The sequence below is a fragment of the Corynebacterium yonathiae genome, assembly GCF_027570195.1.
GTDB classification, from domain to species: Bacteria; Actinomycetota; Actinomycetes; order Mycobacteriales; family Mycobacteriaceae; genus Corynebacterium; species Corynebacterium yonathiae.
This window is the reverse complement of the sequence record NZ_JAKMUZ010000003.1, coordinates 1-56,434: the sequence shown is the minus strand read 5'-3', so window position 1 is coordinate 56,434 and position 56,434 is coordinate 1. Positions and strand designations below refer to the sequence as shown.

General features: G+C 60.4%; 51 protein-coding genes, 6 tRNA genes and 1 pseudogene (1 of these 58 cut by a window edge). 35 read left to right on the top strand and 23 right to left on the bottom strand.

Annotation, left to right across the window (positions count from 1 at the left end):
• Both cysS and rlmB read left to right on the top strand, forming a co-directional pair.
• Positions 1-483, top strand: the end of a protein-coding gene (gene cysS, locus L8V22_RS02250) for a cysteine--tRNA ligase (RefSeq protein WP_238802008.1). Its footprint begins 906 nt before the window's first position; only the last 483 of its 1,389 coding nucleotides appear in the window; its start codon lies beyond the left edge, outside the window; its stop codon occupies positions 481-483.
• A gap of 23 nt (positions 484-506) precedes the next feature.
• Positions 507-1,454, top strand: coding sequence for a 23S rRNA (guanosine(2251)-2'-O)-methyltransferase RlmB (rlmB, locus tag L8V22_RS02245; protein ID WP_238802007.1), 948 nt, complete (start codon positions 507-509; stop codon positions 1,452-1,454).
• A 16-nt stretch (positions 1,455-1,470) separates the two neighbouring features.
• Here rlmB and L8V22_RS02240 read toward each other — a convergent pair whose 3' ends face one another.
• The 5 genes from L8V22_RS02240 to L8V22_RS02220 all read right to left on the bottom strand — a co-directional run bounded on the left by L8V22_RS02240 (position 1,471) and on the right by L8V22_RS02220 (position 5,952).
• Complete coding sequence (locus L8V22_RS02240; protein ID WP_238802006.1) at positions 1,471-2,481, bottom strand: HNH endonuclease signature motif containing protein; 1,011 nt, start codon at positions 2,479-2,481, stop codon at positions 1,471-1,473.
• 64 nt (positions 2,482-2,545) lie between these two features.
• Positions 2,546-3,382, bottom strand: a complete 837-nt coding sequence (locus L8V22_RS02235; protein ID WP_238802005.1) for a CE1 family esterase — start codon at positions 3,380-3,382, stop codon at positions 2,546-2,548.
• A gap of 11 nt (positions 3,383-3,393) precedes the next feature.
• The gene (locus tag L8V22_RS02230; protein ID WP_238802004.1) at positions 3,394-4,308 is read right to left on the bottom strand and encodes a metal ABC transporter permease; all 915 of its coding nucleotides are present in this window, start codon (positions 4,306-4,308) and stop codon (positions 3,394-3,396) included.
• On the bottom strand, positions 4,286-4,987 hold the full coding sequence (locus L8V22_RS02225; protein ID WP_238802003.1) for a metal ABC transporter ATP-binding protein: 702 nt from the start codon (positions 4,985-4,987) through the stop codon (positions 4,286-4,288). Before L8V22_RS02225 ends, L8V22_RS02230 begins: the two co-directional genes overlap by 23 nt.
• Positions 4,987-5,952: a metal ABC transporter solute-binding protein, Zn/Mn family gene (locus L8V22_RS02220; protein WP_269966384.1), complete on the bottom strand. Its 966-nt coding sequence runs from the start codon at positions 5,950-5,952 to the stop codon at positions 4,987-4,989. Before L8V22_RS02220 ends, L8V22_RS02225 begins: the two co-directional genes overlap by 1 nt.
• 80 nt (positions 5,953-6,032) lie before the next feature.
• Here L8V22_RS02220 and L8V22_RS02215 point away from each other — a divergent pair, with 80 nt between their 5' ends.
• Positions 6,033-7,130, top strand: a complete 1,098-nt coding sequence (locus L8V22_RS02215) for a LacI family DNA-binding transcriptional regulator (protein ID WP_238802001.1) — start codon at positions 6,033-6,035, stop codon at positions 7,128-7,130.
• A gap of 14 nt (positions 7,131-7,144) precedes the next feature.
• Here the strand turns inward: L8V22_RS02215 and otsB are convergent, their stop codons facing one another.
• The 5 genes from otsB to thrE all read right to left on the bottom strand — a co-directional run bounded on the left by otsB (position 7,145) and on the right by thrE (position 12,097).
• On the bottom strand, positions 7,145-7,909 hold the full coding sequence (gene otsB, locus L8V22_RS02210) for a trehalose-phosphatase (RefSeq protein ID WP_238802000.1): 765 nt from the start codon (positions 7,907-7,909) through the stop codon (positions 7,145-7,147).
• Positions 7,910-7,927: 18 nt separating this feature from the next.
• Complete coding sequence (locus tag L8V22_RS02205; protein ID WP_238801999.1) at positions 7,928-8,449, bottom strand: META domain-containing protein; 522 nt, start codon at positions 8,447-8,449, stop codon at positions 7,928-7,930.
• Positions 8,446-9,888 (bottom strand): alpha,alpha-trehalose-phosphate synthase (UDP-forming), encoded by a 1,443-nt coding sequence (locus L8V22_RS02200; protein WP_238801998.1) that lies wholly within the window; start codon positions 9,886-9,888, stop codon positions 8,446-8,448. Before L8V22_RS02200 ends, L8V22_RS02205 begins: the two co-directional genes overlap by 4 nt.
• A gap of 14 nt (positions 9,889-9,902) precedes the next feature.
• Positions 9,903-10,274: a hypothetical protein gene (locus tag L8V22_RS02195; protein WP_238801997.1), complete on the bottom strand. Its 372-nt coding sequence runs from the start codon at positions 10,272-10,274 to the stop codon at positions 9,903-9,905.
• An 86-nt stretch (positions 10,275-10,360) separates the two neighbouring features.
• Positions 10,361-12,097 carry a threonine/serine exporter ThrE gene (thrE, locus tag L8V22_RS02190; RefSeq protein ID WP_269966383.1) on the bottom strand — a complete coding sequence of 579 codons (1,737 nt, stop codon included), beginning with the start codon at positions 12,095-12,097 and terminating at the stop codon, positions 10,361-10,363.
• A gap of 151 nt (positions 12,098-12,248) precedes the next feature.
• Here thrE and L8V22_RS02185 point away from each other — a divergent pair.
• Positions 12,249-12,321: transfer RNA gene (locus L8V22_RS02185), tRNA-Thr, on the top strand.
• Positions 12,322-12,348: 27 nt separating this feature from the next.
• On the opposite strand, the gene L8V22_RS02180 is transcribed toward L8V22_RS02185, so the two are convergent.
• Positions 12,349-12,903: a TetR/AcrR family transcriptional regulator gene (locus L8V22_RS02180; RefSeq protein WP_238801995.1), complete on the bottom strand. Its 555-nt coding sequence runs from the start codon at positions 12,901-12,903 to the stop codon at positions 12,349-12,351.
• Complete coding sequence (locus tag L8V22_RS02175) at positions 12,869-14,380, bottom strand: MFS transporter (protein WP_238801994.1); 1,512 nt, start codon at positions 14,378-14,380, stop codon at positions 12,869-12,871. Before L8V22_RS02175 ends, L8V22_RS02180 begins: the two co-directional genes overlap by 35 nt.
• Positions 14,381-14,552: 172 nt before the next feature.
• Between L8V22_RS02175 and L8V22_RS02170 the strand changes: the two genes are divergently transcribed.
• From L8V22_RS02170 to L8V22_RS02160, 3 genes are all read left to right on the top strand, one after another.
• A complete protein-coding gene (locus L8V22_RS02170) occupies positions 14,553-16,298 on the top strand; it encodes a pyruvate dehydrogenase (protein WP_238801993.1) in 1,746 nt (581 codons plus the stop codon).
• Positions 16,299-16,486: 188 nt separating this feature from the next.
• Complete coding sequence (locus tag L8V22_RS02165) at positions 16,487-17,191, top strand: response regulator transcription factor (protein WP_238801992.1); 705 nt, start codon at positions 16,487-16,489, stop codon at positions 17,189-17,191.
• A gap of 12 nt (positions 17,192-17,203) precedes the next feature.
• Complete coding sequence (locus tag L8V22_RS02160) at positions 17,204-18,709, top strand: sensor histidine kinase (protein WP_238801991.1); 1,506 nt, start codon at positions 17,204-17,206, stop codon at positions 18,707-18,709.
• On the opposite strand, the gene L8V22_RS02155 is transcribed toward L8V22_RS02160, so the two are convergent.
• A complete protein-coding gene (locus L8V22_RS02155) occupies positions 18,706-19,134 on the bottom strand; it encodes an HIT family protein (RefSeq protein ID WP_238801990.1) in 429 nt (142 codons plus the stop codon). The genes L8V22_RS02160 and L8V22_RS02155 overlap by 4 nt on opposite strands.
• Positions 19,135-19,169: 35 nt before the next feature.
• On the opposite strand from L8V22_RS02155, the gene purD reads away from it, so the two are divergent.
• The 5 genes from purD (at position 19,170) to L8V22_RS02130 (ending at position 25,860) form a co-directional block, all read left to right on the top strand.
• Positions 19,170-20,444, top strand: coding sequence for a phosphoribosylamine--glycine ligase (gene purD, locus L8V22_RS02150; protein WP_238801989.1), 1,275 nt, complete (start codon positions 19,170-19,172; stop codon positions 20,442-20,444).
• Positions 20,445-20,485: 41 nt separating this feature from the next.
• Positions 20,486-21,916 carry an adenylosuccinate lyase gene (purB, locus tag L8V22_RS02145; protein WP_023019883.1) on the top strand — a complete coding sequence of 477 codons (1,431 nt, stop codon included), beginning with the start codon at positions 20,486-20,488 and terminating at the stop codon, positions 21,914-21,916.
• A 134-nt stretch (positions 21,917-22,050) separates the two neighbouring features.
• A complete protein-coding gene (locus tag L8V22_RS02140; RefSeq protein WP_238801988.1) occupies positions 22,051-22,944 on the top strand; it encodes a phosphoribosylaminoimidazolesuccinocarboxamide synthase in 894 nt (297 codons plus the stop codon).
• Positions 22,945-22,996: 52 nt separating this feature from the next.
• Complete coding sequence (locus tag L8V22_RS02135; RefSeq protein ID WP_238801987.1) at positions 22,997-25,120, top strand: S9 family peptidase; 2,124 nt, start codon at positions 22,997-22,999, stop codon at positions 25,118-25,120.
• A gap of 56 nt (positions 25,121-25,176) precedes the next feature.
• Entirely contained in the window at positions 25,177-25,860 is a 684-nt protein-coding gene (locus L8V22_RS02130) for a DUF2334 domain-containing protein (protein ID WP_238801986.1), read from the top strand.
• 212 nt (positions 25,861-26,072) lie between these two features.
• Here L8V22_RS02130 and L8V22_RS02125 read toward each other — a convergent pair whose 3' ends face one another.
• Positions 26,073-28,838, bottom strand: coding sequence for an ExeM/NucH family extracellular endonuclease (locus tag L8V22_RS02125; protein WP_269966382.1), 2,766 nt, complete (start codon positions 28,836-28,838; stop codon positions 26,073-26,075).
• 233 nt (positions 28,839-29,071) lie between these two features.
• On the opposite strand from L8V22_RS02125, the gene purS reads away from it, so the two are divergent.
• The 6 genes and pseudogenes from purS (at position 29,072) to trhA (ending at position 35,672) form a co-directional block, all read left to right on the top strand.
• Positions 29,072-29,314: a phosphoribosylformylglycinamidine synthase subunit PurS gene (gene purS / locus L8V22_RS02120; RefSeq protein ID WP_238801984.1), complete on the top strand. Its 243-nt coding sequence runs from the start codon at positions 29,072-29,074 to the stop codon at positions 29,312-29,314.
• The gene (gene purQ / locus L8V22_RS02115) at positions 29,315-29,998 is read left to right on the top strand and encodes a phosphoribosylformylglycinamidine synthase subunit PurQ (protein WP_238801983.1); all 684 of its coding nucleotides are present in this window, start codon (positions 29,315-29,317) and stop codon (positions 29,996-29,998) included.
• A gap of 13 nt (positions 29,999-30,011) precedes the next feature.
• Positions 30,012-32,321: a phosphoribosylformylglycinamidine synthase subunit PurL gene (gene purL, locus L8V22_RS02110; protein ID WP_238801982.1), complete on the top strand. Its 2,310-nt coding sequence runs from the start codon at positions 30,012-30,014 to the stop codon at positions 32,319-32,321.
• A gap of 231 nt (positions 32,322-32,552) precedes the next feature.
• On the top strand, positions 32,553-34,187 hold the full coding sequence (locus L8V22_RS02105; protein WP_269966381.1) for a histidine phosphatase family protein: 1,635 nt from the start codon (positions 32,553-32,555) through the stop codon (positions 34,185-34,187).
• A gap of 254 nt (positions 34,188-34,441) precedes the next feature.
• A pseudogene (locus L8V22_RS02100) lies at positions 34,442-34,840 on the top strand (type ISP restriction/modification enzyme); the annotation flags it as partial.
• Positions 34,841-34,958: 118 nt separating this feature from the next.
• Entirely contained in the window at positions 34,959-35,672 is a 714-nt protein-coding gene (trhA, locus tag L8V22_RS02095) for a PAQR family membrane homeostasis protein TrhA (RefSeq protein WP_238802153.1), read from the top strand.
• On the opposite strand, the gene L8V22_RS02090 is transcribed toward trhA, so the two are convergent.
• Positions 35,669-36,829 (bottom strand): asparaginase, encoded by a 1,161-nt coding sequence (locus L8V22_RS02090; RefSeq protein ID WP_238802129.1) that lies wholly within the window; start codon positions 36,827-36,829, stop codon positions 35,669-35,671. The two genes, trhA and L8V22_RS02090, sit on opposite strands and share 4 nt — an antisense overlap.
• A 137-nt stretch (positions 36,830-36,966) precedes the next feature.
• Positions 36,967-37,977: an acyl-CoA thioesterase gene (locus L8V22_RS02085; RefSeq protein WP_238802130.1), complete on the bottom strand. Its 1,011-nt coding sequence runs from the start codon at positions 37,975-37,977 to the stop codon at positions 36,967-36,969.
• 33 nt (positions 37,978-38,010) lie between these two features.
• Between L8V22_RS02085 and L8V22_RS02080 the strand changes: the two genes are divergently transcribed.
• From L8V22_RS02080 to purM, 3 genes are read left to right on the top strand one after another with little or no spacing between them, the layout of a single operon-like run.
• Entirely contained in the window at positions 38,011-38,415 is a 405-nt protein-coding gene (locus L8V22_RS02080; protein WP_238802131.1) for a sterol carrier family protein, read from the top strand.
• 10 nt (positions 38,416-38,425) lie between these two features.
• Positions 38,426-39,922 carry an amidophosphoribosyltransferase gene (gene purF, locus L8V22_RS02075; protein ID WP_238802132.1) on the top strand — a complete coding sequence of 499 codons (1,497 nt, stop codon included), beginning with the start codon at positions 38,426-38,428 and terminating at the stop codon, positions 39,920-39,922.
• An 18-nt stretch (positions 39,923-39,940) separates the two neighbouring features.
• Positions 39,941-40,993, top strand: a complete 1,053-nt coding sequence (gene purM, locus L8V22_RS02070; RefSeq protein WP_238802133.1) for a phosphoribosylformylglycinamidine cyclo-ligase — start codon at positions 39,941-39,943, stop codon at positions 40,991-40,993.
• A gap of 88 nt (positions 40,994-41,081) precedes the next feature.
• Here the strand turns inward: purM and L8V22_RS02065 are convergent, their stop codons facing one another.
• Together L8V22_RS02065 and ygfZ are read right to left on the bottom strand one after the other, a co-directional pair.
• Positions 41,082-41,279: a DUF3073 domain-containing protein gene (locus tag L8V22_RS02065; protein WP_005330028.1), complete on the bottom strand. Its 198-nt coding sequence runs from the start codon at positions 41,277-41,279 to the stop codon at positions 41,082-41,084.
• Between the two features lie 140 nt (positions 41,280-41,419).
• Positions 41,420-42,484, bottom strand: coding sequence for a CAF17-like 4Fe-4S cluster assembly/insertion protein YgfZ (gene ygfZ, locus L8V22_RS02060; RefSeq protein WP_238802134.1), 1,065 nt, complete (start codon positions 42,482-42,484; stop codon positions 41,420-41,422).
• Positions 42,485-42,514: 30 nt separating this feature from the next.
• On the opposite strand from ygfZ, the gene L8V22_RS02055 reads away from it, so the two are divergent.
• Positions 42,515-43,378, top strand: a complete 864-nt coding sequence (locus L8V22_RS02055) for an aminodeoxychorismate lyase (protein WP_238802135.1) — start codon at positions 42,515-42,517, stop codon at positions 43,376-43,378.
• Here L8V22_RS02055 and L8V22_RS02050 read toward each other — a convergent pair.
• Positions 43,375-44,070 carry a heme-binding beta-barrel domain-containing protein gene (locus tag L8V22_RS02050; RefSeq protein ID WP_238802136.1) on the bottom strand — a complete coding sequence of 232 codons (696 nt, stop codon included), beginning with the start codon at positions 44,068-44,070 and terminating at the stop codon, positions 43,375-43,377. The genes L8V22_RS02055 and L8V22_RS02050 overlap by 4 nt on opposite strands.
• Before the next feature lie 65 nt (positions 44,071-44,135).
• Between L8V22_RS02050 and L8V22_RS02045 the strand changes: the two genes are divergently transcribed.
• Positions 44,136-45,161, top strand: a complete 1,026-nt coding sequence (locus tag L8V22_RS02045) for a diacylglycerol/lipid kinase family protein (protein WP_255711936.1) — start codon at positions 44,136-44,138, stop codon at positions 45,159-45,161.
• On the opposite strand, the gene L8V22_RS02040 is transcribed toward L8V22_RS02045, so the two are convergent.
• Positions 45,145-45,972 carry an LmeA family phospholipid-binding protein gene (locus L8V22_RS02040; RefSeq protein WP_238802138.1) on the bottom strand — a complete coding sequence of 276 codons (828 nt, stop codon included), beginning with the start codon at positions 45,970-45,972 and terminating at the stop codon, positions 45,145-45,147. The two genes, L8V22_RS02045 and L8V22_RS02040, sit on opposite strands and share 17 nt — an antisense overlap.
• A gap of 33 nt (positions 45,973-46,005) precedes the next feature.
• On the opposite strand from L8V22_RS02040, the gene mshD reads away from it, so the two are divergent.
• From mshD to pstB, 5 genes are all read left to right on the top strand, one after another.
• Positions 46,006-46,923 carry a mycothiol synthase gene (gene mshD / locus L8V22_RS02035; protein WP_238802139.1) on the top strand — a complete coding sequence of 306 codons (918 nt, stop codon included), beginning with the start codon at positions 46,006-46,008 and terminating at the stop codon, positions 46,921-46,923.
• A gap of 214 nt (positions 46,924-47,137) precedes the next feature.
• Positions 47,138-48,241, top strand: a complete 1,104-nt coding sequence (gene pstS / locus L8V22_RS02030) for a phosphate ABC transporter substrate-binding protein PstS (RefSeq protein ID WP_238802140.1) — start codon at positions 47,138-47,140, stop codon at positions 48,239-48,241.
• A 121-nt stretch (positions 48,242-48,362) separates the two neighbouring features.
• Positions 48,363-49,409 (top strand): phosphate ABC transporter permease subunit PstC, encoded by a 1,047-nt coding sequence (pstC, locus tag L8V22_RS02025; protein ID WP_238802141.1) that lies wholly within the window; start codon positions 48,363-48,365, stop codon positions 49,407-49,409.
• Positions 49,410-49,423: 14 nt separating this feature from the next.
• The gene (pstA, locus tag L8V22_RS02020) at positions 49,424-50,338 is read left to right on the top strand and encodes a phosphate ABC transporter permease PstA (protein WP_238802142.1); all 915 of its coding nucleotides are present in this window, start codon (positions 49,424-49,426) and stop codon (positions 50,336-50,338) included.
• Between the two features lie 51 nt (positions 50,339-50,389).
• The gene (pstB, locus tag L8V22_RS02015; RefSeq protein WP_023019857.1) at positions 50,390-51,163 is read left to right on the top strand and encodes a phosphate ABC transporter ATP-binding protein PstB; all 774 of its coding nucleotides are present in this window, start codon (positions 50,390-50,392) and stop codon (positions 51,161-51,163) included.
• A 74-nt stretch (positions 51,164-51,237) separates the two neighbouring features.
• Here pstB and phoU read toward each other — a convergent pair whose 3' ends face one another.
• Both phoU and dusB read right to left on the bottom strand, forming a co-directional pair.
• Complete coding sequence (phoU, locus tag L8V22_RS02010) at positions 51,238-51,966, bottom strand: phosphate signaling complex protein PhoU (RefSeq protein ID WP_238802143.1); 729 nt, start codon at positions 51,964-51,966, stop codon at positions 51,238-51,240.
• Between the two features lie 101 nt (positions 51,967-52,067).
• The gene (dusB, locus tag L8V22_RS02005; RefSeq protein WP_238802144.1) at positions 52,068-53,213 is read right to left on the bottom strand and encodes a tRNA dihydrouridine synthase DusB; all 1,146 of its coding nucleotides are present in this window, start codon (positions 53,211-53,213) and stop codon (positions 52,068-52,070) included.
• Between the two features lie 191 nt (positions 53,214-53,404).
• Between dusB and L8V22_RS02000 the strand changes: the two genes are divergently transcribed.
• Both L8V22_RS02000 and L8V22_RS01995 read left to right on the top strand, forming a co-directional pair.
• Positions 53,405-54,907: an acetyl-CoA hydrolase/transferase family protein gene (locus tag L8V22_RS02000; protein ID WP_238802145.1), complete on the top strand. Its 1,503-nt coding sequence runs from the start codon at positions 53,405-53,407 to the stop codon at positions 54,905-54,907.
• Between the two features lie 109 nt (positions 54,908-55,016).
• Positions 55,017-55,089: transfer RNA gene (locus tag L8V22_RS01995), tRNA-Lys, on the top strand.
• 31 nt (positions 55,090-55,120) lie between these two features.
• Here the strand turns inward: L8V22_RS01995 and L8V22_RS01990 are convergent.
• Positions 55,121-55,453, bottom strand: coding sequence for a metal-sensitive transcriptional regulator (locus tag L8V22_RS01990; protein WP_238802146.1), 333 nt, complete (start codon positions 55,451-55,453; stop codon positions 55,121-55,123).
• A gap of 82 nt (positions 55,454-55,535) precedes the next feature.
• Between L8V22_RS01990 and L8V22_RS01985 the strand changes: the two genes are divergently transcribed.
• The 5 genes from L8V22_RS01985 to L8V22_RS01965 all read left to right on the top strand — a co-directional run bounded on the left by L8V22_RS01985 (position 55,536) and on the right by L8V22_RS01965 (position 56,368).
• Positions 55,536-55,611, top strand: a tRNA-Glu gene (locus L8V22_RS01985).
• 35 nt (positions 55,612-55,646) lie between these two features.
• A tRNA-Asp gene (locus L8V22_RS01980) sits at positions 55,647-55,720 on the top strand.
• Positions 55,721-55,804: 84 nt separating this feature from the next.
• Positions 55,805-56,119 carry a DUF4288 domain-containing protein gene (locus L8V22_RS01975; protein WP_238802147.1) on the top strand — a complete coding sequence of 105 codons (315 nt, stop codon included), beginning with the start codon at positions 55,805-55,807 and terminating at the stop codon, positions 56,117-56,119.
• An 83-nt stretch (positions 56,120-56,202) separates the two neighbouring features.
• Positions 56,203-56,276: transfer RNA gene (locus L8V22_RS01970), tRNA-Asp, on the top strand.
• Between the two features lie 19 nt (positions 56,277-56,295).
• A tRNA-Phe gene (locus L8V22_RS01965) sits at positions 56,296-56,368 on the top strand.
• The last annotated feature ends 66 nt before the right edge of the window (positions 56,369-56,434 follow it).

Sequence of the window (56,434 nt, the reverse complement as noted above, 5' to 3'; positions counted from 1 at the left end):
TCCGTGCTGGAGTATTCCGAGACCGCGCTTACCGAGGCCGCCGCGGGTTACCGCCGCATCGAAGATTTCCTCGCTCACTTCGACGACCTGGAGCTGGGCGAGTGGACGCAAGGCTTTGAAGAAGCGATGAATGATGACATCGCGGTGCCTAAGGCTTTGGCGGAGATCCACACCACCGTCCGTGCCGGCAATAAGGCGCTGGCGGCCGGCAAGGAGGCCGAGGCACGCACGCTGGCCGGCCAGGTGCGCGCGATGGCGCACGTACTTGGCTTTGACCCGTTGGAGTGGGAAGATGGAGCGCAAGCTAGCGGGGCGGATGCCGCGCTGGACGCGTTGGTACAGGCTGAACTGGAGCGGCGCACCCAGGCGCGCGCGGACAAGGACTTCGCTACTGCCGACGCCGTCCGTGACCGCCTCGCGGCCGCCGGCATCACCATCACTGATACCCCAGACGGCCCGACTTGGTCGCTGGCGCAGCGTTAAGCACTCCGAAAGGACAATAAACTATGGCACGTACCCACGGTCGCGGTGGCGCGGGAATCCGCAAGACCAATAAGAAGGGCGCAACCAAGGGCTCTGGCGGCCAGCGCCGCAAGGGCTTGGCCGGCAAGGGCCCGACGCCCAAGGCAGAGGACCGCATTTACCACGCCAAGCACAAGGCGAAGCTGGAGCGCGAGCGCCGGAACTCCGGCCGCCACCAGAAAGAGACCGCCGAGATGGTCGTGGGCCGCAACCCGGTCATCGAGTGCTTGCATGCCAAGGTGCCGGCCACCACGCTCTATATCGTGGCCGGCACCCGCAACGACAAGCGCCTGTCCGAGGCCGTGGCGATGTGCAATACCCGCAATATCCCCATCATCGAGGTGCAGCGCCACGAAATGGACCGCATGACCGGCAACGGCATGCATCAGGGCATCGGGCTGCAGATTCCGCCGTATAAATACGCCGATGTAGACGAGCTCATCGCCCGTGCGGCCGAGAATGCGCGGCCTGGCATGTTCGTCATCCTGGATAACATCACCGACCCGCGCAACCTCGGCGCGGTTATCCGATCTGTGGCGGCATTCGGCGGCGACGGCGTCATCATCCCGGAGCGTCGCTCTGCGTCCGTAACCGCGGTGGCGTGGCGTACTTCGGCCGGCACAGCGGCGCGCCTGCCGGTCGCCCGCGCGACGAATATCACCCGCACCGTGCAGCAATTCCAAAAGAGCGGCTACCAGGTCGTCGGCCTAGACGCCGGCGGCGAGCACACGCTGGACAGCTATAATGGTGCGACGGATCCCGTGGTCATCGTCATCGGTTCCGAAGGCAAGGGTATCTCCCGCCTGGTACGCGAGAACTGCGACGTTATTATGTCCATCCCGATGACGGACTGGGTCGAGTCCCTCAATGCTTCCGTCGCGGCCGGTTCCGTGCTTTCCGAATTCGCCCGCCAGCGCCGCGCGGCCCAGTAGTCTCTAGCGAGAGTTTCTAGCCGCTTTCTGCCCAGGGCGGCAACCATTTAATGGTTCCGTCCACCCTTGCCAGGCGGCCGCGTCCTGGCGGGGCGTTGGGGTCATCGTCGTTGACGCCGTTGTGGTACGGGCAGGCGATGGTGAGGTTTTCGGGGTTGGTCTCGCCGCCGTGGCGCCACGCGGTGAGGTGATGGACCTGGCATTCATCGGCGGGGTAATTGCAGGCGGGCCATGGACAGGTGGGATTTTCCGCGGCCGCCATGGTGCGCTGCTTGGGCGAGGCGAGCCGCTCGGTGCGATACAGGTTTACCGGACCTTTCACAGGATGGATAAGGGTGACATAGCCGTGCGCGGTAAATGCCCGGCGCACCAGGTCCGCGCCGGTCATCCGGGCGCCGTTGGTTAGTTGCAAGGTGATGTCATCGCCTGCGGTGTCGACAACGCGGTCGAGCTCGTCCAAGCGCAGCACCACATTCGTGGTCACGGACGCACCGGAGGCGGTGGCCTTGCCCTGGAAAATCTTGCGCACCGAATCGAGCGGGGCCTCCTTATCGAGCGCGGCATGCATATCGGCAATATCGGCGGATTTGCCGGTAATCGTCATGGTCCACGGTCCATCGGCGCGGCGATACAGCTTGACACCGGGTGTGCGCTGCGGCGGACCTTTAATCTCGCGCACGCGTTGGCGACCCCGCTTTTCGACGTCCGACGCATCCCCCTTCATCCCGCACAGCTCTCGCCGCAAGGCCCAAGCCTGGCGCTTATTTTTCAGCTTGGTGGCGTGGCGCTCAATGGCCAGCAGCGCGGTGAGGCTGTGCCCGTTGGCGCGGGCTGCGGCGATGGATTCACGTTGGAGGCGGCTAAATGCGGTCGGGCCGAAGTAGGTATCAACGAGGGCAAGGAGGCGGGCGGCGGTGGTATCGGGGCAGCCGGCGTCGATAAGCGCGCGCTTGGAAAGGCCGTGGCAGTCGGCGATGATGTCCATGCCGGCGGCCAGGCCTGTCAAGAATGTGTGTAGCGCGTTCATGGCTCCACACATTAGGTGCGGAACGCGAGCTGGAGCGAGGGTAAAGGCGCGCCGCTGTGGATAACTAGGACTGGGCGGTGTCGAGGCCGAAGAACTCGCGGACCTTATCCACAGCACGGAAGGAATCCGTATTTGGGCCTATGCGTGGGTCGGTTTTCATGCTAGAGGGAATAACGTGCCCGAGGCCCTCCATGGTCCATAGTTCGACGGGAAAATCGCCGGCGTATTCGGTGGCGGTGACATCTGGGGTGGGGTGGTAGTCGCGCGGTGGCTGGCAGCCATTGGCTAGGGCAAAATGCTCTGCGGTGGCAGGAGCGGAAAGCACTCGGCCGCGGGTCTGTTTGGCATCCAAGCCGGCGACGCCACCCTCATAAGGCGCATACGGGTCGGCGGTGCCGTGGAAAAACAACAGCGGCGTGGGCCGGTAACCGTCCGGATTACTGGGCGCGTGGTTATCGCCCTCGCCCAGGGTGGAGGCGAAGATGCAAGCGCGGGTGAGGGTAAAGGGGGCGTCGAAAAGCAGGCGGAGTACCATCTGGCCGCCGTTGGAGTAGCCGCAGGCAAAGGTGCGGCCGGTGCCGAACTCGCGCTGCATTTCTTCGACGAGGCAGGCAGCGAAGGCGACGTCGTCCACGTTTTCCGCGCGGGCGGTGACTGGCAGGATGCCGCGGCAATCGTTGAAATGGCGGTCGATGCCGTCGGGGTAGACGAGGATGGTGTTGGTAGCATCGGCAAGCTCGTCGAAGGTGCCATTGGTAAAGCGGCGCATCACGTTGCCGGATTGCAGCGAGCCGTGAAAGAGCAGCAGGAGGTCCGGGTGCGGGCCGGGGCTATCTGGCGCGATGACGAGGAAGCGGCGGGTGCGGCCATCCACATCCGCGGCGCAGCGGTGTACGTGCATAGCCGCCCAGTCTAGTCGGCGTGGTGCTCCTCGGCCGTGGTGTGGCAGTCGGCATGGAAGCGTTGAGCGGCCACCTCATCGCGCACCGCGCGCTTATTGCGCTGCCAGCCAATGCCGCGGCATACCAAGTAAATGACAAAAGAAATGGTGGTAACAAATACCGAGACCGGAAGACCGGGAGCGAGCGACAAGACGAAGCCACCGACGGCCGAGACTTCGGCGAAGATGGTGGCCCACATGACTGCGCGCAGGGGCGAGGAGGTAATCTGCACGGCCGCCGCGCCGGGGGTAATGAGCAGCGCCATGACAAGCAGCGAGCCGACGATCTGTACCGACTGCGCGGCCGCGAGCCCTACGAGTACTGCGAAAGCGACCGAAATGAAACGGGTAGGCACGCCGGCCGCTTGGGCCATGACCGGGTCGGCCGAGGCGAAGAGCATGGGCCGCCATAGGATGGCGACGGCGGCGAGGATGACTACGGTGGTTGCGGCCAGAAGCCATACCGAGGCGGAAGATACACCGACGATCTGGCCGGTCAAAAGCGTCATTGCGGTATTGGCATTGCCGGGGTAGAGGTGTAAAAACAGCACCGAGAGGCCTAGGCCAAAGCTCATGACCACGCCGATGGCGCTGTCTTGTTGGCCCTTAAAGCCCAGCACGGCGAGGATAATGGCGGCGACGATGGCACCGGCCACGGCGCCGAAACCTAGGTTGAGGCCGAAGAGCAGTGCGGCCGAGGCACCCATGAGCGCGAGCTCGGAGGTGGCGTGGACGGAAAAGGACATCTGGCGCAGCACGATGAGCGAGGTCATCACGCCAGACAGGATGCCCAGCAGCGCGGAGGCGATGAGCGAAGACTGCACAAAGTCCACGCTGAGCAGATATTGGGTGTCTTCTATAAAGCTAGACAACGATAAGCCTCCCATCGACGTTTAAGACGTTGACCTTGGAACCGTAGAGCTCGGAAAGGACATCGGAGCGCATGACCTCATCCACCGTGCCGAAGGTATGGCCGCCGGGGGCGAGGTAGAGCACCTTATCGGTCACGCCGAGTACGGGGTTGATGCCATGGGTGACAAAGATGATGGAAGTGCCACGATCGCGGCGCAGCGCATCCAGTTTGTCCACGGTGTCTTGCTGGCGTGCCGGGTCAAGCGAGAGCAGCGGCTCATCGGCGAGGATGAGCTCGGGGTTGTTGGCCAGCGCTTGGGCTTGGCGGATGAGCTGCTGCTGGCCGCCGGAAAGTTGGCCCACGCGGCGGTCGCGCAGGCCGGTAGCACCGACCTCGGCGAGGAGCTCGTCGACGCGGTGGCGGGGCGGGCGGCGGCGTCGGAAAGCGCCGTGCGCCAGGGAGAGCGAGACTAAGTCGCGGGCGCGCAGAGGCAGGTCGGCCGGGAACATGCGCTGTTGTGGGATGAAGCCGACGCGGCAGTCCACGTCGACGCTGCCGGCGGTGAGCTTGCGGGTGCCCAAGATGGTGCCGAGCAGGGTGGATTTGCCCACGCCATTGGGGCCCAAAACGGCGATAAACTCGCCGCGGTCAACGGCGAGGTTAAGGCTGGACCACAGCGGGGCAACCGCTGCGTCATGAAAATGGATGAGCACTAGAGCTGTCCCAGGGAATCGGTGACCTCGTCATAGTAGGTCCAGAACTCCTTGCCATCCGGCGGGGTCTCGCCGATTTCGACGATATTGACATCCGCATCTTCCGCGGCGGATTTGATGCGGCCGGCGGTATCGGTTTCGGTCTGCGGGTTGAAGATGAGCAGGTCTACCTTGTCCTCCTTGATGGCCTTGGTGAAGGCGGCAAGGTCGGCTGCGGTGGGCTCGCCCTCAGAAATGGTGGCCTTGCGATAGCCCTCTGGGGTGAGGTCCTTGCCGGAGGTGTATTTCATGATGTAATCCGCAATGGGCTCGGTCTGGGCGTAGGAGAGGTCGCCCGGCAGCTCCTTGAGCTTGTCGCGCAGGTGGTTAACGTGGGAGTCCACGTGCTCCGTGCTGGCATTGGCATCGGTATTGAGCTCATTGATCTGGTCGGCGATGTTGCCTGCGACCTCGTCGAGGGCGGCCGGGTCGTACCAGATGTGCTCGTTGCCCTCGATATTGGTGACCTTCTCAGGGTCTTTCTTGGCGGTGGCTTTGGCGGCGTCGATGGTCATGACATTGGGGTCATCGGCCAGCTTGCCGTGATCGGTCAGCGGCAGGGCGGAGACGATGTTGTCTTGCTCGGAGACGGCCTGGTAAATCCAGGAGTCGTAGCCGCCGCCGTTTACCACGAGCAGGTCGGCGTCCTCGGCCTTTGCGATATCGGCCGCGGAAGGCTCGAAGTGGTGGGGATCGACGCCGTTGCCTTCGACGATAGGCTTGACCTCGATGTCTACGCCGGAGGCGGTATCAGCTACGGCCTGAGCCACATCGGCCCAGATAGAGGTGGAGGCGACGATAGAGATCTTTTTCTGAGAGCCCGGCTCGGCGGCTGGGTCCGCGGAATCAGAGGAGCAGGCGGTGGCAGTAAGCAAAAGACCACCGGCCGCGAGGAGGGCGGCGGTTGCGCGAAGTGAATTATGCATAGCTCCCAGTGTGCTGTTGATGGTAATTGTTGTCAATTGAATATGTATTGAAAACGCGGCCGCGGGGTAAGCTTGCGGCCATGGTGAAACGCAGCCCCACCCGCAAGACATTGGCTTCGCTGGCCGCCGAGCTGGGTGTTTCGCGCACGACAGTATCTAATGCCTATAGCCGGCCGGATCAGCTCTCAGCCGCGACGCGCGAGCGCATCCTGGCTGCGGCAAAGGCGCGGGGGTATCCCGGTCCGGACCCTACGGCACGCAGCCTGCGCACCCGTCGCGCGGGCTCGGTGGGGGTATTACTGACCGAGCACCTGTCCTATGCCTTCGAGGACATGGCTTCGGTAGATTTTCTAGCCGGCATGGCGGAGGCTTCGGCCGGCGCACAAACCACGCTCACCCTCATTCCAGCAGGTCCGGAGGGCGAAGCGGAGGCTACCAGCCTGGTGGGATCGGCCGCGGTGGATGGTTTTGTGGTCTATTCCGTGGCGGCCGGGGATGCTTATCTGGAGGCGGCACGCGGGCGCGGGCTGCCGGTGGTGGTCTGCGATCAGCCGACGGACTCGGGATTGCCGTTCGTGGGCATCGACGACCGCGCCGCGATTGCCCCGGCCGCCCGCGCACTGGTGGAGGCCGGGCACCGCAAGATTGGGGTGCTGGCGATTCGTCTCAAGCGCGAGCGCCACGATGGCCCCATTTCCTGGGACGAGTTGCAGGGCGCCGACATGCACGTGCAGCGCGCCCGGGTCATGGGCGCCATGGACGTCTTTGCGCAGGCAGGTATCGCGCCGGAGACCGTGCCAGTGGTTACTCAGCACATCAACGATGCACAGACCACGCGGGCGGCCGCGCAGTTGCTTCTCGACGCCCACCCAAATCTCACCGCCGTTCTGTGCACCACCGACTCCATGGCGCTGGGCGTGATGACCTATGCGCGCGAGCGCGGCATCGATATTCCGGGTGAGCTTTCCGTTACTGGCTTCGACGGCATCGATGCGGGGCAGCGCCTTGGCTTGACGACGATCGTCCAACCCAATAAGGCCAAAGGTGCGGCCGCCGGCCACATGCTCTCCAAGCTCATTGCCGGCGCGGAGGATTCGGCCGCGGCCATGCCTGCGGTCCCGCGGCGCGTGCTGCAGACCCGCTTCGCGCAGGGGCGGACGGTAGCGCCGCCGCTTTAGGCACTGCCGGTGCCTTAAAAGCGGTCTGTATAGGCTGCGCGGGCTGCTGCGAGTTCGGTGAGGAAATGGGCGACGGCATCGACGTCGGCAAGCTGCACAACGGCCGCCGTATCGCCTTCGCCGACCTTGACGCCGACGTCCGGCGGCTGATGCAGGGCGCGGAAACCGTCCTCGTCGGTGACGTCATCGCCCAAGAAGACCACGGCGGTGGCGCCGGTGCGCTCGCGCAAGTTCTCAATCCAGGTGCCCTTGGTGGCCTGGGTGGCGGAGAACTCCACGACGGACTTACCAGCCGTGCGCGGGAAGCCGCCCGGATCGAGCGCGAGACCGGCTTCATAAGCCTGAGCGGCAGCTTCAGGATCGGAATCCTCCAGCGCGCGCAGATGCAATACGCGCTGGAAGGGCTTGGCCTCGATATCCGCGCCGGGGAAGCGCTCCATGATCGCGCGGATCTCGGTTTCCTTGGCTGCCAGATGCTCGCGCATCGCGGGAGTTAGATCCGTTTCTTCCCAAGAGGACTCGGCGCCGTGGGAACCGCCGAAGAGTACGGGCTCGCGCAGTGGGCACACGCGCTGCAGGCCTGCGAGGTGGCGGCCGGAAAGCACGGCGGCGGTGGTGTGCGGCAGGTGAGCCAGTTTATCCAAGGCACGCAGGGAGTCTTGGTTCATCTCGACGTCGTAGATGGCCGTGGCGAAGGGGGAGAGCGTGCCGTCGAAGTCCGAGACCACCGCGAGGTGCTCGGCGGCGGCAAGGGCCTTGATGGTGGTTGAAAGCGTCATGGCGTCCAGCCTACGTAATTAACCGCCCAGAGAAACCAACTTGATAGACGGCGAGTCTACCTCATCTGTGACCAGCTCCAAGACCAGCTGGTTATTGCTATTGACCGTGTAGTGGAAATCGCGGTCCGCGGAAATGAGGTTGCGCAGCAGATTATCGGCCCACACGGAGGCGCCGTGGCAATCCTTGGCGATCTCGTCATAGTCCACCTCATCAAAGTGAAGGCGATTGCCATCGCGGATATTTTGGCGCTTCTCAGCGGCGGAATAGGTCACCTTGCCCACCATTTGGGTGCAGCCGGTGGTGCCTACCAGCGTGGATTCACCAAAGCTCAACGTGGGTGCCTGTGGAATGGACTCCGGAATGGTGGAGGCGGCATCTGGGGTGGTGTTGATGGAGACAACCTGCCACTGCTTATCCAGGATCTGCTCATCGCCGGGCGCCTGTGGGGTCTCCTCGTCGGAGCCGCAGCCAGACAGCAGCATTGCGGCACACGCGGCGGCGAGCGGTGCGGTAGCCAGGCGGGGGAAGCGAGACATCATACGCCGGCCTCCTCGGCGCCGGTCTCGTGCAGGCAGTCCAGGAAGGATTGGGACCAGAGTTGTACGTCGTGCTCGGTGACCTGCTGGTGCATGCTGAGCATGCGCTGGGACATGTTCGAGGGGGCGTCGCCAAGAGCCTTGAGCGCATTGAGCAAGGCAGCCTTGACGGATTCGATATCAAAGGGATTGCACAAGTAGGCCTGGTCAAGCTCATCGGCCGCGCCGGCAAACTCGGAGAGCACTAGGGCGCCCGTGCCATCGTCGTGGCAGGCCACGTACTCCTTGGCCACTAGGTTCATGCCATCCTTGAAGGGGGTAACTAGCATGACATCGGCCATGCGGTAGTAGCAGCGCAGCAGGCTTTTAGCCACGCCCCGGTGCTGGTAGTGCACCACCGGGTGGCCCACGCGGGCAAAGCGCCCGTTGATGCGGCCGACGGCCTCTTCTACCTTGGAGCGGGTGGCCTTGTAATGGTCGAGGCGCTCGCGAGACGGGGTAGCCAGCTGCACCAGCGTCACCTCCTCTGGATCGAGCGCGCCGGTTTCCAGCAGCTCCTCAAAGGCGGTCAGCCGCTGCAGGATGCCCTTGGTGTAATCGAGGCGATCCACGCCCAGGATTATGCGCTGGGGTGAGCCCAGCTCTTTGCGCAGCTTGGCGACGTCCCGCTCATCCTCCGCAGTGAACCTGGCAAAGTCCTTCGCGGCGATAGAGATGGGGAAAGCCCCCACACCGATGGTGCGTCCTTGCGGCAGGCGAATCTGCGCGGTGACCTCGCGGGTGCTGGCCTCGCCTTCCACGTCGAGGCCGTGGCGGCGGGCAAGCTCGAGGAAGTTGCGGGCATTAGCTTCTAAGTGGAAGCCGATGAGATCCGCGCCGAGCAGCCCGCGCACGAGTTCCTCGCGCCACGGTAGCTGGCGGAAGAGATCGGCGGAGGGAAAGGGGATATGCAAGAAGAACCCGATAGTGAGATCGGGGCGCTTTTGGCGCAGGATGCCGGGCAAAAGCTGTAGCTGGTAATCCTGTACCCACACGGTGGCGCCCTCGGCGGCGACCTCGGCTACCTCATCTGCAAAGCGCAGGTTGACCTCGCGATAGGCGTGCCACCAATCGCGGTCATAAGTAGGGGTGACGATGAGATCGTGGTAAAGCGGCCACAGGGTGGCATTGGAAAAGCCCTCATAAAAGCCCTCGAAATCGGACTCGGTGAGTTTGACTGGGTGCAGGAGCACGCCGGCATCGGTGCGGAAGGGCTCGGGTGCGGTGTCAGTCACGCCGGGCCAGCCCACCCAGCAGCCCTGGTGGGACTCGAGGACTGGAGACAAAGCGGTGACCAATCCGCCTGGCGAGGGGGTCCAGGTATGGCTGCCATCGGGCTGGGTTTCCAGATCTACCGGCAGGCGGTTAGCCACCACCACAAAGTCATTACCACGATCACTCATGGTGCAAGGATAACTTAGGACTTCTTAGCGGACTTCTTCGTTGCCTTCTTGGAGGCTTTCTTCGTCGCCTTTTTGGTGGCCTTCTTTGTAGCCTTCTTGGTCGACTTCTTCGTCGATTTCTTGGTGGACTTTTTAGTCGACTTCTTCGTGGACTTCTTGCTGGATTTCTTGGTCGACTTCTTCGGAGCGGCGTCGGCCTGTTCTGCCAGGACCTTCTTGTGCACCAGGCCCTTTGGCTCCACGCCCAGCATGGACATCAGGGTCACGCCGTCGAGGAAGTCCTGCGCATAAGTGGCCACGATGCGGCGGGCTGCGCGGGAGGTCTCCTCCTCAAGGGCGTGATTCTGGTCAGCCTGTGGGTGGGTGTCTTGGACCTTGGGTGGCACGACGTGTCCTCCTGAACGTTGTGGAAACTACTTAAGCGCTTGCAAGAAAAGCTATCAGAGCAAATATTGTACGCTACCGGCGGCGTTTAAGACCGTTCGGGTCCGGATTCGGGCCCCGGCTGCTCCGGTTTCTGGGCTTGGAATGATTCGGTGCCCGGCACGGTATAGGTGGTTGTCTCCCGCTGCTGCGGCTGCGCCGGCCACTGGGAACCCGCTGGCCATAGGTCTTCGGCCGGGCGGGTATGCGGCGCATGGCTTTGGGCTGCGTGTCGCGGGTGTTGCTGCGGCGGCTTCGGCCCCAGCTTGGGCGGCAGCTCTGGACGGTTAACGCGCGGGGCAAACGGGGACATCGGCACGCGCGGGATTCGCGGGGCCTTGCGGGCCAAGTGCGTGGCCTTGTGGAAGGAGAAGCGGCCGATGCGCTTGAAAGCGGAGTAGGGGCGGAAATACTGCGGGCGGCGCAGGCGGCGGGCCACGCGCTCGCCTAGCACTACTCCGGCCGCCAGCGCGCCGGAAATGGCCAGTGCCATCGCCATATTGGTAAAGCCGGTAATCATCTGCTCATTAAGCGAGGCGTACATGCCGCGGTAGAGCATGAGGCCTGGCAGCATCGGCGTATAGCCCACGATCATGGTGATAAGCGGCGGGATGCCCCAGCGGCGCGACATCAAGCCGCCGGCCAGGCCGACGACGACGGCAGACAGACCCGAGGCAATCACTGGGCCAACGCCGAAGGGAACCACCACAAAGTAATAGAAAATCATGCCGGCCGCGGCTGTTAGCCCCGACATGGTGACTTCAATCCAGGCTGCGCCACAGGCCAGCGCAAAGGCAGCGGAGCCGGTGCCGCCGAGAAGCACCAGCAGCGGAATCTGGTGGTAGACCGGTGGGGCCAGTGTAGCCAGCGGAGGCAGGTCAAAGCCCAGCGAATCGGCCATCTGAATGCCCACGCCCACGCCGGCGATAATGGCGCCGGTAGATAGCAGTGCTTCAAAGAAGCGGGCGGAGGAGGTTACGGGGGCGCGCGTGATGCCGTCGACAAGCGACTGCACCAAAGTCAGCCCTGCCACCAGTACGATGATACCGGAGGCGATGATCTGTGCTGGCGAGAAATTAATGCCGAATGAGGCCGCCACGTTATACAAAATGGCAGCCGGGAAGACCGCAAAGAAGCCGCCGACCACATTCTGATAGAAGGGCGGCAGGCGAAAATTGGCCAACCAGGCGTTTAAGCCCATGATGAAGGCGGAGACCACAAACGCCACCACGCCGACGAGCAGATCGCCGCCGAGCATCATGGAAATCAGGCCACCCATCGCGCCCCAGCCGAGCATAACCGTGGACGGCTTATAAGGCGCGGGCATGCGGTCAATCTCATCCAAGCGCTGCTCGGCCATGGCCGGCGGCATCTGGCCGGAGTGGATAGAGCGAATGAGCTTATCGACGGCCGCGAGTTTGGAAAAATCCACGCCAATGCTCGGCACCACACGGAAGACGTGCAGGTTTTGGCGCTGTTCGCCGGTGCCAATGGTGGTGTGGATGGTGATGGTATTCATCAAGATATCCACGTGGCAGTAGTGCAGGCCATAGGAAGAGGCCGCCAGGTGCACCTGGGCGCGGGCATCCGAGTTGGCTGTACCGGCGCCGATGAGGATTTCTCCAATGCGAGCGGCGATTTCCATGACACCGGTGACTTGGGCGGCATCATGGAGATTGACCGGAGCGAGTGGGGATGGCGGTGGTGCGGCTTTAGCCGCGTCGATGATGGCTACTTGGCCCGAGGAGGGGCGCAGGCGCTCCCGCATAGCGGACAAAAATGACACGGAAATAACCCTCGAAAAAGCGCTGGGAAAGTGGGATAGATTCTGCCTGAACTTTAGCCCCTGAACCCTCCCGATGCATAGATGGGGGACCGACTTTCCCTTTGGTGCTAGTGCTCGGGTACTATGCAACGAGCGGGATTACTCCCGCGCTGCTGGAGTGGCGCAATTGGTAGCGCAACGCACTTGTAATGCGTAGGTTGCGAGTTCAAGTCTCGTCTCCAGCTCAAAAGGAGGCTGGGTCCTAGAGGGGCCTAGCCTTCGGTGTGTTTTGAGGGGGCGTCGATAAGCCCAAAAAGCCGGTCAACCATGCGCTGGCGATTGGCGGGGGAGAGCTTGCGCTGGTTGAGGTGATCGTGCACCCACAGCCCCGTGCTAAGCAGCATGATGAGCAGGTTATCCTCGTCCGTCGAGGCTGCGGAAGGATCCACCATCCACCGTGCATCCACATCGGCCCATTGGGCAGAAAAATCTGGGTGGGTCTGGGAATGCACGCACATCAAGAGCTGAATGAGCGGGTCGTTTTTGCCCATGGATAGCACCAAGGCGCGGGAGCGCTCGGCCCAGCTAAGTTCGCTGGCTGGGCGGCCGCCAGCGAGGCGCTCGAGCTCGTCTTCCCAGCGCTCAGCACAAAAGCGGTGACAATCTACTAGCAGGTCGTGGCGGGTAGGAAAGTGGTAGATGAGCCCGGACTTGGACATCCCAGTAGCTTGCGCCAAGGCGTCGTAGGTGAGGGCAGAGACATCCTCGGCAGCGATGATATCGAGCGCAGCTTCAAGAGCTGCGGTCTTTTTGTTTGGTCGCGGCATGAGGATCTCCTGATTTGGGGTTATCACGGAAGCACCAAGCGGTTATCGCGGCAAGGAACAAGGCAAAGCAAGCTAGGCCGCCAATGGTGACAAGATAACCGGAATTGTAGGCGCTGGCGGCTGCCGTGTGGGAAGCGGAGTGATGCAGCGCGTCGGTTCCCAGTTCCGCAAGGTGAGGCGGCAGTTCGCGGGCCATGAGTAAGGGCACGAGGGTGCCGGTCAGGGCAATGGAGATCAGGGTGCCAAATTCATAGGAGACCGCCTCTACGCCGGCAGCCATGCCGGTGCGGTGGAGGGGAGCGGCATTGATGATGGCGGTTGAGGATACAGACATGGCAAGGCCCGCGCCTAGTCCGGTAAGGACGAGGGCGACAATGAGTAGGGCAAGCGCTCCGCCCCGGGTTGCTACCAGCAGGGCCATGCCGGTGGCCATAAGTAGAAATCCGCCGCTTATGAGCGGGAGGAATCCCAGCCGATGCAACGTGGCACCGCCCAGGATAGAGGTAGGGATGGCCGATAGCGCCATGGCGGAGATGATGAGGCCGGCCTGGAGGGGTGAGAGGGCGTCGACAAGCTGCAGCTTTTGGGTGCTAAGTAGCTCTAGGCCGGATAGGCCAAACATAGCGCCGCTGGCTGCTAAGGCACCGCCGCTGAAGATGCGGGAGCCAAAGATATCGAAGGTCAGGAGGGGATCTGATAAGCGGGTCTGGCGAAGGGCGAAGGCGAGTGCGCCGCAGATGAATACGGCGGCGGCAGCGACGCTCACCGGCCACGCGTGTGACAGGGATTTAATGGCCAATACCAGGCTGGTAAGAGTGATAAGGGAATAGAGGGACGACGGAAAGTCCCAGTGTTTATGGGGGTTCGGGGCGTTTGGCGGAGCTAGGAGGAAGGTCAACGCGAGGGCAACGGCGACCACGGGGGCGTTGAGTAGAAAGACCGAGCCCCACCAAAAGTGCTCCAAAAAGAAGCCGCCCACGGTGGGGCCGGCCGCCGCGCCGATGACGGCGACAGAACCCCAGATGCCAATGGCCGTGTTGCGTTCTACCTCATCGGGAAAGGTAAGGCGGATAAGCGCAAGGCTTGATGGCATCATGATGGCGGCGCCGCAGCCTAGGAAAGCCCGGCTTAAGACCAGCGTCCAGGCGCTGGGAGAGTAGGCGGCGAGTAGGGAGGCGCCGCCAAAAATGGCCAGACCGATGAGGAACATCCGCCGATGGCCGGTGCGATCACCTAGCGTGCCGGCACCAAGAAGGAGCCCGGAGAGTACCAGCGCATAGGCGTTAATTATCCATAATTGCTGGGTATCGGTGGTATGCAATTGCTGCGATAGCTGCGGCAACGCGGTGTAGAGGATGGAGTTATCCAGCCCAACCATGAGTAACCCCAGAGAGATGACGGCGCAAAAAGACCACCGCTGTGCAGGCGTGGAGGCCGCAGCGGCGGGGCTTTGTGCGCGAGGCGGGTGGATACTCATAGCGCAATAAACAGTACCGAACGGTCGTTACAGTTTGTAGCCGAATATAGGTTAGTATTGCCTTCCTCACAGCTGGGGACACTATGTGAGTGTATAGGAGATAAGTGGACTTTCCTGCGGTGTAAGTAGCACAGTGGTATTAACACCAATTAAGAGTTAAGGATGATTTTTAATGGCACGTAACTATGCAGAACAGCTAGTTGACACCCTGGAAAAGCAGGGTGTCGAGCGCATTTATGGTCTCGTCGGCGACTCCCTGAATCCGATTGTGGATGCAGTTCGTCGCTCTTCCATCGAGTGGATTCACGTCCGTAACGAGGAAGCAGCAGCCTTCGCTGCCGAGGCGGACTCTCTTACCACCGGCAAGCTGGCTGTATGTGCTGCATCCTGCGGACCGGGCAATACCCACCTGATCCAGGGCCTGTACGACGCCCACCGCAATGGCGCCAAGGTTCTGGCACTAGCTTCCCACATTCCTTCCCGTCAGATCGGCTCCAAGTTCTTCCAGGAGACCCACCCAGAGGCAATCTTCCAGGAGTGCTCTGGCTACTGCGAGATGGTCAACTCCGCAGAGCAGGGTGGCGTTGTCTTGCACCACGCCATCCAGTCCACCATGGCAGGCAATGGTGTATCCGTTCTGGTCATCCCGGGTGATGTCTCCATGCAGGAGGCGGACGATGACTCCTTTGTCGAGTCCAAGATCTCTACCGGCCGCCCGGTTGTCTTCCCGGACCCAGCCGAGGCCGCTGCCCTGACCGAGGCCATCAACGAGGCCAAGTCCGTTACCCTTTTCGTTGGTGTCGGCGTTAAGGACGCCCGCGAGCAGGTGCTGAAGCTGGCGGAGAAGATTAAGGCTCCTATCGGCCACGCCCTGGGTGGCAAGATGTACATCCAGTACGAGAACCCATTCGATGTGGGCATGAACGGCCTGCTGGGCTACGGCGCAGCACACGAGGCCACCCACGAGGCTGACTTGCTCATCCTGCTGGGTACCGATTTCCCATATAACGACTTCCTGCCGGACGCCAACGTGGCACAGGTGGATATCAACGGCTCCCACATCGGCCGCCGCACCAAGATTTCTTATCCGGTTACCGGCGACGTAGCCGCTACCATCGAGAACATCCTGCCGCACGTGGATGAGAAGAAGGACCGCTCCTTCTTGGATAAGATGCTCAAGAAGCACTACGGCAAGCTGGAGCACGTCGTTGAGGCTTATACCTCCAACGTGGACAAGCACACCCCGATCCACCCAGAGTACGTTGCTGACCTCATTGACAAGAACGCCGATGAGGACGCCATCTTCACTGTCGATACCGGTATGTGCAACGTGTGGGGCGCTCGCTACATCACCGCCAACGGCAAGCGTGAGCAGATCGGTTCCTTCCGCCACGGCACCATGGCTAATGCCCTGCCGCAGGCACTGGGCGCACAGGCTGCTAACCCGGGGCGCCAGGTCATCACCTTCTCCGGTGATGGCGGACTATCCATGCTGATGGGTGAGCTGCTTACCGTGAAGCTGCACAACCTGCCTATCAAGATGTTTGTGTTCAATAACTCTTCTCTGGGCATGGTGAAGCTGGAGATGCTGGTGCAGGGGCTGCCAGAGCATGAGACTGACCATGAGTCCGTCAACTTTGCCAAGATTGCAGAGGCTTCCGGCATCAAGCACTTCCGCATCGAGGATCCTAAGGAAGCTCCGGAGCAGATTAAGAAGGCGCTGGCTTATAACGGCCCGGCTCTTATCGACGTCGTTACTGACCCCAACGCTCTTTCCCTGCCGCCGACGCTGACCATCGAGCAGCTCATGGGCTTCTCTAAGGCGGCTACCCGTACCGTTCTGGACGGCGGCGTTGGCCAGATGATCACCATGGCCAAGTCCAACCTGCGCAATATCCCGCGCCCGCAGGACTTCTAAAAGGCGCGCCGCGCTAGCTACCACGCCCTTCCTCTTAACAGGGGAGGGGCGTGGTTTTCTTATGTGGCGACTAGGGCGAGCACCCACGTTCACAGGATTCAGGCAGAAACTCTTCAGTAGGCTGGGAAGCAAGCGTGCCATTATGACGTGTTAGAAAATCACAACCTTTAAGGGAGTCTGAGGACAACATGGAAGACAATAAACTCGCCAAGGTTCTTGTCGTCGATGACGAACCCAATATTGTGGAGCTGCTTACCGTATCGTTGAAATTCCAAAACTTCGAGGTATACAGCGCCAATTCTGGTAATGAGGCGCTGCGCGTAGCTCGTGAGGTAAACCCAGATGCCTATATTTTGGACGTCATGATGCCGGGCATGGACGGCTTCGAGCTGCTAGGAAAGCTGCGTCAGGAGGGCCTAGATGGCCCAGTGCTGTATCTGACGGCAAAAGACGGCGTGGACCAGCGCATCCACGGCCTGACCATCGGCGCAGATGACTACGTGACCAAGCCATTTAGCCTGGAAGAGGTCATTACCCGCCTGCGCGTCATCATGCGCCGCGGCGGTGCGGCGGAAGATTCCACCAACGATGCCACCATGAGCTACGCGGATTTGACGCTCAACGATGACACCCATGAGGTCACCAAGGCCGGCGAGCTCATCGAGCTTTCCCCCACCGAGTTCAACCTGCTGCGCTACCTCATGCAGAACAAGGAAGTGGTGCTGTCCAAGTCCAAAATTTTGGATAACGTGTGGCACTACGATTTCGGCGGCGATGGCAACGTGGTCGAGTCCTATATCTCCTACCTGCGCCGCAAGATTGATACAGGCGATACCCAGTTGATCCATACCGTTCGCGGCGTGGGTTATGTACTGCGCACCCCGCGCTCCTAAAGTGCTGTAGTAATGGAAGATTCACAGGAGACCCAGGACCAGGCACCTGCGCCGGCGGCGGCGCGCCCGCAGTCCATGTGGCATGAGGGCCTGGGCCAAGACGAAGGGGAGAACACGTCCTCCAAGCGGCGGATTTTTTCCCAGATTCCGCAAGCAATGCCGCTGCGTACATGGCTGGTCATCCTCCTCGTCGTGGTCTCCGGACTCGGCATTACAGGTTCATCCTTCGCGGTGAATTCCATTATGCGCAATGTGCTCATCAACAATGTTGATGATGAGCTGCGCAGCGCCTCGACCACGTGGGCGCGCGATATCAGCAATGACTTCTTTATCGGTGATCACACTAAGCGGCCGCCTACTGAATACGTGGTGCTGAACTACCTTCCCAATGGCACCATCCGCTATTCGGGGCCGTCTTCGACCACCCCGAACGCGGAGAATATTCCGCTCGGCGGTTATCCCACCACCGTTGGTTCCATCGAGAACAACACCAAATGGCGTGCCCTCGCTTTTGCGGATTCGAATGGCATCATCACGGTCATCGCCAAGGATATGACCCATGAAAAGGAAATTTTGCATGGCCTGGCCATGGTGCAGGTAACCATCGCCGCCATCGCCCTAGCCGCCATTGCGGCCGTGGGTTTCTGGTTTATCCGTAGGGCGTTGCGGCCGCTGCGGGTGGTGGAAAAGACGGCGTCGGAAATCGCGGCAGGCGATCTAGACAAGCGTGTGCCCAAGTGGCCGCTGCACACCGAGGTAGGCCAGTTGGCTGCTGCGCTCAATATCATGCTGGGGCAGCTGCAGCGCTCCGTCGTGCGCGCACAGGAAAAAGAGGAACAGATGCGTCGCTTTGTCGGCGATGCCTCGCATGAGCTGCGCACGCCGCTTACTAGCCTGCGCGGCTATACCGAGCTTTATCGCTCCGGTGCTACCAAGGACGTGGATCTCGTCTTTTCCAAGATCGATGATGAATCCAAGCGTATGTCCCTGCTGGTGGAGGACTTGCTAGCCCTCACCCGCGCCGAGGGCACACGCCTCGACCTTCATCCGGTGGATTTGCTGGAGCTGGCCCTGTCTGTGGGCTCTTCCGCCCGGGCGGCCTTCCCCGGCCGCGAGATTAAGGTAGCCAATGACGCCAAATCTATTCCGGTGGTAAACGGCGATGCCAGCCGCCTCCACCAGGTGCTGCTCAACCTAGTGACCAATGGCATCCGCCACGGCGGCGAGGATGCCACGGTGACGCTGCGCCTGCGCCGCGAGGCCGATGACGTGTTGGTTGATGTCAGCGATGACGGTAAGGGCATGTCTCAGGAAGACGCGGCGCATATCTTCGAGCGTTTTTATCGCGCGGATACTTCGCGCACCCGCGATACCGGCGGCTCCGGTCTGGGCCTGGCCATCGTTCACTCCTTGGTGGAGCAGCACGATGGCAGCATTAGCGTCGACTCCGAGCTTGGCCGCGGCACCACCTTTACGGTGCGCCTGCCCGCGCTTGCCGACGCCCCCTCAGAGTCCTAGTCCTCCCTGAAGCCTTCCTCGTTGCATCCAAGGTGCTGGCGGATGCGGGCAGCAGCCTCATCCATTGCGGCATCGTCGGTAGCATCGGCGTCGAAGGCCTTGGCAAAGTCATACTCTTCCATCTTCTCGGTGGGGAAGAGGTGGATGTGGGTGTGCGGGACATCGAATCCGGCGATGATATAGCCGGTGCGTGGAGTATCAAACGCGGTCTTGATGGCACCGCCGATTTCCAGGGCGACCTCGTTGAGGTGGGCCCAGGTCTGCGGATCCAGGTCGGTCCACTTATCTACTTCCTCGATGGGCACGACCAGGGTGTGGCCGTAGCGCAGCGGCTCGATGGAGAGGAAAGCCACGCAGGTCTCATCGCGGTAGACAAAGCGAGCGGGTAGTTCACCATTAATGATCTTGCTAAATACAGAAGCCATGTGTGCCAGGCTACCCGCTGGTTATGATGGTGGGCATGCGCATTCTCGTAATTGGTTCGGGCGGCCGTGAACACGCCCTTGTCAAGGGCCTGTCCGCCGACCCGAAGAGCACCGAAATCCACGCCGCGCCAGGCAGCGCGGCTATGTCTGATCTCGCCACGGTCCACCCGGAATACTCCCAGGTAGATGACGTGGATCGCATGGTAGAACTGGCCCGGGATATCGCCGCCGATCTCGTCGTCATCGGCCCCGAGGTACCGCTCGTTGCTGGTGTGGCAGATGCCCTGCGCGCCGCCGGCATCGCGGTCTTCGGACCTAACAAGAAAGCAGCCCAGATCGAGGGATCCAAGGCCTTTGCCAAAGACGTCATGGAGGCGGCAGGAGTCAAGACCGCTCGCGCGGAACAGCTACGCCCAGGTGCGGCCGAGGAAGAGATTGAGGCCGCGCTCGACCGCTTCGGCCCGCAGTTCGTGGTCAAAGACGATGGCCTTGCCGGTGGCAAGGGCGTGGTGGTCACCGCGGACCGTGCCGCTGCCCGCGCTCACGTAGACGCCGTCCTTGCCGCCGGCAATCCGGTGCTGCTGGAGTCTTTCCTCGATGGACCTGAAATTTCGCTTTTCTGCTTGGTCGACGGCGAGACCGTCGTCCCGCTGCTGCCAGCTCAAGACCACAAGCGCGCCTATGACAACGACGAAGGCCCCAATACCGGCGGCATGGGTGCGTACACCCCGTTGCCGTGGCTGCCGGAGGAGGGCGTGCAGCGCATCGTGGACGAGGTCTGCGCCCCTGTGGCCAAGGAGATGGTGCGCCGCGGCACCCCATATTCCGGCCTGCTTTATGCCGGCTTGGCGTGGGGCGAAGAGGGCCCGGCCGTAGTCGAGTTCAACTGCCGCTTCGGCGATCCAGAGACCCAGGCCGTGCTTTCCCTTCTCAAGTCGCCACTAGCCGAGGCCCTCCACGCCACCGCGACTGGCACCCTGGCCGAGCTCGCGCCGCTGGAATGGGAGGATGGCTTCGCCGTTATCGTAGTCATGGCGGCCGAAGGCTACCCGGCCTCCCCGCGCAAGGGCGATGCCATCTCCGGAGCTGCGCTGGATGATCCGCAACGCGTCCTGCACGCCGGCACCGTTCACACCGACGGGGCCTACCGCACCGCGGGCGGCCGTGTGCTTAGCGTGCTGGGCAAGGGCTCCACGCTGGCCGAGGCACGTGCCGACGCCTACGCCACCGTCGATGACATCGAGTTTGCGGGCAGCTTGGTGCGCCGGGACATCGGCAAGCGCGCAGAAGACGGTGAGATTTCTCTCTAACCTTTCGCCCTGCGGTGGGGCAGGCATGGAATAATAGCCACGTGGCTGAAAAGAAGAAGATTTCCAACGTCCTGTCCTCCCGCTATGCCTCCGCAGAGCTGTCCAATATTTGGAGCCCGGAGCATAAAATCATCCTGGAGCGCAAGCTCTGGATCGCGGTCATGCGCGCCCAGAAGGATCTGGGCGTAGACATCCCCTCCAAAGCCATCGATGCCTACGAGGCCGTGGTGGAAGACGTGAACCTCGAGTCCATCGCGGAGCGCGAGCGCGTCACCCGCCACGATGTAAAGGCCCGCATTGAGGAGTTCAATGCGCTGGCCGGCTACGAGCACATTCATAAGGGGATGACCAGCCGCGATCTCACCGAGAACGTGGAACAGCTGCAGATCCACACCTCACTGGAGATCATCCGCGATAAGGCCATTGCCGTGGTCTCCCGCATCGGCCGTCACGCCGCCGAATACCAGTCCTTGGTCATGGCCGGCCGTTCCCACAACGTGGCCGCGCAGGCCACCACCCTGGGCAAGCGTTTTGCTACGGCCGGCGATGAGATGCTGCTGGCCATCGAGCGCGTCGAAGACCTTCTTGCGCGCTACCCGCTGCGCGGGATTAAGGGCCCGATGGGCACTTCCCAGGACATGCTCGACCTTATGGGCGGCTCCGAAGACAAACTTGCCTCCCTAGAGACCGCCATTGCGGATTACCTGGGCTTCCACCGCATCTTCAACTCCGTGGGCCAGGTCTACCCACGCTCCCTGGACTTCGATGCCATCTCCGCTCTGGTGGAGCTCGGCGCCGCCCCGTCCTCGTTGGCCACTACCATCCGCCTGATGGCCGGCAACGAGACCGTCACCGAAGGCTTCAAGGAAGGCCAGGTCGGCTCTTCTGCTATGCCGCACAAGATGAACGCCCGCTCCTGCGAGCGCGTCGGCGGCCTGCAGGTCATCCTCCGTGGTTACCTCACCATGGCCGCAGACCTGGCCGGCCAGCAGTGGAACGAAGGCGATGTCTTCTGCTCCGTCGTCCGCCGCGTCGCGCTTCCCGACGCCTTTTTTGCCCTCGACGGCCAATTCGAAACCTTCCTCACCGTCCTCGATGAGTTCGGCGCCTTCCCCGCCATGATCGACCGCGAGCTAGAGCGCTACCTGCCCTTCCTGGCTACCACCCGCATCCTGATGGCGGCCGTGCGTGCCGGCGTAGGGCGCGAGACCGCCCACGAGGTCATCAAGGAAAACGCCGTGGCTGTCGCGCTCAATATGCGCGAAAACGGCGGCGAGCAGGACTTGGTCCAGCGCCTTGCAGCCGATGACCGCCTGCCCATGGACGAGTCCGACCTCGAAGCCGCCCTGGCCGATAAGCACGCCTTCATCGGCGCCGCCGAGTCCCAGGTCAACCAGGTGCTCAACCGCATTAACGCCTTGGTAGGCGAGCACCCCAAGGCCGCCGCCTATACCCCGGGCGAAATTCTCTAGTTCGCATTTTCCGGTTCCCTTCGCATTTCCAGCCCCCTTCGCAATTCGATCAATTAAGCTCCGAATTCCGCGCGGAATTCGGAGCTTAATTGATCGAAACCTACTCGCTACCCCTGGGCGCTAGAATGAAAGCCATGCGTCCTGAGCTTTCTTCATATACCCATCTTGCCTCCGGCAAGGTCCGCGATATCTACGATGTAGACGAGAACACCCTGCTGATGGTGGTCTCTGACCGCATCTCCGCCTACGACCACGCCTTAGAGCCGGCCATCCCGGATAAAGGTCGCGTGCTGACCGCGACCTCGAAGTTCTTCTTCGATTCCATCGATTTTCCCAACCACCTCGCCGGTCCTCTCGATGATGAGCGCATTCCTGCCGAGTGCCTCGGCCGCGCGATGGTTGTAAAAAAGCTGGACATGCTGCCCTTCGAGTGCGTGGCCCGCGGCTTTCTCACCGGTTCCGGTTTGAAGGAGTACAAGGCCAACGGCACCGTGTGCGGCATCGAGCTGCCAGATGGCCTCGTGGAGGCTTCCCGCCTGCCCGGGCCCATCTTCACCCCGGCCACCAAGGCGGAGCAGGGCGAGCACGATGAGAACGTGTCCTTCGACTACGTGGTGGACAAGCTAGGCGCCGAGCGCGCCGAGGAGCTACGCGCGGCCACCTTGCGCATCTATTCCACGGCCGCCGCGCTTGCGGAGGAAAAGGGCATCATCCTCGCCGATACCAAGTTTGAGTTCGGCCTCGATCAAGATGGCACGCTCGTGTTGGCCGATGAGGTCCTCACCCCGGATTCTTCTCGCTACTGGCCTGCAGATTCTTATGTCGAGGGCGAGGTTCAGCCTTCCTTCGACAAGCAGTACGTGCGCAACTGGCTTACTTCCGACGCCTCCGGATGGGACCAAGCCGCAGACGGCACCCCACCCGAGCTTCCTGAAGACGTCGTTTCCGCCACCCGACTGCGCTACATCGAGGCCTACGAGCGGCTGTCCGGCAAGCATTTCGCTGATTTCCTCTCGCCCGAGGACTAACTCCCCGCCGAAGTTCCCGCACCACGGGGTGCCACGCGTACAGTGGGACGGCATGAGCAACGAGAATCTTTCCGCCCCCGTAGCCGCCGTCCACCCCGTGACCCGTTCCTTCCACGGCCGGGAGTTCGTGGATAACTACGAGTGGCTGCGCGATAAGGAATCCCAGGAAACTCTGGATTACCTCAACGCCGAAAATGATTACACCAAGGCGAAGACCGCGCACTTGGAGGAGATGACGGAGAATATCTTCCAGGAGATTAAGTCCCGCATCAAACAGACTGATATGTCCGTGCCCTCCCGCCGCGGCGATTACTGGTACTACGGTCGCACTGAGGAGGGTAAGAGTTATGGCTATTCCTGCCGCCTTCCAGTTGAGGAGGGTTCTGATCCCTGGACAGCCCCGATTATCCCTGAGGAAGGCACCCCAGACGGTGAAGAGATTATCCTCGACGCCAACGCGTTGGCCGAGGGGAAGGACTTCTTCGCGCTCGGTGCTGCCTCCATCTCTGATTCTGGCCGCTACCTGGCCTATTCGGTGGATTTTGCCGGCGATGAGCGCTTTGAGCTCTACATTAAGGACCTAGAGACCGGCGAGCTTCTCGACGACCACCTAGAGGGCATCTTCTATGGCGCTACCTGGGCCGGAGACGGCTTTATTTTCTACACCACCGTCGACGATGCATGGCGTCCCGATACCATTTGGCGCCACAAGGTAGGCACCGCGCAGTCCGAGGACGTGCAGGTGTTTAAGGAAGAAGACGAGCACTTCAACGTCGGCATCGGCAGCGCCCGCTCTGATAAGTACCTCTTCCTTGGCATAAGCTCCAAGGTGACCTCTGAGGTATGGGTGCTCGAAGAGGACAACCCCGAGGGCGAATTCCGCCTGCTGTGGGAGCGTGAATCCGGCGTGGATTACGACGTTGATCACGCCGTCGTCAAGGGCGAGGACTACTGGATAGTCACCCACAATGCTACCGGCCCCAACTTCGAGGTGGGCTATACCAAGGCCGAAGGCGACCTGCCCGCTCTTCGGGATCTGCCCGCGCTCCTGCCTCATAAGGAAACCACCCGTATCGAGGGCGTGGATACTTACCGCGACCAAATTGTGGTGGGTTACCGTCGCGGTGGCATCGGCCGTGCCGCCATCATGCGCATTAATGACGGCTTTGGCGAGTTCGAAGAGCTCAACTTCAATGAGGAGCTCTTCACCGTGTCCGTATCTGGTAACCCGGAGTGGGACGCGCCGGTGCTTCGCGTAAGTTATGTGTCCTTTACCCAGCCCGCGCAGCTTTTCGATTACCGCGTGGATACTGGCGAATACACCCTGCTTAAGGAGCAGGAGGTTCCTGGCGGCTATAACCCGGATGATTATGTTGCTTATCGCCTGTGGACCACGGCTGCCGACGGCACCGACATCCCCGTCTCCATTGTCCACCGCGCCGATCTTGACCGCACCCAGCCGAACCCGACCCTGCTCTACGGCTATGGCTCCTACGAGGTCAGCGTGGATCCGGCTTTCTCCGTTACCCGCCTGTCTCTCATGGATCGCGGCATGATTTTTGCAGTTGCCCATGTGCGCGGAGGCGGCGAGATGGGCCGCACTTGGTACGACGATGGCAAAATGCTCAAGAAAAAGAACACTTTTACCGACTTCATCGACGTCGCCGATGACCTCATCGCCCGCGGCGTGACCACCGCAGACCAAATGGTGGCCGAGGGCGGTTCGGCTGGCGGAATGCTCATGGGTGCTATCGCCAATATGGCCCCTGACCGCTTTACCGCCATCCAAGCCGTTGTTCCGTTCGTGGATCCGCTGACCTCTATCCTTATGCCGGAACTGCCGCTTACCGTGCCTGAGTGGGAGGAATGGGGCGACCCGTACCACAATTCTGAGGTCTATGACTATATGAAGTCCTACTCTCCTTACGAGAATATTGAGGCCAAGGACTACCCAGACATTCTGGCTATTACCTCGCTTAACGACACCCGCGTGCTCTACGTCGAGCCGGCCAAGTGGATTGCCCAGCTGCGGGCGACGGCCACCGGCGGCGAATTCCTGCTCAAGACAGAAATGGCTGCAGGCCACGGCGGAGTGTCCGGCCGTTATGAAAAGTGGCGCCAAAACGCCTTCGAGTATGCGTGGACGATTAATAAGGCCACCGGTCTGGAGAAGTAAAACCCGGATAGGGGGCCAGCGCGCGAATCCTGAATTCCTGTGCGATAATTTTTCTTATGAATGGCCACCTTCTGGTATCTATCTCCAGCATCTTTGATGACACGCGGAAGCAGGCTAGCCGGCTCCTCTCGATCCTTGATCGAGAGGAGATTCCTGTTTCCCTGCTTATTGCCCCGCATATCGACGGCAACTGGCACCTTGCCAAAGACAAAGACACCAAAAGCTGGCTCCGAGACCAAGCCGATGCGGGCCGCATACTCATCCTCAACGGTTTCGATCGCTCGGTGCAGGGACGTCGTGCAGAGTTCGCTAATCTCGACTCCCACGAGGCAAAACTGCGACTCGCGGGTGCTACCCGCCAGATGGCCAAGATCGGCTTCGAGCCCACAATTTTCGCGCCACCGCGCTGGCGCATGTCTCCGGGGACTTTGCAGGTCTTGCCACAATTTCAGTTTGAGGTAGCCGCCTCTACTCGCGGCATTTTGCAGATTAGCTCCGGCAAGTTCCATCAAGCCCGTAACTTGTCCTTTGGCGAGGGCTTTGGCTCAGCTAAGTGGTGGCGCAAGAACATCATCCGCGCGGCGGAGCGTTCCGCACAGCGCGGCAACACCGTCCGCCTGTCCGTATCCGGCCGCAACCTAGATGACCGCAAGGTGATCTATGACTTCGTCAAAGCTGCCGACCGCGCCATCAACGCGGGGGCGACCCCTGCAGATTATGGCGCCTTCCTGCCGAAGTAGTCAGCGCATTCCCTCGCCATAGGCTCTGCCAGCAAACGTGGCGGGGATGGTTGGTGGTGTCTATGTCCGGTAGCACGATTTCGTCCATCTAAAACTCTATTTCCGTCAACGGTGGAGGCGTTATATATGGACGAAATCGTTGAAATCCAAAAATAAGACCCCGCACGCTTGGGATTTACCCAAAAGCGAGCGGGGTCTTCGTCTGTGGGCAGTTAGCGCTGCAGGCTGGTGATGAAGTTCTTTACTTCCTTCGGCAGCATGGCCCAAATGGGAGCTGGGATGGCCTTCTGGAGATTGCCGGTCACAGCCAGGAAGCCGGGGATGGCGACGAGGCCGGCGATAGCCGCGATGGCAGCGGCGATACCGGCGCCGACAGAGCTAGTGCTGGAGTTGGAACCGAAGCCAGGCTTACCGGGCTTTTCTGAGGGCTTGTCCTCTGGCTTATCGGAAGGTTTATCGGAAGGCTTGTCCGCCGGATCATCTGCAAGATCGTCTGGCTGGCCGGCGGAGTCGTCCGTGCCGAGGGTGAAACCGACCTTGACTGGGTCATGGTCAGAAGCGCGGAACGGGGAGTCATCGTAGAAGTCGACGATGTTGTAGTTGCGGCGGGAATACTCGAAGGCGACGGGTTCGTCGGCATTGATGTTCCATACTTGGGCGTCGTCAAGCGTGCCGGTGGCTACCTCGTTTGCCAGCACGTGGTCGAGGGTGCCAAGCAGGCCGGAGAACTGGTAGGAGGTATCGGCGCCATACTTTTCGGCGGGGACGGTAAAGCCATCGTTGCGGAAGACATCGAGCGCGGTCTCGTGGGTATAGGTATTGAAATCGCCCAGGGCGAAAAGCGGCTTATCCTTCCAGTCTTCCTGTTTGTGGAGGGCATCGAGGACGGCCTGTGCCTGCGCGTTGCGCACGTTTGGGTTATTGCCCTGGCCATCGCCGGAATCGGCATCGCCCTTAGCCACCGAGCCCTTGGACTTGAAATGGTTGGCTACGGCAACGAAGGACTCCTCGCCCTCCTTTAGCGGTTGGAATTCCTGGGCGAGGGGCTCGCGAGCAGTGCCGGTGAAGCGATCATCTTGGAAGATGCGGGATTCGCCGACCGGCTTGACCACATCTTTGTGGTAGATAAACGCGGTGCGGATGACATCCGGGGAATCCGGTACGGCCTCCTTAGAGGGGGAAGGAACGAAGGCCCACTTTTCGGATCCTGCGGCCTCGTTGAGCTTTTCCGTTAGATGCTTGAGTGCCTTATCGCGCTGGGCAAAGTCGCCGGTGACGGCGTAGCCATCTTCGATTTCGGAAAGGCCGATGACATCGGCATCGAGGCCGTTGATGGCCGCGACAATCTTGCGTTCCTGGTCTTCGAGTGCGGATTGAGTATAGGCACCGCGGGTCTTACCGCGATTGACGGTGACCTTATTGCCCTCGCGATCGGTGTAGGCACTGCCGCCGAATTCCTCGCCCAGGGAGGTGAAATAGTTCAAAACGTTGAAGGCGCCGATGGTGTATTCGCCCTTGACGTCATCGATGGCGTGCAGCTCAGCCTTGCGGGAGTTCTCCCAAGAGATGGGCAGGTCTGTGCCCTTGGTATTGCCGGTAACCGGGGTGGTGGGCTGGAAGCGCCACTGCTCATGAGAAAAGCCCACGATGACAGGATGCTGGAAAGAGACGGTATCGGTGGTGCGCACGGATTTGATGGTGTGGGCATCATCCTGGGCGATATATGGCAGCGGGGTATTCTGGTCGGTCTTTAAGTAGTCGCGGGTGCGGCCATCGTCCAAGGTGACCAGTTTCTCGGCGTTGTCCTTGGTCAGCTTCTGGATATCGGAATTGGAATCCGTGGAAGGGGAGAAGATATCGGAAGGCTGGCGGAAGGCTTCCTTGCCAGGGGCAAGGCCAATCTCGCCGGACTGATTGAGGGAGTAGTTATTGGTCACGGTGTGCTCGCCTGGCTGGATGAGCATGTGCTCGAAGGGCTCGCGAGCCTCGCTGCCATCGGGAAGCTTGTCTACCTTGAGTGGGGTGACCTTCTCTAGCGGGGTATCGAGCTGCTTGACCTCGGCCGCGGTGATTTGGGTGGAACCGTAGAACTCGGAGACCTTGCCGGTGACCGCGACGGAATCCTCGAGGTCCGGGTACTGGTCGGCCGGCTTATCACCCATGTACACGAAGACGGCCTGGGAGGCATCGGTAGCCTCGGTGCCGGTCCCGCCCGTCTGGATGGTGAAGCCATTAAGGCCGCCCTCACTCCACACGCCGGTGACAACGCCCTCGGTGGCAACGGTCTGGTCCTTGAGCGGGGATTCAGTGCCGGTGCCTTGGATATCCGCGATGGCGGTCACGCCTTCGGGAGCTGGCTGCTCGGGCTCGGCCGGATCCTCAGGCTGAGGGGTGGGGGCCTCATTACCGGTATTAGTCGGGGTGGGAGCGCCAATGGTGAAGTCGGCGGCATTGTCATCGGTATCGGTGCCCTTGTCATCGCGGGAAGCGGACTTAGCATTGGACAGACCCGCAGCAGCGGTGCCTTCCTTGAGGGAAGCGGCGCCATAGCCGATGGCATCGATGGGGGTTCCGGTGGCGTCGGCAAGCTGCACGGAGCCCTTGGAACCGGACATATTGAGGCTGCCCTCGGCATCTGGGGCAGGCAGGGAATCGCCCGCACCATTGCCGGCCGCTCCCTGCACCAAAAAGTAGCCATGTGGGGCGATGGTGCCGGAAAGCTCTACCTTGCCGCCCGTGTTGCCGGAAGCGGAGAAATACTCCACGGTATAGCCGGTCAGGTCAATCGGGGCATCGGTGGGGTTATAGAGCTCGATGAAGTCGTGGGTGAAGGCAGCGCCCTTATTACCACCGCCCCCGTAGACCTCGGAGATGACTGCGGCGGAACCGTCGGTGGCAGCCGTGGCAGTGGGAACGGCAAGGGCGGCAGAGGATAGCGCGGTGGCGAGCGCCAGCGCGCCTAGGCGGCGAGAAGACATAGATTCAACCTTAAAAAGAGAGCGACAGTAAGCGATGTCTATTAATAGAGCGCCGCGCCGGGGCAGGCTGGAGCGCACGCCGGAGTTTGCCAGAGCGTTGTTTGGGGTTCACGTAGAGTTTGCCCAACCGGGGTGAAACCCACACTGCGGGGGTGAGTCTAGGTAAAAGCCGGGGGTGCCAACTAAACTAAGCCGCGCAGACCAAAGCCCCATACAGTAAGGCAAATATTTTCATGGCTCGTGTAGTTGTCAATGTCATGCCCAAGGCGGAGATTCTGGATCCGCAGGGCCAAGCCGTCGTCCGCGCGCTGGGTCGCATCGGGGTATCCGGTGTCAGCGATGTGCGTCAAGGAAAGCGCTTCGAAATCGAGGTCGATGACTCTGTTAGCGCAGAAGACCTAGATAAGGTAGCCGCCACCTTGTTGGCCAATACCGTCATCGAGGATTACGAGGTTGTTGGGCTGGAGGTCAAGTAAGTGACCGCAACAATCGGAGTAATCACTTTCCCCGGAACCCTGGATGATGTGGATGCCGCTCGCGCTGCCCGCACCGCCGGCGCAGAGGCGAAAAGCCTCTGGCACGCAGATGCCGATCTGCACGGCGTGGATGCGGTCGTAGTGCCGGGCGGTTTTTCTTATGGTGACTACCTGCGTTCGGGCGCTATTTCCGCGCTGGCGCCGGTAATGCAGTCCGTTATTGACCGTGCGAAGCAGGGCATGCCGGTGCTTGGCATTTGCAATGGCTTCCAGATTTTGACCGAGGCGGGCCTGTTGCCGGGCGCGCTGACCCGCAATAAGGGCCTGCATTTCCACTGCACCGATACTTACCTCGAGGTGGTCAATTCCACTACCGCGTGGACCAGTGAGTTTGAGCAAGACCAGAAGATTCTGGTGCCGGCCAAACACGGTGAAGGCCGCTTCCAGGCCGGCGATGATGACATTGCCCGCATCGAGGGCGAGGGCCGCGTGGTCTTCCGCTATACCGATAATTACAACGGCTCTGTCAACGGCATTGCCGGTGTCAGCGATGAATCTGGCCGCATTGTGGGCCTCATGCCGCACCCAGAGCACGCCATTGACACGCTGACCGGCCCATCCACCGACGGACTGGGACTTTTCGTATCCGCCATCAAGGCCGTCGCCCAAACGCCGGCGGTTTAAGGAGGCCACTTTAATGACCGTTCATAATGACACCGTAGAAAAGGCACAGTCCACCCCGGATGAGCAGCAGCCCTACGCGGAGCTCGGACTGAAGGATGACGAGTACCAGCGCATCCACGATATTTTGGGCCGCCGCCCTACCGATGCGGAGCTGACCATGTACTCCGTTATGTGGTCCGAGCACTGCTCCTATAAGTCCTCCAAGACGCACCTGCGTTATTTTGGCGAGACCATGACCGAGGAGATGGGGGAGAAGATCCTCGCCGGCATCGGTGAGAACGCCGGCGTGGTGGACATCGGAGACGGCAACGCGGTGACCTTCCGCGTGGAGTCCCACAATCACCCCTCCTATGTGGAGCCGTACCAGGGTGCGGCCACCGGCGTGGGTGGCATCGTGCGCGACATCATGGCGATGGGTGCTCGCCCGATTGCCGTGATGGACCAGCTGCGCTTTGGGCCTGCCGATGCCCCCGATACCAAGCGCGTCCTGCCCGGCGTGGTCTCCGGCATTGGCGGCTACGGCAACTCCCTGGGGCTTCCCAATATTGGCGGTGAGACCGTCTTTGATGAGACCTACGCGGGTAACCCGCTGGTAAACGCGCTGTGCGTGGGCACCCTCAAGGTGGAGGACCTGAAGCTGGCCTTTGCGTCCGGCAAGGGCAATAAGGTCATGCTCTTCGGCTCCCGCACCGGCTTGGACGGTATCGGTGGCGTATCCGTGTTGGCCTCCGATACCTTCGAGGACGGTGCCGAGCGCAAGCTGCCGGCCGTACAGGTAGGCGACCCCTTCGCGGAGAAGGTCCTCATCGAGTGCTGCCTGGACCTCTACCACGCCGGCGTGGTCGTGGGCATCCAGGATCTTGGCGGTGCGGGCTTGGCCTGTGCCACCTCGGAGCTGGCAGCGGCCGGCGATGGCGGCATGGAGGTCAACCTCGATAATGTGCCGCTGCGTGCGAAGGACATGACCGCGGCGGAGATCCTCGCCTCCGAGTCTCAGGAGCGCATGTGCGCCGTTGTGGCCCCGGAGAACGTGGCGAAGTTCCGCGAAATCTGTGAGCACTGGGACGTTACCTGTGCCGAAATCGGCGAGGTCACCGAGGGCAACCACTTGGTCATCCGCCATCGCGGCGAGGTAGTCGTGGATGCCCCGGCCGGCACCATCGCGGATGAGGCCCCGGTGTACGAGCGCCCCTATGCTCGCCCGGAGTGGCAGGACGAGCTGCAGAAGTACCAGGGCACCGACAAGCGCGGCCTGGTTGAGTCCCTGCAGAAGCTCGTGTCCTCCCCGGCGCTGTGCTCGCGCGACTTCATCATGAACCAGTATGACCGCTACGTGCGCGGCAATACCGTCCAGTCCCACCATGCGGATGCCGGTGTGCTGCGCATCGATGAGGAGACCGGCCGCGGCGTGGCCGTTTCTGCCGATGCTTCCGGCCGTTACACCAAGCTGGATCCGAATATGGGCGCCCGCCTCGCGCTGGCGGAGGCTTATCGCAACGTCGCCGTCACCGGTGCGAAGCCCGTCGCGATTACCAACTGCTTGAACTACGGTTCCCCGGAAAACCCGGACGTGATGTGGCAATTCCGCGAGTCGGTGCATGGGCTTGCAGATGCTGCCGTCGAGCTTTCCATCCCCGTTTCCGGCGGTAACGTGTCCTTTTACAACCAAACGGGCAGCGAGCCCATCCTGCCCACCCCGGTGGTCGGCGTGCTGGGCGTTATCGATGACGTCCACAAGGCCATTGGCAACGAGCTGGGCACCGTGGACGAAAAGGAAATACTTATCGCCCTCGGTGAGACCAAGGACGAGTTCGGTGGCTCCATCTGGCAGCAGGTCAGCGCCGATACTTCCGATGCTTCCTCCCTCAATGGCTTGCCGCCGCAGGTGGATATGGCCAACGAGAAGCGCCTGGCTGAGTTCTTCCATGGCAATGAGCTGCTCACCGCCGCGCACGACCTGTCCGAGGGCGGCCTAGCAGTGGCTGCTTTCGAGATGGCTAAGCGCGCTGGTGCGACTGCCGACGGCGCCGGTCTCGGCCTCAACCTGGACCTTTCCGCAGTCCACGAGGACGAGTTCGTCGCCGCCTTCTCCGAGTCCGCCTCCCGTGTGCTCGTGGCCACCACCGCCGACCGCACCGACCAGGTGCTTGCCCGCGCCGGCGAGCTGGGCATCCCAGCCGCCATCGTGGGTGAGACCACCGAAACCGGCGCCCTTACCCTCGGCGGCGAGTCCGTCGCCATCTCCCAGTTGGTCTCCGCCTGGTCCGCCACCCTGCCGGACCTCTTTGACCATGCTGTGGGTGCTAACTCCGTGGTGGAGTAAAAACTCCCGGCGTTGGACACACACAACCAAGCGACAATGCTGAAAGCCCGGCTTCGGCCGGGCTTTTTATGCTCGTTAGGAGCAGGGACAAAGGCTCGGCCTAATAAAGAGCAGTGTCGGGACGAGTTCTTTTCAATCATTTTCCTTTCAAGCAACCTTTCCGTAACGTCACCGGCCTACCGTGGGTGTGTCCCTCTCAAAATATTCACTACTCATGGAAGCCAACGTCCAATGCGCATTCGTACTCTCGCTCTTATTGCCGCCGTTGCGTGTGCTGGTGTAACAGTGCCAGCCACCGCCGCCGAGCATGGTTCCTATTACTCCACCAAGCAGCACTATGAACCGCAGGGGCGGGAGTACTCCGAAGCTCCCGCAGGATTCCGACAGATCTATACCTCCACGGTGAACCGGCATGGCTCGCGTGGACTGTCTAGCTTTAAGTATGACGACCTCGCGCAGCAGATGCTGGAGTATGCCCAGGAGCGTGATGAGCTCACGGATTTAGGAGAAAAGCTCATTCCGCAGGTAGAAGCGATGATTTCCGTGAATGAGGAATTGGCCGGTGGCGCCGGACAAGACGCCGGATACGGAAACCTCACCGCAGTTGGGCGGGAAGAACTGCGGGGGATTGGTCAGCGCAATGCGCAACGCAATGCTGAGCTTATGCACAGCATCGACAGGGACGACTCCAAGGTGAAATTCATCTCTTCGGGTGAGGACCGCGCTAATGACTCTGGTTGGAATTTCGGTGCGGCGTGGCTGAAGGAAGCTCCCACTCTTGCTGACAACCTTGTGGACGGAACCAACGATGGTCATGTCACCATCGAGCCACGCACTGACCTGATGTATGCGCATAAAGATAAAAAGTCACCGTCGTACGAAAAATATTCGGCGTGGAAAGACTCACCGCAGCTACAGGAAAAGATCCAGGAAGCTTATTCCAAGCCAGCCTCCCAAGAAGCATCGCAGGAGTTGCTGTCCAAGATTTTCACCTCGGATTTTATCGATGAGCTAAAAGATGGGTCCATTTCTTTTAGCGCCCGTGAAAAGGATGGCAAGACAGTAGAAGGAATAGTGGACGCCGCGCTGCAGTTCTACAACCTGTACATTATTGCTCCAGCACTTGCTCATGAGGAGAAAACCCCTGCTGAGGGGTGGATATTTGATCAGTACATGGACGATGCGAGCGGGCCTACTTTTGCATACCTACTGGATGTAGAAGACTTCTATGAGAAGGGGCCGGCTATCGAGGGACGCACTGTTTCTTACGACAATTATGAGCCACTGCTTGAGGAAATGATTGAGGGCGTACAGAATCGCGCGGCCGGTGGTGAAATAGCTGCGGAATATAGGTTTGGTCACGCGGAGACCATCATTCCGCTCGCCGCATTGCTGAAAACACCTGGCTCTGAAAAGGGAGTTCCCGCAGGAGAGCTCTACACCTGGCAGAACTCGGATTGGCGTGGCGACAAGGTCTCCCCGATGGGCGCAAATATCCAGTGGGATGCCTTCCAGAATGACAATGGCGAGACCCTCGTGCGCATGCTGTACAACGAGAAGGAAATTCCCTTCAAGGAGGGGTGTGAGCCAATAAGTGAGGGCTCGACGTTTTATACCATCGATGAGCTGTCCGCTTGTCTGCCGCTTGGTTCTATCTCTGACCACTCTCAAGCCCATATCGACTCCACAGCGGACAGCGGGTACAAGCCACAACCAGGAAGTAGCGTTGCCTCTTCACAGCCGAAGATGTGGGCGGTAGTTGGTGCCCTCGTCAGCGTACTGACTATTGCAGTTGGAACTGTGTACATTAACCGACAGCAGATAGAAAGTCTGCTACATAAGTTCGGCATCCAACTTCCCTTTTAGTAACGGCAGGATATTACTGAGGGGGCGACAAACTGGGAAGTTCTTCTCGAATCACCGTTTAGTGGCGGCTTCCTAAAGGCACGGCCTCTCATATGGTTTCCATAGTTCAATGGAACCGGAAGCAGGCCCACTACAGCTCTAGGTCTAGCGCCATGGCAGCCTTTAGTGCTCGGCTGGACCTAGTGTGTGTCGCCCTTTCGATTTCGACCTTAAAGTATGTCCGCAGCGCAACGCGTGGGTAGAGAAGAACGCGGTGGCCGCTGGATATACAGGTCAAGGGTGATGAGTCTGACCGTGAGACGTGCCGCGTGCTCAAGATGAAGTGGGCCAAGCGCAAGGACGAGGAGACGGGCAAGAATGTCAATGACGTGACGAAGTTGATCTACAACAAACGCGTGACTATCCCTGGCATTCCTGCGGAGTCGGGTGAGTACATGCTGGGCTCGCGCTCAGCGGTGGCATGGTTGATTGACCGCTACCAAGTCAAGAAAGATAAGGCCTCGGGCATTGTCAATGACCCGAACGATTGGGCCGATGAGGTGGGCAATCCGCGCTACATCGTGGACCTAATTGGCAAGGTCACTCGCGTGGCTATGGAGACGGTGCGCATTGTTGATGGGCTGGTAGAGGAAGGCTCGGCTGCGGAAAGTTAGCAGCATTTCGAAGCGATTTTCCTTGAAGCCCTCCGGCCACGCCCGTAGACTTACGGTATCGTAAGTTTCTTGTTGGGGTTGGTTGCGGCTAGCAGAAGGGAAGTACCTCGTGGCACAGATGCATGCAGATAGCGCGCCGGGGCCGGGTCTTGTCCAGCGAACCTATTGGATGGCGGACCGCGGGCCTAGGCCGCTTAGCCGTGGCTGGGGGCATGCAATAGCGGCGTTATTGTCGGTGATTGCCTCCACCGTGCTCATTACCTATGCATGGATGACGCTGCACTGGTGGCAAGGGCTTGGCGTGACTGTCTACGGCGTGGGGCTGGTAGGGCTTTTTGGCGTCTCCGCGCTCTATCACCGCTACCCGTGGGCGAGCGCGCGTGCGGTGCAGTGGTGGCGGCGAGCGGACCACGCGACCATCTCGGTATTTATTGCCGCGACATATACGCCGCTGTGCCTCATCGTGTTATCGCCGGTGCAAGCGGCATGGATGCTAGGCGTTGCCTGGGCAGGAGCGATTCTCGGCGTGATTTTGAACCTGGTGTGGATTAACCACCCGCGCTGGTTAGACGTGGTGGTCTACCTAGCGCTGGGATGGCTGGTGCTGCCGCTTCTGCCCACGCTGTGGACGCAGGCGGGGGCCGCGGTGGTCTGGCTGCTCTTTGCCGGCGGGGTGGTGTACTCGCTAGGCGCGCTGGTCTATGGCTTTAAGTGGCCGGGGCGCAATGCGCGCTACTACGGCTACCACGAGCACTTCCACACCGCGACCATCGCGGCCGCCGTGGTGCACCTCGTGGCGGTGTGGATGGTCGTAGTCCAAGGCGCTGCTTAGTCAGCGTCAGGGAAAAGCTCCGCGGGATCGGTATCGGTCGTAATCGCGGCGGCAAGCAGCATACGGGCTTGGGGCGCGCGCAGGGTGCCAGAGGAGATGACGCCGGCGTCGGCAAGCGTGGCACCGCCACCGGCCCCGCCGTAGATTCCCTCCACCGGGCCGTGATCCACGCGGGTGGTGAGCACCACCGGAACCTTCTTGGCCGCGGCCTGAGCAGCCTGTGCTAGCTCGTCGCCGATATTGCCGGCGCCCATGCCCTCAATGACGATGCCTTCGGCGCCGCTGTCCAAGGAACGCTGGATGAGATCAGCCGGCGCGCCGGGGTAGGCGGCGATAATATCGACGCGGGTATTGCCCAGCGGCTTAAACTTCAGAGCCTTCGGGCGCTGTGGTTGCTTCTCGCCATTGTTATTGGCAAAGCCATCGGCCTTGGAGGTATCGGACTTGAAAGCGCCGCGGGCAGGAATGACATGATCCGCAAAGGCAATGAACGTGCCGCGGCCCCTATTGGCGGGATCGGTGACGGTCTTCACCGCGAGCGCCAGGTTATCCGGGCCATCTGGATTCGGATCATCGAAGGGGCGCATTGCACCGGTTAAGGCCACCGGCTTCTCACTGTCTTGGAAGGTATCGACAGCAATGGCGGTCTCTTCCATGGAATCGGTGCCGTGGGTTACCACAACGCCATCGACGTCCTTGCGCTGCAGCTCCTTGTGTACGGCCGTGATGATGCTATCGGTATCGTCCAAGGTCATCGCGGAAGAATCCAGCTTGGCAATGTCTTTGACCTCTAACGTGAGCTTGTCGCTGTCAAAGGTGCCAGAAAGCGGTTCCACCAACTTGGAGCCGGTAACGGTAGGCACCACCGCGCCGGTCTTATCGTGGGTGCTGGCAATAGTTCCGCCGGTAGAAAGGACCACCACGTGGCCCTCGGCGGTGGCGCGTGGACCCTCGCTTTCCGTGGCGGAGGTTTTGGTGGCCTCCGTGGTTGCGGGGCCAGAACTGGTGGGGCTGTGCGAGGCGGAAGACTCGGGCGTTGCGGCCGAAGTTTCGTCCGCTGGGCGGTTATCCGGATTCTGGCAGGACGCCAAGAGGCAGGCCGAAGCTATCAAGGCTAGGCTGGCGCGGGCCGAGCGGCGCAAGGTTGGGGTGTGCATATTCCCTCGTTTCTGTGTGTGGGAGACGAAAGCAGACGGCAGGAAACCGTCGTCCGCGTATAAGTACATCTAAAGCAGAAAAACGGGGTTGCCGCTGCCACTATGGACTTGCTAACACCGAAACGAGGGGAGAGCAGCTAGTCGATGTGCTGGTTCGACGGCGCCACCACCAGTGGCTTTGGGGAGTACTTCGCGCGTAGCTCGCGCAGCACGGTGGCGTGCTCGGCCAAGCGCTTATCTTCCTCGGTATGTGGATGGAAGGGGCGGGCCACCTGTGGCTGACCATCGTGGTCTAGGGCGATATAGGCCACGGTGGCATGGATGGCGGTTTGCAAGTGCTCGCGGCCGCCGCGGGGATTGCCGGAGCGGACGTGGATGGACATCTGCATCGACCGGGTATCGGTGCGCATCATGCGGGCATCGACCTCGATGAGGTCACCGATAGAAATCGGGCGGTAAAAGCGGATGCCACCGGCATAGACAGCCACGGTGCGCTCTGCGGACCACTCCATGGTGCAGGCCGCACCGGCCTCATCGATCCACTGCATGGCCGTGCCGCCGTGGACCTTGCCGCCCCAGTTGACGTCGGTGGGCTTGGCCAGGAAACGATTGACCATGCGCGGCGCATCAGAAGGCCCGTCATAGGTTTGCTTTTCCATCTCCGCCTCGATGGCATTGCGCAGCTCAATGCGGGACTTGGCTGCTTCTTCTACGCGGCACTGTTCATCGGTTTCCGGCACGAAGGGCGGCACCGGGGTGGACTTGCCAGTGGCAGGGTCCTTGGCTACGAAGATGACCAGGCAATCGCAGGCACGAGTGAAGATGCCTTCGCGCGGGTCAGCCGAAAGCACCTCATTGACGATATGCATGGAAGAACGCCCAGTCATGGCGATGCGCGAGCGCACCTCCACGATGTGCCCGGAAGGGATCGGCCGGGTGAAATGGATATGGCCCACATATGCGGTCACGCAGTATTGGCCGGACCACTGCACGGCGCAGGCATAGGCGGCCTTATCAATCCATTCCAAGACGCGTCCGCCGCTAATGCCGGGGGCGCCGGCCATGGTGACGTCGGTTGGCGATGCCATAAAGCGCAGCGTCAGCGCCGGCGATTTCTGAGTTTCCGCAACGGAAGGCGTAGGTGACATAAACAACAACATAACAGTAGCTATGATGTAGCTATGAAAAAGCCCGTCGATCCCGCTGCCACCCGCGCGGCCGTCATGGCCATCAAAGACTGGATTGCCGCCCCGGCGGAGCACGATAAGCCAGGTAGGGCCCTGCTTGCCGACGCCGTCCGGCGCACCGCCCGCACCCTCGAGGCCGACGCGCCGGGGCACTCCGTGGAGCTGCGCGTACCCCCATTTGTTGCGGTGCAATGCATTGAAGGGCCCCGCCACACCCGCGGCACCCCACCCAATGTGGTGGAGACTGATCCGGAAACCTGGCTGCGCCTTGCGACCGGATTAGCGGACTGGGAAGAGGCCGTAAGTACTGGTCGCGTCGATGCTTCCGGCTCCCGTGCGGGCGAAATCGCGCAGTGGTTGCCGCTCATTCCGTTAGTTTCCAGCGGCGCGACAGGCTAATATAAACGCCGTGGTAGAAGTACATACTCCTAGTATCACCAATCTTGACGATCACAACGAGCAGGAGCCCCGCGAAGAATGCGGCGTCTATGGCGTTTGGGCTCCTGGGGAGGAAGTCTCCAAGCTAACCTACTTTGGACTCTTCGCCCTGCAACACCGCGGCCAGGAGGCCGCCGGCATCGCGGTGGGCGATGATGACCGCATCGTTGTTTTCAAAGACATGGGCCTAGTGGCCAATATCTTTGATGAATCCACCTTGTCCGCCCTGCAAGGAAACGTAGCGGTGGGCCACACGCGCTATTCCACCGCCGGCGGCAAGGAATGGTCCAACGTGCAGCCCATGTTTTCTACCTCCTCCACCGGGGTAGATATTGCCCTTGGGCACAACGGCAATCTGGTCAATTACCTGGAGCTGCGCGAAGAAGCAGTACGACGCGGCCTGATTAAGCCGCACGAGGAGTCCGTTTCTGACTCCATGTGCTTGTCCATGCTGCTTGCCGACGGCGTGGATGAAGACACCTCCGTCTTTGACTCCGCCCGCCATCTGCTCCCGCGCGTCAAGGGGGCATTCTGTCTGACCTTTACCGATGGGCACACCATGTACGCCGCCCGCGACCCGCACGGTGTGCGCCCACTGGTTCTCGGCCGCTTGGCCAAGGGCTGGGTCGTGGCCTCCGAGACCTGTGCGCTCGATATCTGCGGCGCCCAGTTCATTCGCGAGATTGAGCCTGGTGAACTCGTCGCCATCGATGAGGCTGGCATCCGTTCCGTGAACTTTGCGCCGGCCAAGCGTCATGGCTGCGTCTTCGAATACGTCTACTTGGCCCGCCCGGATAGCGATATCAATGGCCGTTCCGTCAATGCTTCCCGTGTGGACATCGGTCGCCGCCTGGCCCGCGAGTACCCGGCCGAGGGCGCGGACCTTGTCATCCCGGTTCCCGAATCCGGTAATCCAGCCGCCGTGGGTTATGCCCGCGAATCGGGAATCACCTTTGCCCACGGACTGGTTAAAAACGCCTATGTGGGCCGCACCTTCATCCAGCCCACCCAGACCCTGCGCCAGCTGGGCATCCGCTTGAAGCTCAACCCGCTGCGCGAGGTCATCAACGGCAAGAAGCTGGTCGTGGTGGATGATTCCATCGTGCGCGGAAATACCCAGCGCGCGCTCATTCGCATGCTGCGCGAGGCCGGTGCCGCCGAGGTGCACGTGCGCATCGCGTCCCCACCGGTGAAGTGGCCGTGCTTCTACGGCATCGACTTCGCTTCCCCGGGCGAGCTGATTGCCAATGCCAGCCCCTCCGACGATCCAGAAACCGTCTGCGCCACTATCTGCGATACCATCGGCGCCGATTCCCTGGGCTTTGTCTCCGTTGAGGAGATGGTGGCCGCCACCGAGCAGCCCCGGTCCGAGCTGTGCACCGCCTGCTTCACGGGCGAGTACCCCCTCGGCCTGCCCGCCGGAAACTCCAATGCAGACGCCGTGCGCACCCTGCTCGGCACCAAATAACAAAGGACTTTTGAAACCATGAGTGACAATACCTACGCCGCAGCCGGCGTCAGCATCGAAGAGGGCGACCGCGCCGTAGAACTTTTCGCCCCGCACGCTAAGCGCGCCACCCGCCCCGAGGTCCTTGGCGGCCTCGGCGGCTTTGCCGGCCTGTTTAAGCTCGGCGATTATAAGGAGCCCATCTTGGCCGCGGGTTCCGATGGCGTTGGCACCAAGCTGGCCGTGGCCCAGGCCATGGACAAGCACGACACCATCGGCATCGACTTGGTCGCCATGTGCGTCGATGATCTCGTCGTCTGCGGCGCGGAGCCGCTTTTCTTGCAGGACTATATTGCCGTGGGCAAGGTCGTGCCGGAAAAGGTGGCCGAGGTAGTCAAGGGCATCGCCGAGGGGTGTGTGCAGGCCGGTGCCGCGCTATTGGGCGGCGAGACCGCTGAGCACCCCGGCATGATGGAAGAAAACGAATATGACGTTTCCGCCACTGCGGTGGGCGTCGTTGAGGCCGATGGCGTACTCGGGCCGGACAAGGTTCGTGATGGTGACGTGCTCATCGCCATGGGCTCTTCTGGCTTGCACTCCAACGGTTACTCCTTGGCCCGCCACGTCCTGCTCGAGCAGGCTGGGATGCCTCTCGACGGCCACGTGGAGGAACTCGGCCGTCCCCTCGGGGAGAAGCTCCTGGAGCCCACCCGTATCTACGCCAAGGACTGCCTGGCTTTGGCTAGCGAGTGCTCCGTATCCACCTTCTGCCATGTCACTGGCGGTGGACTGGCCGGCAACCTCGAGCGCGTCATCCCGGAGGGCCTAGCGGCCGATATTAACCGCGCCACCTGGACCCCAGGTCAGATCTTCAAGCTCATTTCCTCGGTGGGCAAGGTGGAGCTGGCGGAGATGGAAAAGACCTTTAACATGGGCGTCGGCATGATTGCCGTGGTCAACCCCGAAGACCGCGACCGGGCCCTGGCGATGCTAACCGCTCGCCACATCGATGCGTGGGAGCTGGGCACCGTGCGCACGGCTGAAGATGAGGAGCCGCGCGTGGTTATGCACGGCGAGCACCCAAACTTCTAGCAGGGCCTTGGCCCTACCGGGGGGAGAGTATGAGGAAGGGCCCTAGGATTTCCTAGGGCCCTTGAGCTATCCGGTGACGAGCGGAAGATTAGCGTTCGTCGCGGTCGTCATCATCCCATTCGTCGACGTAGTCGGCGTATGGGTCATCCTCTTCATAATCGCGGGAGTCACCCTCTTGCTGTGCAGCGAGTTCCCGTTGTAGGGACTCGATATCCATCTCGGGTGAGTTGTACTTGAGCTGGCGTGCAACTTTGGTCTGCTTTGCCTTTGCGCGTCCGCGTCCCATGTGCATGACCCCCTTGGGTTAGTAGGGCGCGCCAGGGATTCTTGGGCGCCCCATCGGCTTGTCTATTGTGTATCTTCCTGTAAGACACAATAGCCTGTGTGACGAAAAAATTCCGCACCGCCCCCTAGCTAGTGGGAGATTTAGCGTCCGCGCAGCCGGTTTACCGCCTCGCGCCCAGCCTTGGGGCCCTCATCTTCGGGGATGGAGGAAGAGTCGATAGACGCCGCGGTATCGCCCACCTCGAGAGTGCCGGCGTCCAGCGCAGAGCGCTTCGCTAGGCCTAGAGCAATGGGTCCGAAATCGCAGTCATCCACAATCGTGCCGATGCGGCCCACCTTACGTCCATTGAAAGTAATGTCATCGCCCACATTTGGCCGTTGTGGGGCCGAGCCATCGAGATGCAGCTGCACTAAGAGACGAGGGGAGCGGCCGAGATTTTCTACGCGCGCCACCGTTTCCTGGCCGCGGTAGCAGCCCTTATCGAGGTGAACATGGGCTGGGTTATCGGCGCTGCGGCTAATCCAGTGCGGTACCTCGTGGGGGATGGACTTATTATCCAGATCCGCGGCCAGCTCCGGCTCGCGCGCACGCACACGCTCGGCGGTAAAGGCCATAAGTCCCGCCAGTCGCGCTCCAGATTCCTCCAGTAGCTTCGTGGCCTCGACCAAGGATTCACGCGGAACACCAAGGTCAAAGCGCTTGATTCCCGGCCACTGCACCTGGCGGGAAAACTCCACCATGGGGGGTAGCGGAATATCGGTCTCACCTAGGAGAGTGAGGATGGCGATATCGGCTTCCTCTACGGTGACCTCGGACCAAAAGACCATCATGGCGAGGAACTTAAGAAGGGAGTCGAATTGGGCCGCAGGGACGTCGATAAGAAAGGCGTCACCGCTGCGGACGATATCCATGTGATGGAGAATATGGCCTTGCACATCGAGGTCGAGGGCGCCGGCATTAAAACCATCGGGGGCTTTGTCCAGCTTTTGTGACAACAGATTATTAAGGAACTCGGCGGCATCCTTGCCGCTCACGCGAATGACGCGGCGTTGGGAACGGTCAATGACTATGGTGCCGCCATCGGCGGCCCGTTGCTCGCCCAGCGGATTGCCATAGTGCCAGGCCACGCCCTGGGCATCGAGTACGGTCGCGTCCTGGTGCTCTGCGGCACCGGCGCGCTGCAAAAGAGGCGAAGAATAACTCACAACTACCGATGGTAGGGCATAATCAAAACTATGAAGTTTTCGCCGCGAAAAGAGCCGGTTATCTACGTTGTGGAGCCCTTTGGAGGGTCGGTACGCAGGCACCTTCCCACGTTGCCTCTCGTCTACGCGGATGATGCCGCGGTCACCCGCGGCGATGGCATCTTTGAATCCCTGCTCGTACGCGGTGGAAAAGCCGCTAATTTGCAACGGCACGCGCAGCGCTTTTGCGACTCCGCGCGCACCATGAACTTGCCGGAACCGCCCATGGAGAAATGGGAAGAAGCTACGCGGCTCGCGATCGCGGACTTCTGCGGGGACGAGACCGGAGATGCCAAATGTACTTGGACGTACACTCGCGGGCGCGCCTCCACGGGGCGTCCAAGTGCGTGGGTCGTGGTCCAACCAATCGAGGACAAGGTACTAGAGCAGCGCGCCCACGGCGTAGCTGTGATGACCAGTCCGCGTCTATGGCATGTGGCGGAGGAGTTGCCCGCCAAGACCCTCAATTATGCGGCCACGATGGCGATGCTGCGGATGGCACGGGAGAAAGGCTTTGAAGACCTCATCCTCACCGACCCGGAGACCGGAGAAATCCTGGAAGGGGCCACCTCGACCGTGGTGGCCGTCAAAGGGGAGAAACTGCGCACCGCTGCCGGCCGCGGCATCTTGCCTGGCACCACGCAGGCAGCCCTCTTCGCCCACGCCAAAGAAAAGGGCTATCGCTGCAAGGCTAAGCCGCTGACTGTGGAGTATTTGGAAAAGGCGGACTCGGTATGGCTGGTGTCCTCGGTGCGTGTTGCCGCCCGCGTTACCCGGCTCAATGACAAAAAATTAAAGGCCCCGGATAACGTGGATGTTATCCGAGACCTTATTGATGCAGCGCTAGGGGCTTAGCCAGCGATGCGGGTGAGCTCCGCAGACATGTAGGGGCGCATTTCGCCATCCACCATGCGCTCGTCTACCCAGCCCAGGTTGTTATTGGGCATCAGGCCGTACATGCGCTTGCCCGGTCCCAGGTTCTTCGGTCCGGTTTCGGTGACCATGGTGGAAGCGGATTCTAGCTGCCATGCACGGTCATTGAATGGTTCGCCATAGAAGATTTCCACGATGCCGGTAGAAGAGGTGTAGGTGACCTCGATTTCATCCTTTTCCGAGATACGCCAGAAGCCGGTCTCGCGCACGGAGGGGCCTTCCGGCTTGCCCTCGGTATCGATCTTCCAGGTGCGGGAGCTAAAGGTCAGGTAATTTTCGCCGTCATGGGCGATGACTAGCTGCTGGCCAAAGGTATATTCCTTGCCCTGCGTATCGTGTGCCTGGCCCTCACCCTGCCAGACACCGACGAGGGGGAGCAGTCCCAGCAGGCCGTCGTGCAGCGATGGGCCCTGACGCAGGTTAGCGGTATCGTCCGGAACCGGGGTATCGCCCAGCTCGAGAGCCGGGATATTGCGGCTAGCAGCGTCCTTCCACTGCTCGGCGGCCTGGTTCACGGCATCGTTGCCGTTGAGCTTTCCCGGATCATTTTCCGGGTGGGAAGCCGCGGTGCTTTCGATGTTTTGGGGGGTGGTTTCATTATTATTTTCGCTCATGGGCGTCCAGCCTAGTCGTGAACCCGCCTATTTAACTACTAGACTTGGGCCTCGTGCATGCATTGATGATCTCGAACCCCAACTCGACCTCACAAACCAACGCCCTTTTCCGCCAAATCGTTCCCTGCCTGCAGGCGGTAGAAGGCCTGCACCTCAAGGTGCAATTTACGCATTACCCCGGCCACGCTGAAGAAATGGTCAAGGGAATGACCAGGGATGATTATGACGTCATCATCGCCGTGGGTGGAGATGGCACCGTCAATGAGGTAGTCAACGGACTCCTTGGTCCGGCCGATGGGCAGCGCCCCGACCCTAACTCCATCCCGGCGCTGGCCGTGATTCCTACCGGCTCCGCCAATGTATTCGTGCGCGCTCTAGGTTTTCCCAACACTCCGGTGGAGGCCACTCACGTACTGGCGCGCATGCTCGAGCGGGATCTTCGGCGCACCATTTACCTGGGCACGTGGAACGATCGCTGGTTTGCCGTTAACGCCGGCTTCGGCTTGGACGCAGATGTTTTGGCACGCGTGGACCGCGCCCGTGAGCAAGGCTTTGCCGCCACCCCACTGCGCTACCTCAACGTGGCCATTCGGGCCTGGAGCCGCGCACGGAAGAACCCTCCACACATTGCGGTCACGGCCGAATCCAGCACCGGCGAGCGTCTCCACAAGGATGATGTACCGCTGATGTTTACCTCGAATACCAACCCGTGGACCTTCCTGGGGCCGCTGCCGGTAGTGACTAATCCCCGCAATTCCTTTGATGAGGGCCTTGCCCTCTTTGGATTGGAGGAGTTTAGCGGGCTCGGCGGCGTAGTTGGGCTATTGCACCTTTTCGGTGCCGATAAGCGCGGATGGCTGAATAAACTCACCAAGGAAAAAACGGTGGCTTTCGACGATGCCATGCGCGTTGAGCTAGTGTGCCGCGAGCCGCAGCGTTTCCAAGCCGACGGGGAATCGGAGGGGCGGTTTGCTGCCGTTACCTTGGCCTCCGTGAAAGACGCCATCGAGGTCTTCGCCCCGCAGGATAGGAGAGAGGTCCATCAGCGCGCGATGAAAGAAGTGCTGCGGGACTTTATTCGCCTGCGCTAGTCTGCGGCGCAGGACCCACTCGGTGTTTGGTATCGGCGGCCTTCTTTTCTGCCTCTTCTACGGCCTTTTGCTCCGAACCCTCAATCTCTAGAGGGGAGAGCTGGGCCAGTTGCACCTTAATATTGCGCCGCTGTACTTCGAAAGAAATTGTGCCGCCCTGCATCTTCACCGCCGTGGCCTGGGCGGGAAGCGGTAATTGGCGGGTATCGAAGTTGAGGGAAAAGGCCTTTTGTAGGCGCACATCGTCGGTGCCATAGACCTGCATGCGAAACTCCGGCCCCACTAGGCGGAGGGTTACCTTGGCGGTGGACTTCTGGGCGTCGCCAGGCAAGGTGCCCGTTAGCTCCGCTTCCGCGGAAGTGCCGCCGGACGGGGAGATATCGTCTGGGTTAGCGATGGAGAGATCGGTAATCCCCAGCAGGCGGCCCAGCGCCACCCCGTCCAAGGAAATGCCGCGCGAGTAGGTAGAGACGGGCGCGCCTTCCAGATCCCCGTTCATTACCTGCTCAGGGGTGACGGTAATATCGCGCAGCACGGTAGAGGCATTGACCATGCCCAGCTTGGGAACTTCCACGTCCAGCGCCTTGACCTCGAGGTAAGGGATTTCCTTTGAGGCCGCTGCCCATACATACGGGGTTCCACCGATAAAGACATCTGGCGTATTGTCTAGCCGCGAGTTGGCCTTCACGGCCTGCGCCACCTTGTGCTCCGCGTGCATTGCCACGCATGCATCCGCTACCCAGGCCGCGATCAGCACGCACACACCGAGGAGGACGTGCGCGATGCGCCGATCAATCTTTAGAACACTCACCCCTCCATTCTTACCCTACGTATTCTGGGGCTTATGACTAGCAATGCCTTTAAGATTACGGAAGAAAACCTGCCAGACGCTCCGGAACTTGCCCGCCGCATTGAAGCGCTGGCTGCGCAGGCCGAACGTGCGGATGGAATGGTGCCCCTTTCAGAGCAATTCCTTAATGGCCTGACCGATTCCCGCCTGCAGCACCGCCATTTGGTGGCCTGGGTAGGCGAGCATCCGTGCGGCGCTGCGGGCGTGGAGGGTTCCACGGCCGAGCTGTTTATCGCTCCTGAATTCCGCGGGCAGGGCTATGGCGCCTCGCTTTACGACGCCGCCGCGGAAACCTCCCACCTCCAAGTCTGGGCCCACGGGAACCTGCCGGCCGCACAGGCTTTGGCACGCTCCCGTGACCTGCAGGTCATCCGCAAGCTAGTGGTCATGGGCATTGGGGGAGAAGAGCTCGCGGCGGCTGCCCAACCGGAAGACTTGCCTTTGACCGCCCTTAATTACTCCGAGGCGGTAAATAGATGGGGCAAGGACTTTGTGGAAAAGCAGTGGCTCGAGGTCAATAACGAGGCCTTTTCCTGGCATCCCGAGCAAGGCGGCTGGGATCTAGATCGCCTGCACCGCGGCATGGAAGCGGATTGGTTTGATCCCTCTGACCTGCTTTTCTTGTGGGATACGGCCGGTGATCCGGTCCTCGCCGGTTTCCACTGGACCAAATGGCATGTGGAGGAAACACCGGGATTCGGCGAGGTCTACGTAGTGGGTTTGGCTGAGAACTATCGCGGCAAGAAATTGGGCGGGCCGCTGTTGCAGATTGGCCTGCGCCGAATGGTGGAAAAGGGAGCTCAGCGGGTAATTCTTTATGTGGAAGCGGACAATGATCCGGCGCTGAAGGCGTACGAGCGCCTAGGGTTTAAGGTTGATGAAGAACACGTCGTATGGGGTGCGTGTGATTAAAGTCATGGGGTGAGCCGCGTTTGTTCACCCAGTGTTCACCTCTTGGCACCCTTTTGGTCAGATCCTGCGGATAGCTTTACACCCTGTGAGTTAACCGCGCCTGTGCACCTGCATCTCGCCCCAGAAGGCGGAGCGGGATGCAGGAAATATCTCTCTAGGAGATGCGGTTTCCTCGGACAATCAATCTCTGATCTGCACCGGAAAGGGTTTTCCCGTGATTCGCAACTTCAAGCGCACCGCCGCAATCTTCGGCATCGTAGCCGCCACCTCTACCGCTCTCGTAGCTTGCTCTGAGGAGTCTGGCTCTTCCTCCGATTCCGCTGGTGGCGAGGACGTCTCCGGCGAGCTCGTCGGCGACGGCGCGTCCTCCCAGCAGAACGCAATGTCTTACTTCCAGACCGCGTTCTCTGAGGATCACCCAGACGCTTCCCTGTCCTACAATGCTTCCGGTTCCGGCGCCGGCGTTGAGGCCTTCACCAACGGCCAGGCTGACTTCGCTGGTTCTGACTCTGCCCTGAAGGAAGACGAGGGCGAGGTTGAGGCTGCTGCTGAGCGTTGCGATGGAAACGAGGCATGGCACCTGCCAACCACCATCGGTCCGGTTGCAATCGCCTACAACTTGGGTGACACCGAGATCAACCTTTCCACCGAGACCCTGGGCAAGATCTTCAAGGGTGAAATCAAGAAGTGGAACGACAAGGCTATTGCCGCTGACAACGAGGGCACCGACCTGCCGGACAAGGACATCACTGTCATCTTCCGTTCCGACGAGTCCGGTACCTCCGCAAACTTCCAGAAGTTCCTGAAGGCCGCTACCGGTAACTGGGACTCCGAGGGCAAGCAGTTCCCGGATGCTGTTGGTGAGGGCGCTAACGGTTCCGCCGGTGTTGCTGACCAGGTTGCAAACATCGACGGTGCTATCACCTATGTCGAGGCTGGCTTCGCAGACCAGAAGGAAGGCGACGGCGTCAAGAAAGCCAAGATTGACTTCGGCCACGGCCCAGTCGAGCTTTCCACCGAGTCCGTTAACAAGGCTCTGGAGAACCTGGAATTCAAGGAGACCGACTCCGAACACAACATGGTGGTTGACTCTGAGGCACTGTTCTCCTCCGATAACGAGGGTGCATACCCGCTCATTCTGACCACCTACAACATCGTCTGCTCCAAGGGCTACGACGAAGAGACCTCCAAGCTGGTCAAGTCCTTCTTCACCACCGTCCTGGATCACCAGGATGACCAGCTGGCTGAGCAGGGCTTCATCCCGGTTGAGGGTGCTCACCTGGATAAGCTGAAGGCTGCTGTTGACGCTCTGCAGTAAGCGCTAAAGCTGTAGAAGCTTAGTACCTCCCGCCCCCACTGCCGCAATCGATTCGCGCTTTGGGGGCGCAGGTATGTAACGATATTTTCCATTTTTAACGCTGAAAAGGATTAACAGTCTCATGGCAGACAATAATCTCACCACGGCTCCAGAGCAGGCGGACGCGAATGTCACCGCTGCCGAGCGAGTCTCCAACAGCGGACACGACGAGGTAGCTGTCTCTAGCTCCCAAAGCGGCGTGAAGCGCCCGGGCGACCGTGTCTTCGAGTTCCTGTCCACTGCTTCGGCAACACTTATCACCGTCATGATTGCCGCCATCGCTGCCTTCCTGCTGTGGCGTGCCGTTCCGGCCTTGGCCGTCAATGACGGCGGCATCATGGGCTTCTTTACCTATGGCGGCCGCTGGGAGACCACCGATACTTCCGCGATGAAGTTCGGCATCCCGACCATGTTCGGTACCACCGTCCTCATCTCCGTCTTCGCCCTTCTGCTGGCTATGCCGGTGGCCTTGGCCATCGCTATCTTCCTGTCCAACTACGCGCCTGCCCGCTTGGTCAAGCCTCTCGGCTTCTTGGTGGACATGCTCGCTGCGGTTCCTTCCATTGTTTATGGTCTGTGGGGCTGGCAGGTTCTCGGCCCGGCGCTATCCGGCTTCTACTCCTGGATGGAGTCTTGGGCCGGTGGCTTCTTCCTCTTCCATGTCTTCGATAACTCGCCCTCCTTTGCTACCGGCCGCAACTTGTTTACCGGTGGCATCGTGCTCGCCGTGATGATTTTGCCGATCATCGCGGCTACCGCCCGCGAGGTCTTTGTTCAGACCCCTCCAGGCCAGGTGGAATCCGCCCTGGCGCTGGGCGCTACCCGTTGGGAAGTTATCCGCATGACCGTGCTGCCATTCGGCATGTCCGGCTATATCGCCGGCTCCATGCTCGGCCTGGGCCGTGCACTGGGTGAGACCATGGCGCTGTACATGGTCGTCTCCCCGCTGATTGACTTCCGCTTCTCGCTTTTCGACGGCGGCACGACCTTCGCCACGGCCATCGCCCTGGCATCTGCCGAGTTCGGTAACGAGATGCGCGCTGGTGCCTACATCGCCGCCGGCCTCATGCTGTTCTTGCTGACCTTCGTGGTCAACGCAATTGCCCGCGCCATCGTGAAGAAGAAGTAAGGAGGGGAGGATCAATGACTACGACTACTAATGCCAAGCCTGCCTCCCAAGGCGGCGCGACCTTCTTGGACATCTCCGGATCCCGCAAGATGGCTAATAGTATTGCCACCGCGGTGGTCTGGGGTGCAATGCTTCTGGCCATGGTTCCCCTGGTGTGGGTTCTGTGGGAGCTTATCGCCCGCGGCAGTGGCGTCATCCTCAACGCCGAGTGGTGGACCGCTTCCCAGCGCGGCATCATGAATAGTGCTGCCGGCGGCGGTGCCGCTCACGCGATTGTGGGTACCTTGGTTCAGACCATTCTGGCCTCTATTATCTCCATCCCGATCGGTATTTTCACCGCCATCTACTTGGTGGAGTACTCCAAGGGTGGCTGGCTCGGCCGCATCACTACCTTCATGGTGGACATCCTCTCTGGTGTGCCTTCCATCGTTGCAGCCCTGTTCATCTTCGCCATGTGGATTACCCTCTTCGGTTTCGGCCGCTCCGGTTTCGCTGTGGCGCTGTCCCTGGTGCTGCTGATGATTCCGATTGTGGTGCGCAATACCGAAGAGATGCTGCGCGTGGTTCCAATGGACTTGCGTGAGGCGTCCTACGCGCTCGGTGTACCAAAGTGGAAGACCATCGCCCGTATCGTTCTGCCTACCGCCCTGTCCGGCATCGTCACCGGTATCATGCTGGCGATTGCCCGCGTGATGGGTGAGTCCTCGCCGGTGCTGGTCTTGGTTGGTTCCTCCTCCGTCATTAATTGGGATGCCTTTAAGGGATCTCAATCCTCGCTCCCGCTGATGATGCTGGATATGTACAAGGCAGGCGCTCAGCCAGCCGTACTGGATAAGCTCTGGGGTGCAGCTTTGACGCTGGTTATCCTCATCGCCGTCCTCAATATTGCGGCCCGCATCGTGTCCGCAAAGTTCTCGGTTAAGAAGTAAACGCCGTAACACTCGATTCCGCCATACACTTGCTAGAGGAGAAACTCCCAAATGTCTAAGCTCGCGCTCAATGACGTGAACATTTTCTACGGCGATTTTCACGCCGTGCAGAACGTGAATATGCAGATCCCGGCCCAGGCCGTGACTGCATTCATCGGCCCTTCCGGCTGTGGTAAATCCACCGTGCTGCGCACCATCAATCGTATGCACGAGGTCATTCCCGGAGCCTCGGTAAAGGGTGAAATCCTGCTCGATGGCACCAATATCTACGGTCCAAAGGTTGACCCAGTTTCCGTTCGCAATACCATCGGCATGGTCTTCCAGAAGGCTAACCCGTTCCCCACGATGTCTATTGAGGACAATGTGGTTGCAGGCTTGAAGCTTTCAGGTGAGAAGAACAAGAAGAAGCTCAAGGAAGTCGCTGAGAAGTCTTTGCGCGGCGCCAACCTGTGGGACGAGGTCAAGGACCGCCTGGACAAGCCGGGCGGCGGTCTCTCCGGTGGTCAGCAGCAGCGTCTGTGCATCGCCCGTGCAATCGCAGTGGAGCCAGAGGTGCTGCTCATGGACGAGCCTTGTTCTGCGCTGGACCCGATTTCCACCCTCGCCGTGGAGGACCTTATCCACGAGCTGAAGGAAAACTTCACCATCGTTATCGTGACTCACAATATGCAGCAGGCAGCCCGTGTATCCGATAAGACTGGCTTCTTCTCCCTAGAAGCAACCGGCAAGCCAGGCCACCTGGTGGAGTTCGATGACACCACCAAGATCTTCGAGAATCCTTCCCAGAAGGAGACCGAGGATTATATCTCTGGCCGCTTCGGCTAAACAGCAGAAAGATTGTCCGAGAGAAGGGGGCCGGTTCGAAAGAACCGGCCCCCTTCTTTGGTACTGGAATCCGTCTAGCGGCGGAACTGTCGCTCGAGGTCCGCCATCCGGGCTTCAAACTCGGCGTCCTTTTTGTCCTCTTCTAGTTTTTTGGCATAGTCGTGGGGCAGCAGGCCAGTGGTCAAATAGATAATATGGCCGGCAACCGAAACGCAGTGATCCGCGTAGCGCTCGTAGTAACGCGTAATTTGCGAGGTCTCTACTGCTTCGCGCACGCTGCCTTCCCATTCACGCTGGGTCAAGATACGCAGGATATGGGAGTTAATATCATCTACCGCATCGTCGTCGGCGCGGAGATTAATGGATAAATCGGCGTCGGGGGTGACGAGAATATTGTGGATCACGGACCCCATTTCCTCGGTGAGGCGGTACAGTTCCTCAAAGTAGCCCATGTAGTTCGCAGGCACCACGGGATCAGGATGGCGGCGGCGTGCGGAATCGGCGATGTGTTGGGCTAACCGGCCCATGCGGTAAAGATCTTCCACGATATAGATAGACGAGACTACTTGGCGAAGATCCTGTGCCATGGGGTTTTCCAGTGCCAAAAGTGTTACGGCACGCTCAGAGCACCTAACTCGGATCTCATCTAGCTCCTCAGTCATGGTGAGGGCGTCTTCCGCGGAGTCCAAGGCACCTTGCAACAGCGCCAAGGAAGCCTTATCCATGATGCTGCGCACGGTATCGCACATCACGATGAGGTCGTGGGAGAAATTGTTTAGGTGTTCCCTGTAAGCGGCACGCATGCCAAAGATGATAGCGAAAGTTTTTGTGGTATGCGCAACTTAAGCAGGGGTTAAATGCACGATTCCTGTATGTCCCTATCTGCTCTTATGCTGCTGTCAGGTTATCCGCCGGAATTCATTATGTCTGCGGCGACCGGAACGCACTCGTCCTCTGGGTCGTCGAGCCAGCCATCCGGCAGTGCGACCTTGGAGGGGGAGCCTTGGCGGCCGCGGGCACCGTCGGCGTCGGCAGCCAAGGCGTCGGAATCCGCCCAAGGTGCGAGTAGCTCCCGCAAAGCTGCGAGGGAATCCACCTTTGCCAAACCGGCGCGGACCTGGCCGCCGACAGGGAAGCCGCGCAGGTACCAGCCGATGTGTTTGCGAATATCGCGGGAAGCATTGTCCTCGCCATCGTGCTCCGCCAGGAGTTCCGCGTGGCGAAGAATCACCTGAGTAACCTCACCTAGGGTCGGCTCAGCTGGAATTGACTCGCCGCGAAGAGCAGCGCCGAGCTCGGCAAAAAGCCACGGGCGGCCGAGGCAGCCGCGCCCGACCTGCACGCCGTCGCAACCGGTCTGTTCCATCATGCGGCGGGCGTCCTCGGCGCGGAAGATATCGCCATTGCCTAGGACCGGAACGCCAGTATCCGCTAAGTGCTCCTTGAGGCGCGCGATCTCGTCCCAGCGTGCCTTGCCGGAATAGCGCTGGGCGGCGGTGCGGCCGTGGAGGGTAACTGCGGCAGCGCCAGACTCGACAGCAATTCGCCCGGCATCAAGATGCGTATGGTGCTCATCGTCAATGCCCACGCGCATCTTCACGGTAACGGGGATATTGGTACCTTCGGTGGCCTTGACGGCGGCGGAAACGATATTGCCAAAGAGGCGTCGCTTATAAGGCAATGCGGAACCCCCGCCGCGGCGGGTCACCTTAGGAACTGGGCAACCAAAGTTCATGTCGATGTGGTCAGCCAGGTTCTCGTCCACGATCATCTTCGCGGCCTTATAGGTATATTCCGGATCCACCGTGTAGATCTGCAAGGAGCGGGGATCCTCTTGCGGTGTGAAGGTGGTCATGTGCAACGTCTTTTCATTGCGTTCTACTAGTGCGCGGGCGGTGACCATCTCGCAGACATAGAGGCCCGAGACAGTGCCGGTGCGCGCCAGCTCCTGCTCGCGGCACAACGTGCGGAAAGCAACGTTGGTTACCCCCGCCATCGGGGCGAGGATGACAGGGGAGGAGAGATCATAGTGTCCAATGCGCAAATTCACGCCCCAATTGTGCTAGTTAACGGGGGAAAATAGCAACTAGTGCCATAGTGGTGGCGTTCCCTGTTTCTGTTTTATGGGGTGGACATCACACAAAAGTGGTGGAAATCTTGCAAAGATTCGCTAATGTGGGCTGTGTAACTAATTAGAACGGCCGTTATTTTGGCTGGCCCCTTGATGAAGGAGGATTACCCTTGTCCGAGAGAATCGCGTACGCCCCATTTGAGAAGCTCGTCGTTTCTGCAGAAGAGGCTGCTCAGCACGTCAACCACGGTGACCGCGTAGGCATTTCCGGCTTCACCGGCGCCGGTTACCCTAAGGGGCTACCCACCGCCATTGCAGAGAAGGCTAAGGCTCTGCATGAAAAGGGCGAGGAATTTAAGATCGATGTCTTCTCCGGTGCTTCCACCGCCCCTGACTGCGATGGTGTCCTAGCGGAAGCTGAGGCGATTCGCTTCCGCTCTCCTTATAACTCCGATCCCACCCTGCGTAAGCAGTTTAATGACGGTACCGCGCTCTACCAGGATATTCACCTGTCTCACTCGGGTCAGCAGGTAGAAGAGGGCTTCTACGGGGATTTCCAGGTGGCCATCATCGAGGCCGTGCGCATTACGGAAGAAGGCCACGTGGTGCCGTCCTCCGCTGTAGGCAATAACCTCGAGTTCATCGAGGCTGCCGATAAGATCATTATTGAGATTAATGAGTGGCAGTCCATCAACCTCGAGGGCATGCACGATATTTACCGCATTGAAAAGCTGCCTAACCGCCAGCCAATCCCTATCACGAAGCCAGGTGACCGCATCGGTACCACCTACATGGAGGTACCGGAGGACAAGGTGGTCGCAGTGGTGAAGACTAACGCCCCAGACCGTAACGCACCCTTTAAGGAGCCGGACGAGATCTCTGAGAAGATCGCTGCAAACTTCATCGAGTTCCTCGAGGGTGAGGTTGCCGCCGGCCGTCTTGAGTATGACAAGTTCATCATGCAGTCGGGCGTGGGCAACGTCCCGAACGCCGTGATGGCCGGCCTTTTGGATTCCAAGTTCGAGAATATTCAGGCCTACACCGAGGTGATCCAGGATGGCATGCTCGATCTTATCGATGCCGGCAAGATGACCATGGCTTCTGCCACCTCCTTCGCGCTGTCCCCGGACTACGCGGAGAAGATGAATGCGGAAGCAGACCGCTACCGCAAGCACATCATCTTGCGCCCGCAGCAGGTCTCCAACCACCCGGAGGTCATCCGCCGCGTCGGCCTGATTTCCTCTAATGGCATGATTGAGGCCGATATTTACGGCAATATCAACTCCACCAACGTCTCCGGCTCCCGCATTATGAACGGTACCGGTGGCTCGGGTGACTTCACCCGCAACGCCTATATCTCCACCTTCGTCTCCCCGTCGGTGGCTAAGGATGGCGCAATTTCTGCGCTGGTTCCGTTCGTGTCCCACACGGACCATACGGAGCACGACACCATGGTCATCATCACCGAGTACGGCGTGGCCGACCTGCGCGGCCTGGCTCCAAAGGAGCGCGTGGAGAAGGTTATCTCTGTGGCTCACCCAGATTACCGTCCGCTGCTGGAGGAGTACTTCGACCGTGCTAAGGAAAATAAGTTCCAGCACACCCCACACGACCTGAAGACCGCCTTCGACTTCCAGGTTCGCTTCATGGAAAAGGGCGATATGCGCGGCTAATCTAGCCGTGCCTTGGCAGGCGCTCAGTGGCGAGCTGGGCGCCTTCTGCTTTCCGACGCCCCCCTAATTAGGACTTTGCAAATGCTGCAAGCTAAGATATAGCGACGTTGGGCCTTTAGCTCAGTTGGTAGAGCTACGGACTTTTAATCCGCAGGTCGTGGGTTCGATCCCCACAGGGCCCACAACTGGAGCCACCTTATCGGGTGGCTCTTTTTAGTTTTTCACCATCTTCTTGATGGCGCGCATGGCTTCTTCTAGCTTCTCAGTGGCTACCTCCCCGTCCTCTGCGGCGGCCCCGGCTACGCAGTGCTCAATATGGTCCTCGAGGAGTGCCAGCGAGACATTTTCTAACGCAGACTTCACGGCCGAAATCTGGGTAATGATGTCAATGCAGTATTGGTCTTCTTCGACCATGCGGTGAATGCCGCGGGTCTGTCCCTCGATGCGTTTAAGCCTAGCGAGGTAACGATCTTTACTCTTGGAATCCGCGTTATATCCGTGCACGTGCGGCTCGTGGCAAGAGCACGTTTGATGCTGGTCAGACATGGTTCCTAAACTTTCTGGGGGAGCGATTTTGTAACTTGGTGAGGTCTCCAGTATATTTCTAGAAGTCGCCGTAGCGCGACGGGCCCCCATCGTCTAGCGGCCTAGGACACTGCCCTTTCACGGCAGCGGCACGGGTTCGAATCCCGTTGGGGGTACCAACACGAAAGTGTTGGTTCGAATTGAATATTCGATTGGCCTTGTGGCGCAGTTGGTTAGCGCGCCGCCCTGTCACGGCGGAGGTCGCGGGTTCAAGTCCCGTCAAGGTCGCAGAAAATGCAGCAATCGTAGAAACGATTGCTGCTTTTGTTTTGGTACGTTGGTGCTAACTAAGGAATGTGGGGAGTTAGCACCGTGGAACCATACGTAGGGATTGTCATCTTTGAGCTCGTCTCGCAGGATTCGGAGCTTAGGAATTTCTACCGAGAAGACTTCTTCCTCGTCTATGCGGATTCAGAGGAGGAGGCGCGCCACAAGGTTGCTGACCGAGCTCACGAGCAAGAGTATAAAGAGCTGAAGTTGCGCCACATTGTAGATGTTGCCCCGGCCCTCTATGGCTATGTGGACCGAGATTGTGACCTTTACTCGCGGCACTTTGCCTCAATGGAAGACTATGAGCGCTTTGAGATGAAATTGGGAGGAAGCGATCCGCTTCAAGCTCCCAAATAGTCTTCTGACGTGCTGATTTGGTGAGTGTTGGGAGTCTTCTGTAAAGTAACTATCCGTGCCAGAGAGCACACATAATTTAAAATGGCCTTGTGGCGCAGTTGGTTAGCGCGCCGCCCTGTCACGGCGGAGGTCGCGGGTTCAAGTCCCGTCAAGGTCGCCGAAACCTTCGGGTTTCTGGCCAGATAGCTCAGTCGGTAGAGCACACGCCTGAAAAGTGTGGGGTCGCCAGTTCGATCCTGGCTCTGGCCACAATCATGGCTCCTCGTAAGAGGGGCCATTTTTGCTTAGTATGGTCCCATGGAACACGCTATTGCA

Excerpts from the sequence above, each read along its gene's own strand:
- L8V22_RS02180 (WP_238801995.1), bottom strand. The coding sequence starts at position 12,903 with ATGCCGCGACCAAACAAAAAGACCGCAGCTCTTGAAGCTGCGCTCGAT.
- purM (WP_238802133.1), top strand. The coding sequence starts at position 39,941 with ATGAGTGACAATACCTACGCCGCAGCCGGCGTCAGCATCGAAGAGGGC.
- purS (WP_238801984.1), top strand. The coding sequence starts at position 29,072 with ATGGCTCGTGTAGTTGTCAATGTCATGCCCAAGGCGGAGATTCTGGAT.
- L8V22_RS02135 (WP_238801987.1), top strand. The coding sequence starts at position 22,997 with ATGAGCAACGAGAATCTTTCCGCCCCCGTAGCCGCCGTCCACCCCGTG.
- L8V22_RS02205 (WP_238801999.1), bottom strand. The coding sequence starts at position 8,449 with ATGATGTCTCGCTTCCCCCGCCTGGCTACCGCACCGCTCGCCGCCGCG.
- pstB (WP_023019857.1), top strand. The coding sequence starts at position 50,390 with ATGTCTAAGCTCGCGCTCAATGACGTGAACATTTTCTACGGCGATTTT.
- pstA (WP_238802142.1), top strand. The coding sequence starts at position 49,424 with ATGACTACGACTACTAATGCCAAGCCTGCCTCCCAAGGCGGCGCGACC.
- L8V22_RS02170 (WP_238801993.1), top strand. The coding sequence starts at position 14,553 with ATGGCACGTAACTATGCAGAACAGCTAGTTGACACCCTGGAAAAGCAG.
- L8V22_RS02085 (WP_238802130.1), bottom strand. The coding sequence starts at position 37,977 with ATGTCACCTACGCCTTCCGTTGCGGAAACTCAGAAATCGCCGGCGCTG.
- L8V22_RS02175 (WP_238801994.1), bottom strand. The coding sequence starts at position 14,380 with ATGAGTATCCACCCGCCTCGCGCACAAAGCCCCGCCGCTGCGGCCTCC.
- L8V22_RS02215 (WP_238802001.1), top strand. The coding sequence starts at position 6,033 with ATGGTGAAACGCAGCCCCACCCGCAAGACATTGGCTTCGCTGGCCGCC.
- L8V22_RS02125 (WP_269966382.1), bottom strand. The coding sequence starts at position 28,838 with ATGTCTTCTCGCCGCCTAGGCGCGCTGGCGCTCGCCACCGCGCTATCC.
- L8V22_RS02080 (WP_238802131.1), top strand. The coding sequence starts at position 38,011 with ATGAAAAAGCCCGTCGATCCCGCTGCCACCCGCGCGGCCGTCATGGCC.
- L8V22_RS02160 (WP_238801991.1), top strand. The coding sequence starts at position 17,204 with ATGGAAGATTCACAGGAGACCCAGGACCAGGCACCTGCGCCGGCGGCG.
- L8V22_RS02065 (WP_005330028.1), bottom strand. The coding sequence starts at position 41,279 with ATGGGACGCGGACGCGCAAAGGCAAAGCAGACCAAAGTTGCACGCCAG.
- L8V22_RS02055 (WP_238802135.1), top strand. The coding sequence starts at position 42,515 with ATGAAGTTTTCGCCGCGAAAAGAGCCGGTTATCTACGTTGTGGAGCCC.
- L8V22_RS02105 (WP_269966381.1), top strand. The coding sequence starts at position 32,553 with ATGCGCATTCGTACTCTCGCTCTTATTGCCGCCGTTGCGTGTGCTGGT.
- L8V22_RS02090 (WP_238802129.1), bottom strand. The coding sequence starts at position 36,829 with ATGCACACCCCAACCTTGCGCCGCTCGGCCCGCGCCAGCCTAGCCTTG.
- purL (WP_238801982.1), top strand. The coding sequence starts at position 30,012 with ATGACCGTTCATAATGACACCGTAGAAAAGGCACAGTCCACCCCGGAT.
- L8V22_RS02050 (WP_238802136.1), bottom strand. The coding sequence starts at position 44,070 with ATGAGCGAAAATAATAATGAAACCACCCCCCAAAACATCGAAAGCACC.
- mshD (WP_238802139.1), top strand. The coding sequence starts at position 46,006 with ATGACTAGCAATGCCTTTAAGATTACGGAAGAAAACCTGCCAGACGCT.
- L8V22_RS01990 (WP_238802146.1), bottom strand. The coding sequence starts at position 55,453 with ATGTCTGACCAGCATCAAACGTGCTCTTGCCACGAGCCGCACGTGCAC.
- rlmB (WP_238802007.1), top strand. The coding sequence starts at position 507 with ATGGCACGTACCCACGGTCGCGGTGGCGCGGGAATCCGCAAGACCAAT.
- otsB (WP_238802000.1), bottom strand. The coding sequence starts at position 7,909 with ATGACGCTTTCAACCACCATCAAGGCCCTTGCCGCCGCCGAGCACCTC.
- L8V22_RS02130 (WP_238801986.1), top strand. The coding sequence starts at position 25,177 with ATGAATGGCCACCTTCTGGTATCTATCTCCAGCATCTTTGATGACACG.
- phoU (WP_238802143.1), bottom strand. The coding sequence starts at position 51,966 with ATGCGTGCCGCTTACAGGGAACACCTAAACAATTTCTCCCACGACCTC.
- L8V22_RS02045 (WP_255711936.1), top strand. The coding sequence starts at position 44,136 with ATGATCTCGAACCCCAACTCGACCTCACAAACCAACGCCCTTTTCCGC.
- pstC (WP_238802141.1), top strand. The coding sequence starts at position 48,363 with ATGGCAGACAATAATCTCACCACGGCTCCAGAGCAGGCGGACGCGAAT.
- L8V22_RS02140 (WP_238801988.1), top strand. The coding sequence starts at position 22,051 with ATGCGTCCTGAGCTTTCTTCATATACCCATCTTGCCTCCGGCAAGGTC.
- L8V22_RS02230 (WP_238802004.1), bottom strand. The coding sequence starts at position 4,308 with ATGGGAGGCTTATCGTTGTCTAGCTTTATAGAAGACACCCAATATCTG.
- trhA (WP_238802153.1), top strand. The coding sequence starts at position 34,959 with ATGCATGCAGATAGCGCGCCGGGGCCGGGTCTTGTCCAGCGAACCTAT.
- L8V22_RS02240 (WP_238802006.1), bottom strand. The coding sequence starts at position 2,481 with ATGAACGCGCTACACACATTCTTGACAGGCCTGGCCGCCGGCATGGAC.
- L8V22_RS02165 (WP_238801992.1), top strand. The coding sequence starts at position 16,487 with ATGGAAGACAATAAACTCGCCAAGGTTCTTGTCGTCGATGACGAACCC.
- L8V22_RS02155 (WP_238801990.1), bottom strand. The coding sequence starts at position 19,134 with ATGGCTTCTGTATTTAGCAAGATCATTAATGGTGAACTACCCGCTCGC.
- L8V22_RS02200 (WP_238801998.1), bottom strand. The coding sequence starts at position 9,888 with ATGAGTGATCGTGGTAATGACTTTGTGGTGGTGGCTAACCGCCTGCCG.
- purD (WP_238801989.1), top strand. The coding sequence starts at position 19,170 with ATGCGCATTCTCGTAATTGGTTCGGGCGGCCGTGAACACGCCCTTGTC.
- L8V22_RS02220 (WP_269966384.1), bottom strand. The coding sequence starts at position 5,952 with ATGCATAATTCACTTCGCGCAACCGCCGCCCTCCTCGCGGCCGGTGGT.
- L8V22_RS02235 (WP_238802005.1), bottom strand. The coding sequence starts at position 3,382 with ATGCACGTACACCGCTGCGCCGCGGATGTGGATGGCCGCACCCGCCGC.